We start from the raw sequence: 55566 nt of genomic DNA on the forward strand, positions 1-55566 counted from the left end.
CCGTGAGTTGTCCGCGATGAACTCCTGGATGAATTCGTGCACGCCGTGCTGGAAGATATCGTCCATGTTGCTGTGCTCGAGCCGGTTCCTGATGCCGCGGGCATGGCGTTGCGAGGCGCCCTGGCGGCCATAGGCGACGCCGATCTGGTCGAGGTTGCGCACGAGGTTGCTGTAGCAGCTGGCAAGCGAGCGCGGCAGCGTATCGTTGAGGATCAGCAGGTCGGCGATCAGCCAGGGCTTCAGGGTTTCCCGGTAGACCCAGTGATAGGCGGTCGTTGCCGACACCGAACGCAGGATCGAGGTCCACTGGTAGTAATCCAGCGGGCCGCCGACATGCTCCTCCTCGGGTAACAGCATGTGATATTTCACGTCGAGAATCCGTGCGGTATTGTCGGCGCGCTCGAGATGGACCCCGAGCCGCGAGAACCAGTAGGCGTCGTTGCGCAGCATGGTGCGGTAGGCCGAGCCGTCGAAACGCAGCGAGGTCTCCTGCACGAAGCGCAGGAATTTGGCGAGCTCCTCGCGGTTGGCGGGACCCTTGTTCCAGACCGCCTGCAGCTCGATCCACGCCGAATTGATGGTGTCCCACATCTCCGACGTCAGCGCTGTCCGTACCGAGCGTGAATTGAGCCGCGCCGCCTCGATGCAGTTCTTGATCGAGGACGGATTTTCCGACGAGAAGGAGAGATACTCGATGACGTTCCGCTCGTCGGCTTCCTCATAGTGATCGTAGAAGCTTGCGCCGACGCCGGCGGTGAGCAGTGCGGAATCCCACTCATTGGTCTTGCCGACATAGGCCGCGGGCAGTGCGGTGACGCGCAACGTCGCATCGATGGTGCGCGCCAGATATTCGGCGCGTTCGACATAACGGGCCAGCCAGAACAGGTTTTCGGCGGTGCGCGACAGCATGCTTTCAACTACTCGCTCAGTATCCAGGTGTCCTTGGTGCCGCCGCCCTGGCTCGAATTGACGACGAGCGAGCCTTCCTTCAGCGCGACGCGGGTCAGCCCGCCGGGCACGATGGTGGTGTGGCTGGAGCCGGTCAGCACGAACGGGCGGAGGTCGACATGACGCGGCGCCAGCCCCTTGTCGGTGCAGGTCGGGCAGGTCGACAGCGCCAGCGTCGGCTGGGCGATGAAGCCTTCCGGCTCGCGCTTGAGCTTGTCGCGGAACGCCTCGATCGTCGCCTTGGTTGCGGCGGGGCCGATCAGCATGCCGTAGCCGCCCGAGCCGTGCACCTCCTTGACGACGAGGTCGGCGAGGTTGTCGAGCACGTAGGACAGATCCTGCGCTTCCCGGCAGCGCCAGGTCTGCACGTTCTTCAGGATCGGCTCCTCGCTGAGGTAGAACTTCACGATATCAGGCATGTAGGAATAGATCGCCTTGTCGTCGGCGATGCCGGTGCCGACCGCATTGGCGAGCGTGATGTTGCCGGCGGCGTAGGCTGACATCAGCCCGGGGACGCCGAGCGCGGAGTCCGGCCGGAAGGTGAGGGGATCGAGGAAATCGTCGTCGACGCGGCGATAGATCACGTCGACCCGCTTCAGCCCTTCGGTGGTGCGCATGAACACCTCGTCGTTCTTGACGATGAGGTCGCGCCCCTCGACCAGCTCGATGCCGAGCTTGTCGGCGAGGAAGGAGTGCTCGTAATAGGCCGAGTTGTAGACGCCGGGCGTCATCAGCGCGACCGTCGGCTCGGCAGAGGCGCTGTGCGGCGCCACCGACCGCAGCGCCGACAGCAGCTCGTCCGGATAACGGTCCACCGGCGCGACGCGGTGCCGCGCGAACAGGTCCGGAAACAACCGCATCATGATCTCGCGGTTTTCCAGCATGTAGGACACGCCGGATGGCGTGCGCGCATTGTCCTCCAGCACAATGAAATTGTCGGGATCGGTGCGGATGATGTCGATGCCGGCGATGTGGACGTAGATGTCGTGCGGCACGTCCTGGCCGTTCATCTCCGGACGGAACACCGGGTTCTGGAAGATCAGGTCCTCGGGGATGACGTTGGCGCGCAGGATGTCGCGGCCGTGATAGATGTCCTTCAAGAACATGTTGAGCGCGAGCACGCGCTGCTTGAGGCCCTTCTCCAGCAGCGTCCACTCGGTCGCCGACATGATGCGGGGGATGACGTCGAACGGGATCAGCCGCTCCTGGGCCTCGGCATCGCCATAGACCGCGAAGGTGATGCCGATCCGGCGGAACAAGAGCTCCGCTTCCTGGCGTCGATATTCGAGCGCATCCGGCGGCGTCTCTTTGAGCCAGCGGGAGAGCTCCTGGTAGGCCGGGCGGAGATCCTCGCCGAGGCCATTCATCTCATCGAACGCGACTGCCATATAGCCCGACTGCCCTCCCAAGCCATGTGACACAGTGCATGACTTGATGGGATGGTAGCAAGGGGCGGGCCAGCGCGATATGCATTGGCTTGCGGCATTTGCTATGGGTGAAGTGGAAGGCCTGCCCGAAAAACCGGCTGAGGTCTGCTTAATTCGGCGGCAAAACCCCGTGACATCAAGGCATTGGATCGGCAATGTCAGGGGATCAAGTTAGGGAATGAGACCATGAGCGAGATCGTCACGGCGGGGATATTGGTGATCGGCGACGAGATCCTGTCCGGCCGGACCAAGGACAAGAACATCGGCTTCATCGCCGAATACCTGACCAACATCGGCATCGACCTGAAGGAGGTCCGCGTCGTCGCCGATGACGAGGCCGACATCGTCTCTGCCCTTGATGCGCTGCGGCATAGGTACACCTACGTGTTCACCACCGGCGGCATCGGGCCGACCCATGACGACATCACCGCCGACAGCGTGGCGAAGGCGTTCGGGGTCGATATCCATCATCACCCCGAGGTGGTGGCGCGGTTCAGGGAGCGCTGGAGCGAGCAGGACCTCAACGAGGCGCGGCTCCGCATGGCCCGGGTGCCTGACGGCGCCGAGCTGATCCAGAGCGCGACCATCCTGGCGCCGGGCTTCAAGCTCGGGAATGTCATCGTGATGGCCGGCATCCCCAGCATCATGCAGGCGATGATGGACATCGTGGCGCCGACCCTGAAATCCGGCGTGCGGATGTTGTCGGACTCGGTCAGGGCCGACGCGCGAGAAGGCGACATCGGCGGCCCGCTGCGGGCGATCGCGGAAGCCAATCCCGACACCATCATCGGCAGCTATCCGTTCCAGGACGAGAACCAGAAGCCGAACACCAATCTCGTGGTCCGCTCGCGCGATCCGGAAAAGCTCGCCGCGGCGATGATCGCGGTGAAGGAGATGCTGAAGCAAGTGCAGGCCGCGCAGAAGAAGCCGGCGGGTTGAGACGATATGGCTGAACGAAATTCCGAACCGAGTGCACTGGAGCGAGCCGGCAGGCCGTTTCCGGTCTCGTGGGATCAATTCCATCGGGACTGCCGGGCGCTGACCTGGCGGCTCAATGAGGTCGGCCCGTTCCAAGCGGTGATCGCGATCACCCGCGGTGGGCTGGTGCCCGCAGCGATCGTGGCGCGCGAGCTCGGCTTGCGGGTGATCGATACCGTCTGCGTCGCCAGCTACGACCACGACAAGCAGGGCGATCTGAAAGTGCTCAAGGGCATTTCGGAGCAGACTGCCAAGCTCGGCGGCGGCACCGGCAAGGGGCTCTTGATCGTCGACGACCTCGTCGATACCGGCAAGACCGGCAGGCTGGTGCGCCAATTGCTGCCCGATGCGCATTTCGCGACCGTGTACGCCAAGCCGAAGGGCCGGCCGCTGGTCGACACCTACATCACCGAGGTGTCGCAGGACACCTGGATCTACTTTCCCTGGGATACCGCGCTGTCGTTCCAGCCGCCGATCCGCGACGGGGCGGCATGAGGAGTCACCTCGCCCCGCTTGCGGGGAGAGGTCGATCGCGGAGCGATCGGGTGAGGGGGAGTCACCGCGAGTTCATCTCTCACTATCTTTGCGGACAAGCCCCTCACCCCAACCCTCTCCCCGCAAGAGCGGGGCGAGGGGGAAGTAAGAAACATGCCCCTGCAAAACCGCGTCACGCCCACCGGCGACATCGTCGCCTCAGACCATCGCGGCACCTTCACCGGCAATCGCGGCATCATCCACGATCCGGCGACGCGCACGCTGCTGAACAAGCGCTGGTCGAGCCCGGCCTGGCTCACCTGCGCCTGCGAGTTCAGGGGACGGCGGCGCAAGGTGATGAGCCGTCAGAGCTGGACCGAGCTGTTCTTCCTCGATGAGGCCACCGCGTTTGCGGCCGGACACCGGCCCTGCTTCTACTGCCGCCGTGACGATGCCAAGCGGTTTCGCAGCTGCTGGGAGCAGGGCAACGGCGTGAGCGATCTCAGCGCCAAGGCGATGGATGCGGTGCTGCATGCCGAGCGGCTCGACCGCGGCAAGAAGCGGCTGCATCCGCTGCCGACGCGATTGCGCGACTTGCCCGACGGGACGATGGTGCAGGCGAGCGGGGACAGCTACCTCGTCGCCGACGGCGCCATGTTGCGCTGGTCGTTTGCCGGTTACGGCCGGGCCGACGTACCGGAGCCGGCAATGCTGCTGACGCCGCCATCGACGTTGCGCGCCTTCCAGGCCGGCTACCGGCCGGTGTTGCATCCGAGCGCGATGGCCGTTCTGGGTTGATCGGCCGGCGTCATCCTTACGCCAGCCGCTGCCGAGCCAGCTTGGCACCGGCGCCCAGCGCGATCAGCTTGGCTTCCGCGATGTCCCGCCGCATCGGCGCCATGCCGCAATTGGTGGTCGCGATGATGTTGCCCTTCGGCACGTGCCTCGCGACCGCCTCGATCACCTTGACGACGTCCTCAGCGGTCTCGATCTCGTCGCTGGCGACGTCGATCACGCCGGCCTGCACGATCTTGCCGGGAAGCGCCGCGAGCAGTTCGATCGGCACCTTCGAGTTGCGGCATTCGATCGCGACCTGCTGGATCGTGCTCTTGTCGATGACGGGGAAGGTCTCCTCGTATTGCCGCCACTCGCCGCCAAGCGTCTGCTTCCAGTCGGTGTTGGCCTTGATGCCGTAGCCGTAACAGATGTGCACGGCGGTGGCGCAGGTCAGGCCTTCGGCGGCGCGCTCCAGCGCCTTGATGCCCCAGTCGCGCACTTGGTCCATGTAGACGTTGAAGGCGGGCTCGTCGAACTGGATCATGTCGACGCCGTCGGCCTGCAACGCCTTCGCCTCCTGATTCAAAAGCTCGGCGAAAGCGAAGGCCATCTTCACACGGTCGCCGTAATACTTGTCGGCGATGGTATCGATGATCGTCATCGGGCCGGGCATGGTGAATTTCAGCCGGTTCCTGGTGTGCGCGCGGGCCGCACGGGCCTCGCTCTCGTGGACGCGTCCCTTGAGCTGCAGCGGTGCGACCACCTGCGGCACCATCGCCTTATAGCGGTCCTTGCGGATGCCCATCTCGACCTTGTGGGCGAAATCGATGCCCTCGATCCGCTCCAGGAAGCCGTGCACGAAATGCTGGCGCGCCTGCTCGCCCTCGGTGACGATGTCGACGCCGGCATCTTCCTGCAGCTTGACCGCCAGCACCGTGGCATCGCGCTTGGCGCGGGCGAGCTCGGCGCCCTCCGACTTCCAGGGTGCCCACAGCATGTTCGGCTCCGCCAGCCATTCCGGCTTCGGCAGCGAGCCTGCGATCGTCGTTGGAAACAGCATGGGTGCCTCCCGTTGGGTTCTGATTGAGCGCCTGTGTGCCATGTCCTAGGGTGGAGGTACAGAACAACAAAAGTCTTTGTGATGGGGAATAGAACGCCGATGATCGATCTGCACTACGCGCCGACGCCGAACGGCTGGAAGATCTCGATCATGCTGGAGGAACTGAGGCTGCCCTACAAGGTGATCCCGGTGAACATCCGCGCCGGCGAGCAGTTTCGGCCCGAATTCCTGGCGATCAGCCCGAACAACCGGATCCCCGCGATCGTCGACCATCAACCGGCCGACGGCGGCGGGCCGTTCTCGGTGTTCGAGACCGGCGCGATCCTGATCTATCTCGCCGACAAGGCCGGCCGTTTCCTGTCGCGGGAGTTGCGTGCGCGGTCGAACGTCATCCAATGGGTGATGTGGCAGATGGGCGGCCTCGGGCCGATGCTCGGCCAGCACGGCCATTTCGCGCTCTATGCGGCCGAGAAGATTCCCTACGCGATCCAGCGCTACCGCGACGAGACCGCGCGGCTCTATGGCGTGCTCGACCGCCAGCTCGGCAGGACCGGCGCCTATATCGCCGGCGACGACTATTCGATCGCCGACATCGCCTGCTTCCCCTGGACCATGACCCACAAGGCGCAGGGTTTTACCCTCGACGATTTCCCGAACATCAAGCGCTGGTACGCCACCGTGCGCGCCCGCCCGCAGGTGCAGGCGGGGCTTGCGATCGGAAAATTCGTCAAGGAGCCGTTTGACGAGGAATCACGCAAGAACATGTTCGGCCAGCGTGCGAAGGAATTGGTCGAGAAGAAATGATGCCCGTTATTCCGCGGCGCGACACAGTCGCGAGCCCTGCGCCTTGCGGTGCATCCCGGAATGACGAGAATGAATGTGGAAAAGACAAAGGGAAACGCCATGATCGAATTCTTCTTCGACTGCTCGAGCCCGTGGACCTATCTCGCCTGGCACAACATCCAGCCGCTCGCGAAGGAGTTCGACGCTCCGATCACCTGGCGGCCGATCTTGGTCGGCGGCATCTTCAACACCGTCAACCCGTCGGTCTACGCGCAGCGCGAGAAGCCGGTGCCGCTGAAGGCGCGCTACATGAAGAAGGATCTCACCGACTGGGCGCGCTCGGCCGGCCTTGCGATCAAGATGCCGCCGACCGTGTTCCCGGTGAACAGCGTCAAGGCGATGCGCGGCTGCATCCTTCTCGGCAACGAGAAGATGGTACCGTTCGCCCGCGCGGTGTTCGAGGCCTATTGGGGTGACGACAAGGACATTTCGCAGGATGCGGTGCTGACCGAGATCTGCACTAAACTCGGGATCGATCCGGCGCAATTCCTTGCCGGCATCGGCGACCAGGCGATCAAGGATCAACTCAAGGCCAACACCGAGGAGGTGATGGCGCGCGGCGGCTTCGGCTCGCCGACGATCTATCTCGACAAGACCGACATGTATTTCGGCAACGACCGCTTGCCGCTGATCCGCGAGGCGCTGGCACGCCTCAAGGCGCGGGCCGCCTGATGCCGAAAGCCGTCGTTTGCCGCGAGCTCGGCCCGCCCGAGCGTCTGCAGCTCGAGAACTTTGCCTCGGTGCCCTTGCAGCCGGGCCAGGTGCGGGTTGCGATCCGGGCCGCCGGGATCAACTTTCCCGACATCCTGATGGCCGCGGGCGAGTACCAGCTCAAGCCGCCGCTGCCGTTCACGCCGGGCTCGGAAGCCGCCGGCGATGTCGTCGAGGTCAATGGAGCATCCGGTGTCGCCGTCGGCGACAAGGTGATCGTCAAGATGCGCTTCGGCGCCTATTGCGACGAGACGGTTGCAACGCCGTCGCAGCTCGTGCCGGTGCCGTCGACTTTCGACTACGCGGAAGGCGCGACCTTCCTGGCCGCGCATGGCACCGCCTATCACGCGCTGATCGACCGCGGGCAGATCAAGCCGGGCGAGGTGCTGCTGGTGCATGGCGCCGGCGGCGGTGTCGGGCTTGCCGCGGTCGAGATCGGCAAGCTGCTTGGCGCCACCGTGATCGCTGCGGCTTCGAGCGAGGAGAAGCTTGCGATCGCCAGGGCGCGCGGCGCGGACCACCTCGTGCTCTATACGCGCGAGCCGTTCCGCGATGCGGTCAAGCGTCTCACCGACGGTCGCGGCGCCGATGTGGTGTTCGATCCTGTCGGCGGCGAGGCGTTCGAGAACTCGATGCGCTGCATCAACTGGGGCGCGCGGATTCTTGTCGTCGGCTTCACCGGCGGCATCGGTCTGGCCCGCACCAATCTGTTGATGATCAAGGGCGCGAGCGTGCTCGGCGTTCGCGCCGGCGAGGCGGTGCGCAAGGATCCCGCGCTCGGCGAGATCAGGTTCAAGGCGCTGAGCGAATGGGCCGAGGCCGGCCGGGTGCGGCCGAATATCTCGCACCGGCTGCCGCTGGAAGATTATGCGAAGGCGATGCGGCTGTTGATCGAGCGCAAGGCGATCGGGCGTGTGGCGCTGCTGACGAGGCCGTGAAACCACAGCGTCCAAATTCTGCAGTGCAGCCAAATGACGCGATGGGCCCGGCGTTCAGGGAATCGAACCCGGGTCCGTCGCGTGATATCCTCTGCCGGCTGAGTGTCGTTGCAGGGGGAGGATGTGACATGCGTATCGCTGTGATGGCGGCCGGTGCCCTCGGCGGTTATTTCGGAGCACGTATGGCCGCGGCAGGGCACGACGTGTTCTTTATCGCACGCGGCTCCAACCTCGAGGCGATCAGAAAGAACGGTCTCAAGGTCGAGAGTGTGCTCGGCAATCTTCATTTGCCCGAACCCAACGTGACCGATGATCCTGCCACGGTCGGTCCGGTCGATATCGTGCTGTTCGCGGTCAAGCTTTGGGACAGCGAGACGGCAGCCAGGTCGTCTCTCCCCCTGGTCGGACCGCGCACCCGGGTGATCCCGTTGCAAAACGGGGTCGATAGCGCGGAGAGGATCGCCCCGATTCTCGGCGCCGACAACGTGGTCGCTGGAAGTGCCTACATTGCTACAGTGCTGTCCGCGCCTGGCGTCGTCACCCACACGAGCCAGTTCGCGCGCATGGTCTGCGGCAGAACCGACGGTAAGCCCGATGACGGCCTCAAGGCCTTTGCCGACGCCGCTCAAGCGGCCGGCATCGACATCTCGGTGTCCGACGGGATTGACCGCGAGCGCTGGCAGAAATTTGTATTCCTCGTCGGACTATCAGGCGCGACCGCAACGACTCGCCAGCCGCTAGGGCCGATCCTGGCCGACCCGGATACGCGAGCGTTCTTTTACAGCCTGATGAGCGAGGTGGTGGCGGTCGGCCGTGCCAGGGGCGTTCCCATTCCGGAGAATTTTGCCGAGGACCGAATGAAATTCGCGGAAGCCTCGCCGCCCACCTTCAAGGCTTCCATGCTGCACGATCTCGAACGCGGCAACCGGCTCGAACTCGACTGGCTCGCCGGAAAGGTGGTGGAGTTCGCCCGCCCGCTTGGCATTCCTACGCCAGCCAACAATGCGGTCTATGCCATGCTCAAGCTGCACAGGATGGGTAACGCCCGCGCCTAGTCCACCCGACGATTTGTGCTGAATTTCCCCTCTTGCAAGAACGCGATGGTCTGCGCGATCGCTTCCTTGTTGCGCACCAGCCAGGGATGCGAGGTGCGGATCACGATGTGATCGGCCATGCCCTCGAGCCTGGTGTTGGTAACCGACACCCGGCCGTCATGCGGCCGCGGCAGGGCCATGGAGGTGATCGGATAGACCGAACGGTTGCCGGCGATGATGCCGGCGGAATAGTCGAGCGGCGGCAGCAGCGCGCTGGTTGCGGCATCGCGGCGGGTGACGAGCTGCTGGCCGGCCGGACCGAAATAGGCGCGATAAGCCGCGAGGTACTTCAGGCGGTCGGCGATCTCGCTACCGCCGTTCGGTGTGCCCAGCATCACGACGCGGCCGAGCCGCGCCGGGCGATGCCTTGCCAGATAGACGCGTGCCAGAAGCCCGCCCATGGAATGGCAGACGAAATGCACGGAGCCGTCGAGGCTGCGCGCGAATTGATCAAGCGAGAGGTGGATGTCCTCGGCCAGCGCGTCGAGCGGCTTGCGCCGGCTGTCATAGTCGAGATTGAGGGTGGCAAAGCCGGCCGCCCTCAGCGCCAGCTCCATCCTGCGAAACGAGCGCGCCGTCCTGCTGATGCCGTGCAGCAGGACGACGCCGTCAAGTGTGGACGCCGCTTGACGCCGGTCGCTCACTTATAGTCGCGCTCTTGCCACCACGGGAAATAGTCGGGCATGTCCGACGACACCTTGTTCTTGAACTGCGCGGGGCGCTTCTCCAGGAACGACACCACGCCTTCCTTGACGTCGTCGGAGCGGCCGCGGGCATAGATGCCGCGGCTGTCGACCTTGTGCGCCTCCATCGGATCGTCAGCGCCCATCATGCGCCACATCATCTGGCGGATCAGCGCCACCGACACCGGCGCGGTCTTGGCCGCGAACTCCTTGGCGAGCGCACGCGCGGTCGGCAGCAGATCGTCCGGCGGCACCACCTTGCTGACGAGCCGGCCGGCAAGCGCTTCCTGCGCCGGGAAGACGCGGCCGGAATAGCACCATTCCAGCGCCTGCGAGATGCCGACGATGCGCGGCAGGAACCAGCTCGATGCGGCCTCCGGCACGATGCCGCGCTGGGAGAACACGAAGCCGAAGCGCGCGGCGTCGGAGGCGATGCGGATATCCATCGCAAGCTGCATGGTGACGCCGATGCCGACCGCCGGGCCGTTCACGGCAGCGATCACCGGCTTCAGGCACTTGAAGATGCGCAGCGTCACTTGTCCGCCGCCGTCGCGCACCTGCGGATCGCTGTAGTCGACGCTGCCGTCGGCATTGCGCTTGACCGGACCGCGCCGCGCATCGCGGTCGAACGTGTTGGCGCCGGAGGAGAGATCGGCGCCGGCGCAGAAGCCGCGGCCCGCACCCGTCACGATGATGGCCCTGACATCGTCGTCCTTGTCGGCTTTGTCGAACGCGTCGATCAGCTCCCGCTGCATCGTGGCGTTGAAGGCGTTGAGCTTGTCGGGCCGGTTCAGCGTGATGGTCAGGATTTGCTCGGCGACCTCGTACTTGATCGTCTCATACGCCATGGGGATGATTTCCTCTCGGTTTTCTTGAATGAACGGCGCTGGCGCGCGTCTCCATCCAGTTAACCCGGCAATTATCCGTTGTGAAGAAGAGGGATGCGCGGGCCTGGCTCCGCGCATCCTGACTTGCGTTGAGGCGCTGCTTTACTTCTTCGGCGGCGCGGGCCACGGCTTCTGCGGGCCGCGCAGGCCTTCGAACGCCTTGCCCATGCCGAGCACGCCGATGTCGTCGAAGCGGCGGCCGATGATCTGGACGCCGATCGGAAAGCCCTTCTTGTCGTAGCCGCCGTTGATCGACAGCGCCGGGTTCTCCGACATATTCCACGGCACGGTAAAGCAGATGTGCTCGAACGGCTTTGCCGGGTCGTTGAGCGGCGCGGCGAACTCGGCCGGGAAGTTCACCACCGGCGATACCGGCGAGACCACGTAGTCGACCTCGCAGAACAATTTCGCGGCGGCCGCGCGGATCGCCATCGTCATGTTGAAGCCGCGCACCACATCGACGCCGGAGAGCTTTGCGCCGGCCTCGGCCCAGTTGAGGATGTAGGGCAGGGTCTTGCCGCGGTCGGCCTGCGACAGTTTCGACAGCTCGTCCCAGGTCCTAGCGCGCCAGAAATTGTCGAGCCCTTCGAGCATCTCGGGCGTCAGGATGCCGTCGATCTCGGTGATGACGGCGCCGGCGGATTCGAACGCCTTCGCAGTCTTCACGACGACCTCGCGAACCTCCTTCTCGACCTTCTGGCCGGAGCCGGCGTCGAGCATCAGCCCGATGCGCAGCTTGCGTGGCGACTTCTCCAGCGCCTTCCAGTTCACCTCGAGCGCCGGCAGGCTCATGCCGTCGCGGCGATCGGGACGCGACAATACGCTCATCATCAGCGCGGCGTCGTCGACGGTGCGGGTCATCGGACCGGCGACGCGGCCGACATAGGGCGGGTCGATCGGCACACGGCCGAGGCTCGGCTTCAATGCGACGAGGCCGCACCAGTTGGCCGGCAGCCGCACCGAGCCGCCGATATCGGTGCCGAGATGCAAGGGACCATAGCCGGCAGCACCTGCCGCGCCAGCGCCGGCGCTCGAGCCGCCGGGGTTCTTGCTGACATCCCAGGGATTGCGGGTCAGGGGATGGAACGAGGACAGGCCCGACGACAGCATGCCGTAGTCCGGCATCGTGGTCTTGGAGAAGATCACGCAGCCGGCCTCGCGCAGCCGCGCGGCGGGCGGTGCATCCTTCTCCGCGGGCGCCAGCTTGACGCTCGCCGCGCCCAGCGGCACCGGCTGCCCCTTGGTCGCGACATTGTCCTTGATGGTGGCGGGAACGCCATCGAGCGTGCCGGCCGGCTCGGCCTGCTGCCAGCGCTCGGTCGAGGTCTTGGCGACCTTCCGCGCCCCTTCCGGGTCGTACAAATACAGCGCCTTGATGTGCGGCTCCCAGGTCGCGACCTGGGAGATGATTTCCTCCAGCACCTCGGACGGCGAGAATTGCTTGGCACGATAGCCGGCGAGCAGGTCGACGGCGGAGAGATCGTGCAGCGACGTGATGGCGTCCCCTTTGGGCTTATGCATGCGCACCTGCCGGCATGCGTTTCTCGATGATGCGGGCGAACATGCTGGCGCCGATCGGCAGGATCTTGTCGTCGAGAACGTAACCGGGATTGTGAACGGGCACGGAGCCGTCATGGCCGACCCAGAAATACGCGCCGGGAATGGCCTGCATCATGTCGGCGAAATCCTCGCTGCCCATCTTGGGTGTCGAGCGGGTGATCACCTTGGCCGGATCGACGACGGTGCGCGCGACTTCCTCGACCACGCGGGACTGCTCTTCCTGGTTCACCAGTACGCTGAAGCCGTCGCGGATCTCGACCGAGATTTCGGCGCCATATGCCGCCGCAAAGCCGGCGGAGATTTCGCGCATGCGCTTGCGGATCAGCTCACGGATCTCGTCGGAGAAGCAGCGCACCGTGCCGCACATCCAGGCTTCGCCGGGAATGACGTTGTACGCCGACCCGGAATGGATCTGCGTGATCGACAGCACCGCAGCCTGCAGCGGATCGACGTTGCGGCTGACGATCGACTGCAACGCCTGTCCGAGCGTCATTGCGATCACGACCGCGTCCTTGGAGCGCTCCGGCATCGCGCCATGCGCGCCGTAGCCCTGGATCCTGATGTCGAAGAAGTCGGCTGCGGCCATTGCCGGGCCCGGCAGGATCGCGATCTCGCCATGGTTGAGGTCGGGCGCGTTGTGCAGGCCATAGACCTCGTCGCAGGGGAACTGCTTGAACAGGCCGTCCTTGATCATGGCGCGCGCGCCGCCGAGGCCTTCCTCGGCCGGCTGGAAGATGAAATGCACGGTGCCGTCGAAATTGCGGGTCTCGGCGAGATAGCGCGCCGAGCCGAGCAGCATCGTGGTGTGGCCGTCATGGCCGCAGCCATGGAAGCGTCCGGGAATGGTCGAGCGCCACTTCAGATTGGTGTTCTCCTCCATCGGCAGCGCGTCCATGTCGGCGCGCAGGCCGATCTTCTTGGTGCTGTTGCCCTTGCCCTTGAGCACACCGACCACGCCGGTGCCGCCGAGGCCGCGATGCACCTCGATGCCCCAGCTCGTCAGCTTGTCGGCGACGATGCCCGAGGTGCGGATCTCCTCGAAGCCGATCTCGGGATGCGCATGCAGATCCCGTCTGATGGCGGTGAGTTCGTCGGCAAAACTGTCGATGCGCTCAATGGTCGGCATGGCTCTCTATCCGTTTGTGCGTGATGGGGAGGTGGGTGTGAAAGTAGGGCCGTTCGGCTTGATACGAATGCCGGGACGCAAATGTTTCCATGGCAGCGTGGCGGTATCGGCGGGCATCGCGCCGGGAGCGGCGCAAATCAAGAGCTTCTCGGCGATCGGCTCGAAATCGGCACGGAAGTGTACCGAGCTCTTGTTGACCAAAATCTTCTGTGCCGTCGGCTCGATGCCGACATAGCGGTACATCGCCTGGTCGGCAAGCTGGGCCTTGTAGGAGCCGACCACGACGCGGACGTCGCCGACCCGCAGGCAGGCCGAGGGGCCCATGTCCATGTCGCGGCCGCCGAAATAGGGACCGGGAGCCACGAATTTGCCATCCGAGAGCTGTTCGACGACAAAAGTCTCCCGGTATGGCGCGTCGCCGGGAATGCCGGACTTGCCGCCGAGCTCGAGCGTGACTGATGCCCCGACACCGGCGCTGTGCGCGGCCTTCGCGGATTGCGGGTCGTAGATCACGCCGGTTGCGGCACTCGCCTTGTTGCGCACCAGCGCGCGCAGCATGCCGGTGGTGTCGGAATCGCCGCCGGCGCCGGGATTGTCCTGGGTGTCGGCGATGATGATCGGCCGGCTCGCCGATTTCGCCAGTTCCATCGCCAGCCGCACGCCTTCGTCGGGCGAATAGATCCGGCCGTCGAAATCGTCCTCATGGCTCTCGACCAGGGCGACGACCTTGTCGGCGGCGGCATCCGCATCGGCCTGGGTCCGGCCGTACGCGAATACGCTCGGCCCGCAATCCCTGAAATCGGCGGCCGGGAAACCCGGCGCAAACGACAGCGTCGGCACCGCGTCGCTCTCGAGGGCGGCGAGCTTCTGATAGATGCCCTTGGTCGGCTGGTCGTTGGTGCATTGCCAGCTGATCGGGATCAGGAACGGCAGTTGCCGGAACGCCTTTGCGAAGCGCTGCCTGGACTTGAGCATCAGCGCCAGATGCCGGGCGCAGGCGCGGCCGGTTTCGGCCATATCGACATGCGGATAGGTGCGGTAGGCAATCAGCGCATCGGCATGCTCGATCATCTTTGGCGAGACATTCGCATGCAGATCGAGGCTCGCCACCAGCGGCAGGTCGTTGCCGATCGCCTTGCGCACGCGGGCCAGCGTTTCGCCTTCGCCGTCGTCATAATGCTCGGTGACCATGGCGCCGTGCAGGTCGAGATAGACGGCATCGATCGGTCCGGCCGCGGCGATGCCGTCGACCATTTCCGTCACGATCCGCTCGAACGCATCCTTGCTGACATGCGCCGACGGGCTCGCCGCGGCGAAGATCGTCGGCACCAGCTCCCAGCCATTGGCTTCCGCCGCCTCGACAAAGCCGGCGAGGCCGACATTGATCTTGCGCATGACCTTGAGCACGTCGGCGCCATGCGTCATCGACGGCCAGCCGCCGCCATGCACGAAATCGTCATAGGTTGCCTTCGTCGGTGCGAAGGTATTGGTCTCGTGCAGGAAGCCGCCAACGGCAATGCGGGTCATCAAGTCGGTCTCGATACGTTTCTTCGATCATGATGCGATCATAACGACGCGCGTCATGATCTCATCTCGTTGGTTGGAGCGTGATCTCCGGGGAAGACCGGTGTCCACCTTCAGGGCCACGCTCTAGCGCGCGACGTTAAGCGTGTCGTCGCGCCCAGCGCAAGCCGGGGAGCACCAGCGGATTTGCATGCCCTGTGGGCGGAAAGGCTTGAGGCTAAAGACCTAGGCCGTCGCCACAATGCCTTCCGAAACGGGGCGGAAGTTGGCGAAGTCCCAGCCGCGACCGGGCGCCGCATCGAGCAGCGCGCGGGTATAGGCCTGCTGCGGATTGGTCAGCACCTCGGCGGCCGGTCCCTGTTCCACGACGCGGCCATGCTGCATCACGGCGACGTCGTCGCAGATTTGTGCGGCGACGCGCAAATCATGCGTGATGAACAGCAGCGCGATGCCCAGCCGCCGCTGGATTTCGTCGAGCAGATCCAGCACCTGCGCCTGCACCGAGACGTCGAGCGCGGACACCGCCTCATCCGCGACGAGCACGTCGGGATCGAGCGCCAGCGCGCGCGCGATCGCGATGCGCTGGCGCTGGCCGCCGGAGAACTGGTGCGGATAGCGCGAGATCGCGTCGGGCGGCAGATGGACGAGCTCGAGCAGCTCGCGCGCCCGCGCCAGCGCGTCCTTGCGCGGCATGCCGTAATTGACCGGGCCTTCCGCGATGCTCTCGCCGACGGTGACGCGCGGATTGAGCGAGCGGTAGGGATCCTGGAAGATGATCTGGATCTTCTGGCGATGCGGCTGCAACAGCCGGCGCGACAGGTCGGAGATCTCGCGGCCGGCGAGGCGCACCCCGCCCGAGGTCGGATCGATCAGGCGGACGATGCAGCGCGCGACCGTCGACTTGCCGGAACCGCTTTCGCCGACGATGCCGAGCGTGCGGCCCTTGCGCAGAGTGAGCGTGACGTTGCTGGCGGCGGCGACCTCGCGGGCTTTGCCGTACAGCGACCGCTCCCGGTAGACCTTGCTGAGCTCGTTGGCTTCCAGCACCACGGGCTCGGTCGTCTCCGGGCGCGGCGCGCGCGGCACCAGGCTCGGCACCGAGGACAAGAGGTTGCGGGTGTACTCCATCTTCGGATTGCGCAGCACGTCCTGCAGCGGGCCGGTTTCGACCAGGTGGCCGTGCCGCATCACCGCGACGCGGTCGGCGATCTCGGCCACCACGCCCATGTCGTGGGTGATAAACAGAACCGCGGTGCCGTGATCGCGTTGCAGGTCGCGGATCAAGGTGAGGATCTGCTTCTGGGTGGTGACGTCGAGCGCGGTGGTCGGCTCGTCCGCGATCAGGAGCTTCGGCTCCAGCACCAGCGCCATCGCGATCATGATGCGCTGGCGCTGACCGCCCGAGAGGCGGTGCGGGTAGGAGGAGAAGATGCGCTCCACGTCCGGCAGCCGCACATGCTCCATCATCGCCAAAATCTTCTGGCGCCGCGCGCGGGCGTCGAGATCGGTATGGGCACGCAGCACCTCGTCGATCTGGCGGCCGACCGGCACGACCGGATTGAGCGCGGTCATCGGCTCCTGGAAGATCATCGCCATCCGCGTGGCGCGGAGTTGCCGCAGCCGCCGGTCGCTGGCGGTGAGCAGTTCCTCGCCGACCAGTTTGATGCTGCCGCCAGACGGCACCAGCGTGCCCTTCTGCTGCAGGCCCATCACGGTGAGCGATGTCACCGACTTGCCCGAGCCGCTTTCGCCGACCAGGCACAGCGTCTTGCTTTCACGTACCTGCAGCGAGAGGTCGTCGATGATGCGATGCGCATCCGCCTTGCGGCCGAGGCCGACGACGAGATTGCTGATGTCGAGGACGACGTTGGTCATGTCAGGGTCTCTTGGCGCTGTGAAGGAATTTACCCACTGTCATTCCGGGATGGTGCGCCAGCACCAGACCCGGAATCTCGAGATTCCGGGTTCGATGCTTCGCATCGCCCCGGAATGACGGCTTCAGAAGAGCTGAAGCCGTCACTTGCCCTCACGCTGCTTCATGCGGGGATCGAGCGCGTCGCGGGCGGCGTCGCCGATCAGGTTGACGCTGAGAATGGCGATCGAGAGCAGCAGCCCCGGCCAGAAGATCAGCGACGGTTTGACCTGGAAATAGGCGCGGCCCTCGGCCATGATGTTGCCCCAGGTCGGCGTTTCCGGCGAGATGCCGGCGCCGAGGAACGACAGGATCGCCTCGGTCAGGATCGCGGACGCGCAGACATAGGTGCCTTGCACGATCAGCGGCGCGATCGTGTTCGGCATCAAATGCCGCCACATGATCTTCGGCAGGCTGGTGCCGAGCGAGATCGCGGCCTCGACATAAGGTTCCTCGCGTGCGGTCAGCACCACCGAGCGCACCAGCCGCGCCACGCGCGGGATCTCGGGGATGGTGATCGCGACCATCACGGTCCAGATGCTGGCGCCCGACAGCGACACCACGGCGATCGCGAGCAGGATGGCGGGGATCGCCATCAAGCCGTCCATCACGCGCATCAGCACCGCATCGACCCAGCGGAAGAAGCCGGCGACGAGGCCGATCAGAAGGCCGATGGCGATCGAGCAGACGGCGGCGCCGAGCCCGATCACCAGCGAGATCCGTGCGCCGTAGATGATGCGCGACAACAGGTCGCGGCCATAAGCGTCGGTGCCGAGCAGATATTGCGCGCTCGACGGCTTCAGCCGCTGCGACGGCGTCAGCAGCAGAGGATCGTGCGGCGCAAGCAGCGGCGCGAAGATCGCCATAAGGATGATGAGGGCGAGGCTGATCGTCGCAACCGCGATGATCGGCGTCGACGTCAGGAAGCCGAACTTGACGCGGAACGGCCGGGTGACGGGAAGCGAGGATTCGGGAAGGGTTTCGATCGCCATTGCTCAGTACCGGATACGAGGATCGAGCAGGGTGTAGGCGAGGTCGATCAACAGATTGACCGCGACGTAGATACCCGACGTCAACAGGATCATCGCCTGGATCACCGGATAGTCGCGCGCCAGCACCGCATCGACGGTGAGGCGGCCGATGCCGGGCAGATTGAACACGCTCTCGGTGACGACGACGCCGGAGATCAGCAGCGCGAAGCCGGAACCGATCACCGTGATGACCGGCACGGCGGCGTTGCGCAGCGCATGGCGCAGCAGCACGCCGGTCTCGCCGATGCCCTTGGCCCGCGCCGTGCGCACGTAATCCTCGCCGAGCACATCGAGCATCGAGGCCCGCGTCATGCGTGCGATCAGCGCGACATAGATGAAGGAGAGTGTGCAGGTCGGCAGGATGAGGCGCTGGAAGAACGGACCGAAGCCGGCCGAGATGCTCTTGAAGCCCTGTACCGGAACCCAGCGCAGATCAATCGCAAAGATCTGGATCAGCACATAGCCGATGACGAACACCGGCACCGAGAAGCCGAGCACGGAAAGCCCCATCACGAAGCGGTCGATCCAGGTGCCGTGCTTCCACGCCGCGATCACGCCGAGGGGCACCGCCACCAGGATCGACAGGATGATGGTGGCCAGCGCGACCGAGATCGAGGGCTCGAGGCGCGGGACGATCATTTCGAGGATCGGCTTGTTCGAGATCAGGGAGACGCCGAGGTCGCCGTGCAGCAACTTGGCGATCCAGGTGTAGAACTGGATGTAGATCGGCTCGTTCAGACCAAGCGAGGTCCGAATGCGTTCGAGCTGTTCGGGCGTCGCGTTGTCGCCGGCGAGGATGGCGGCCGGGTCGCCCGGCGTCAGCCGCAGCAACAGGAACACGAACAGAGCCACCACGCCCATCACGGGAATGGCGGCGAGGATGCGGCGAAGCAGATATCCGAGCAAATTTGATCCGTTGGGTTGTGGTCGATGAAGTCCCCAGCGGGACCGTTGCACACCGGACCGTAGCACAGATGGTAGCAGACTCACGGTAGAACTTGAGCAAGTCCCATGCCATCGGTGCTGCGGATTTTGCGGTGCAGCTAATCAGTCCTGTTGGCCGCGATTATTCCTCCGGTGAAGTTCGAAGCAGTCCACTGGAAGGTGGATTGATTTCAGCTTTGCGGGCGTTGGCAGGCACGTCGAGCCCGGCACCGAACGTCGGCGCCATCGGCGGCGTGTCGAGGTCGCGCCAATCGTCGATCGCCTGGGCCACCATCTGCGCCGTCGCCGCCGACAGTGTCCAGCCGAGATGACCGTGGCCCGTATTGTAGAACACGCCCGGAATCCGTCCGGCGCGAACCACCGGCATCATGTTCGGCATCATCGGGCGCAAGCCCGCCCATGGCACGACTTTCGACGTGTCGATCTCTGGGAAATGATGCCGCACCCAGTCCACCAGCGGTTGAATGCGATCGGCGCGAATGTCGCGGTTGAAGCCGTTGAACTCGGCGGTGCCGGCGACGCGGAAGCGGTCGGCGCCGAGCCGGCTGGTGACGATCTTCGCAGCCTCATCGAGCAGGCTGACGGTTGGAGCATTCCGGCTTTGCGGCGCATCGAGCTGCACCGTGATCGAATAGCCCTTCACCGGATAGACATTGACGCGGTCGTTGAGCAGGCTGGCGAAGTGGCGGCTCGCCACGCCGGCGCAAATCACGATCCCGTCCGCCTGTAGCTGCTGTCGCGTCGCGACCGCAGCATCATGTGAAGCAGCTTCGTTCCAGCCGATGCGGAAGCCGTCATCGCCGTGTGCGATCGTGTCGACGTCGGCTTCATGGACGAAGCTCGCGCCACGGCGGATGCAGGCGTCGGCAAGCCCACGCGTGAATTTGTGAATATCGCCGGTCGCGTCCGACGGCGTGAAGAAGCCGCCATAGCAGGTTGTCTGCAGCGCGGGTTCGATGACGCGGATCTCGTCCGGGGTCACCGGCCGGCGGTCGAGCCCGCCTTGCTGCAGCAGCGTGTTGACCTTGAGGCCGGCTTCGAAGCCGGCCCTGTCGTGATAGACGTGCAGGATGCCGCGGCGTTCGAGATCGAAGGCGATGTTTTCGCGCTCTGCGATCGAGAACAGATGCTTGCGCGCTTCGATGGCGAGCTTCGTGGTCTCGATGGTGTTGCCGCGATAGCGCGTGATGTGGCCTACGAACTCGCCGATCCAGGAATATTTGTGCCAGCTCGGCTTCGGGTTCATCAGCAGCGGCGCGTCGCTTCTCAACATCCAGCGCAGCCCCTTCAGAATGGTCGCGGCGCTGTTCCATACCTCGGCATTGCTGGCGGAGAGTTGTCCGCCATTGGCGAACGAGGTTTCCATCGCGGCGTAGCGATGCCTGTCGAGGACAGTCACCTTGTAGCCGCGTTCAAGCAGGGCATAGGCCGTCGTTACGCCGGTGATGCCGGCGCCGATGATCGCGATGTGTGGCATGATAGTCGTCAGGCTCCCGTGGGTTAGAGTCGCCGAACCACCGGTGAAACCGGCATCGGCGCCCCATATGTCACGGTACCTGAGAGCTTGATCCGCATCGGGCTGTGGCCAGAAGCGAACTATCCCCTTCGGTGGACGTCATGGCCCTTGATGTGCGGCCATGTTCGTCTCTCTCCAGATCGTCCTGACGATACAGTCCTTTTGCCTGAGAGTTTCCGGGGCGGTTGCTCCGTCGGCGCCGAAGCCAACAACACGATTGTTGTCGCTTCGATCTCTCCCGCATCGTCGCGTTGAACGGCCGGACCGTAGGCGAAGCCTCAAAAATGGACAAGGCTAAATTTCGATCCGGCAGTGCCAACGTGTTGTGCAGTGCAAATCGATGTCAGTCCAGCGTCGCCAGCAGTGCCGCCATCAGGCGGCCGCGTTCGGCGAGGCTGTCGACCTCGATGTGCTCGTTGAGCGTATGTGCATCGGCGCCGCGAACGCCGAGGCCGTCGAGCGTGGGGATGCCCATCGCGCCGGTGAAGTTGCCGTCCGAGCCGCCGCCGGCGCTGCCGTGCGGCAGATCGAGACCCATCGCTGCAGCAAGGCCTTTTGCCTTTTCATAGAGCGCCATGGTGCCCGCATCGGGCTCCCACACCGGGCGGGTGACGCCGCGCGTCACCTTGAAGGTCACGTCGTTGGCGGTGCCCGACAGTGCCAGCATGCGCTCGACGCCACGGTCGAGATCGGCCTGGCGCTTGGCCATGCTGAGCGCTTCGCCGGTGCAGGTCGTCGCGACGCAATTGACCCACTGGCCGCCATGCACGATGCCGACCGAGAAGGTGCAGTCCTCGGTGGTCATGCCGTCGATGGCGATGATCTGCCGCGCCATCTCGCGGATCGCGGAGCGGCCGGAAGACAGCGTTGCGCCGGCATGGCTGGGCTTGCCGGTGGCTTCCAGGTTGAAGCGCGCGATCGCATAGCGGCCGGTGACGACGCCGTTGTTCGGACGGCCGGGCTCCGGCACCAGCACATATTTGTTGCGCGCGGCTTCCGCCTCGATGATGTCGCGCGTCGACGGCGTGCCCACCTCTTCGTCGGGGGTGAACAGCACGGTGATCGGCAGCGGGGTCGTGAAGGAGGCGCGCGCCAATTGCCTGATCGCCTCGATCGACAGGTAGTTGCCGCCCTTCATGTCGAAGATGCCCGGCCCGAAGCACTTGTTGCCTTCGCGCCGCCACTTCAGCTTCTCGATGGTGCCGACGGGGTGAACGGTGTCCAGATGGCCGGCGATCAGGATGCCGGGCTGGCCTTGTTTCGGATGGGGAAAACGGGCGCGGACGCAGCCCGCGAAGCCCTGGCGTCCGGCGATGCGCTCGATCGTCGCACCCATGATCGCCATCTCGCGGGCGGCGAGATCGAGCATGCGTTCGACCGCGGCGGCGTCCCAGGTCGGGCTTTCGCATTCCACCCAGCTGCGCAGGCCCTGCAGCATCGTTTCGGAATCAAAGGGGAGATTGGCGGGGTTCATCGTTGTTCTCTCTTGTTGTTCTGACGGCGCCGGCATCGCGCGCGCGTTACGAAAATCTCAGCCGACGATTTTGTAAAGCCAAAATCTGGCGCGCGGCCTCATTCGTTTGTGTACGTCCGATGCGACCTGAAACCGATTGACGCGCTTGGCGCTTGGTGCAAGTCTCGATTTCACAAGCCATACAGCATGTTAGTTCGCCTAAATAACGAACCACATGCATAACGAATAAGCCGGCTTTGACCAGTTACACGTCAGGAGAGATTGCATGTTCCCTATCTCGCGTTGGAAACACCGCACGCTAGCGGCCGCGTTGACGGCGCTCGCGCTGTCGTTCGCGCCGCAGGAATTGTCATTCGCGCCGCAGGCGATGGCCGCGGGCAAGACCATCACCGCGGTGATGCACTCGGATCTGCGCGTCATCGATCCGATCATGACCACGGCCTACATCACCCGCGATCATGGCTACATGATCTATGACACGCTGCTGGCGACGGATTCCAATTTCAAGATCCAGCCGCAGATGGCGGACTGGAAGGTTTCCGACGACAAGCTGACCTACACGTTCACGCTGCGCGACGGTCTGAAGTGGCACGACGGCGCGCCGGTCACCGCGGAAGACTGCGTCGCCTCGCTGCAGCGTTGGGGCAAGGTCGACGGCATGGGCCAGAAGCTGATGGACTTCGTCGCGAGCCTGGAGGCGACCGACGCCAAGACCATCACGCTGAAGCTGAAGGAACCCTACGGCCTCGTGCTGGAATCGATCGGCAAGCCGTCATCGCGCGTGCCGTTCATGATGCCGAAGCGTCTGGCCGAGACGCCGCCGGACAAGCCGATCCCGGAACAGATCGGCTCCGGACCGTTCAAATTCGTGCAGGCGGAATTCCAGCCGGGCGTGAAGGCGGTCTATGAGAAGAACAAGGACTACGTGCCGCGCAAGGAGCCTGCGAGCTGGACCGCGGGCGGCAAGGTGGTCAAGGTCGACCGTGTCGAGTGGGTCACGATGGCCGATGCGCAGACCGCGGTGAACGCGTTGCAATCCGGCGACATCGATTTCATGGAGAACCTTCCGTTCGACATGCTGCCGGTGCTCGAAGCCAATCCGGATCTCAAGATCGACGTCCTGAACAAGTTCGGCTTCCAGACCCTCGGACGCATGAACTTCCTCTATCCGCCGTTCGACAATCCGAAGGTGCGCCGGGCTGCGTTCCTGGCGATGAACCAGAAGGACGTGCTCGACGCGCTGGTCGGCAACGCCAAGTACCAGAGGATCTGCGGCGCCTTCTTCGTCTGCGGCACGCCGCTCGAGACCGACGTCGGGGCCGAAACGCTGGTGAAGGGCAACGGCCTGGCGGAAGCCAAGAAGGCGCTTGCCGCATCCGGCTATGACGGCACCCCCGTGGTGATCATGGCGCCGGGCGACGTCACGACGTTGAAAGCCCAACCGGTCGTGGCTGCGCAGCAGTTGCGCGAGGCCGGCTTCAAGGTCGACCTGCAGGCCACCGACTGGCAGACCGTGGTGACCCGCCGCGCCAGCCAGAAGCCGCCGAAGGAAGGCGGCTGGAACATGTTCTTCACCAACTGGGTCGCGGCCGACGTCTCCGATCCGATCGTCAACGCGTCGATCACCGGTCGCGGCAAGAATGGCGGCTGGTTCGGCTGGGCCGAAGACCCGAAGATCGAGGAGCTGCGTGACAAGTTCGCGCGCGCCGGCTCGGCTGAGGAAAAGAAGAAGATCGCCGCGGAAATCCAGACCGAGGCCTACGATCAGGTGATCTACGTTCCGCTCGGCCAGTACACCATTCCGAGCGCATGGCGGAAGTCGCTGACCGGTGTGCTCGACGGCCCGGCGACGCCGATCTTCTGGAATATCGACAAGTCCGAGTAAGCTTGCGGCTTGACGCAAAAACAAATGGCCGGGACTTGTCCCGGCCATTTTCTTTTCGCGCTGTCGCGTGTCAGGTGTGGCTGTCGCGGAGCTGCTCCAATCCGTCGCTGAGCGGTGGTCCGCCTTGTGGTGCGTGCTGCGGCGGGGAGGGGCGCTCCTTGCGCTGATCGGGTTGGTTGGTTGCGCGCTGCGCGGATGGATCGTCGTTCGGCATCGTCATGCTCCAATTGCGGCATGACAACGAATACGCAGTGCACGGGTTCCGAACCGGCGACCGCTAATCGCCGTGATCTGGTCTCATGCTGCTCGGGCTCGACAGGCTCGTGAGCTGCGTCGGTCCGGTGTCGGTTCCGCTCATCCAGACCGCCGCTCCAGCGGCAAACGCGAGCAGTCCGTACACCATGATCGCGCCGCGGATCCATCGCCGGTAGATCGCGCGGTCGTCGGGCGCAGCGTCGCGGAATTTCTGTGCATCGAGCCCGTTGCTGCAATGAGCCGCATCGTCGCCATGCTGGAGAGTAAAGGCACCATGATCGCGCGCCGTTTCGCTGGCAATCCGATTGCCCTTCGCAATCCGATTGCAGTTTGCAATCTCCATCGCCGCCTCCGACCAAAATTGATTTCGAAATGCAACAGCCGCGAAAATGCGCGGCCGGAATTTCCAATGCGGGCAAGACTACGACAGACAGCGACCGCGGTGTGTGAACTGCGCCACAGCCGGAAAACACGACGCTGGCCCGCTCGGGTGCGCGTGGCATGCGAAGGTTGGTGCGGGCGGTGGGACTCGAACCCACACGACGTTGCCATCGAGGGATTTTAAGTCCCTTGCGTCTACCAGTTCCGCCACGTCCGCGTTGCGCCAGGCGCGCCGATTTCTAGCGCGTTTGGGCGCGGAGTGGAATTGTCATTATCCGGTGCTAACAGGTGAGCTTTCAAAGGCTTAAGCGGCGGCCCGCAATTCCATTTGCCTCGGCGGCCGGGCATTGGGATAAGCAGCGCGCCGCCGCGATTGAGCCTCAATCCGGACACCGGTGGCTGCTTTAGGCAATCTCAACACTGTCCCGGTTAAGAAAGCTGAATGTCCGTTCGTTTCCCACGCCGCCTGAAGCTGTCGCGCGCGGCGGCCGTCATTGCGCTGCTCGCCTCGGCCGCGGGCGTTTCCGGCTGCGCGCAGATCGGCGACACCGTGCCGTCGGCATTCGCCGATCCCGCCAAGTACGAGCTTTATGATTGCAAGCAGCTCGAGAACGAGCGCAGCAATCTCAAGACCCGCGCGGCGGATCAGGAAAAATTGATGGCCAAGGCGGAGACCGGCGTCGGCGGTACTGTCGTCTCCGAGATGGTCTATCGCAACGAGCTGATCTCGATCCACTCCCAGCAGAAGCTGGCGGATGAGGCCTGGCGCAAAGGCAGGTGCCATGAAAGCACGCCGGACACGCCTGCGGCCGCTGCCCCCGCTACCCCCACGCCGGCGGCGAAGGGCCCGCGCGCGCCACGGGGCCTCGTCCACTAAGCCGGCGTTTCCAGACGGGTCGGTCGTGATTGGCCGAGCTCAGGCGCGCCAGTCGTAAATCCAGTCCTGCCGCGCCAGCATCCGCTCCGGACCGATGGCGCGGATCGCCAGATCGCGCGCGATCGCCGCCGGCCCGCGCAAATGATAGATGCGGCCCTGCTGTCGCGCCAGGCGCTGCACTTTCAGCACGCGCCCGCGTCGCACCCGTGCGTAGCGCGTCAACGCGGCGGGAATGCCCGCGGTGTTTTCCCCGGTGCTGTCGCTCAAGGCCTTGGCGAGCACGGCCGCATCCTCGATCGCCATGCCGGCGCCTTGCGCGGCGAACGGCAGCATCGCATGCGCGGCATCGCCGAGCAGCGTCACCGCGCCTTCGCTCCAGCGGCCGATGTCGGGCAGGGTGAACAGCGCCCATTTGCGCCAGCCGTCGACCGCGCCGATCAGCATCCGCGCCGTCGCGGGCCAGCGCGCGGTGGCGAATGCACCCTTGATCTCGTTGATGTCGCCGGGCTCGCTCCAGCCCGGCCGGTTCCAGGTGCCCGATACGATCGCGACCACGTTGATCTGGCGTCCGGCCGAGATGGGATAGGCGACGAGATGCGCGTCCGGTCCCATCCAGAGCTGGACGCGCGGTGCGGTGTATTCACGCGGCAGGGCGGCGGCGTCCAGCGTGCCGCGCCAGGCGATCAGGCCGGAGAATTGCGGCTGTACATCCGGAAACAAATGCCCGCGCACCGACGACCAGATGCCGTCGGCGCCGATCAGCGCAACGGCCAATTCCTCCTGCCGTGAATTGCCGCGGCGTTGCACGATGGTGAGGCCTCGCGCATGCTTGGTCACATCCTCGAACTGGCAGCCGAGCCGCAGATCGATATCGGGATGGTCGCTCGCGGCGGCCTGCAGCGCGGCCTGCAAATCGGCGCGGTGGATCACCCAATAGGGTGCGCCGGCGCGGAACTCGGCGGCCTGGCCAAGCGGCATCCGTGCGATCTCGCCACCGGCCCGCGCGCTCAGGACGTTGACGGATTCAGGCGTGACCGCGCGCCGCGCAAGCGGTTCCTTGAGCCCGAGCTCGACCAGGATGCGGCTGGCATTGGGAGAGAGCTGGATGCCGGCGCCGGCTTCCTCGAGCCGTTCGGCCTTCTCCAGCACGACGACGCGAAAGCCCTGTGCCGCCAGTGTCAGCGACGCCGTCAGTCCTCCGATCCCGGCGCCTGCAACGATGACGGTTCGCGTCAGCGCCACGGAGCGGTCAGGCGACCTTGTCTTTCAGCACGCATTCCGGCGGCCGCGCTTCGCCGGCCGCGAGGTCGGATGCGAAGCGATAAAGCGTCGAGCAGTACGGGCAGATAATCTCGTTGTCATTGCCGAGGTCGAGGAACACGTGCGGATGGTCGAACGGCGGGTTGGCGCCGACGCACATGAACTCCTGCGATCCGATTTCGATCACCGAGACACCGGCATCGTTATGGAAGTGCGGGACGACGTGGTCGGACATATTCTCACCTTGATGGCAACGATGGGCAGACGCAATCAACAGCATGCGGCATCGCGAAATGCCGCGCACCATACTGGCGGGAACAGTTGATTCCTAGAGCCCCGATGGCTCATTTGCTCATGCAAATTCGACACAATCTTGTCGTCCCAGAGAAGCCCTCCTTTGGTCGGAGCCGTTGTGTCGCAAAAACGGCACACTATCTCCAAGGCGAATAAAACTAGAGGTTTTATCGGGATGAATCGGGTGCGCGTCAGCTTGGCGATGGTCGGCGTGGCAGCAAGTGCTGCCGTGGGCGCGGCTATTTGGCCGCACGCCCGTGATGCCGGCACCGTGCTGGCGGCGCGGGACGATCCCGCTGCGCTCGCCGACATCAGGCTCAATTCCGTGCTGCGCAACAACCCGGCGTTGATCTCCGACAATATCGAGGCGGCGCTGGCCTCCGGTGATGCCGACCTTGCGGCCAGCTTTGTCGAACTCGCCGGCGAGAAGAACATCGCACTTGGTGATGATCTCACAAAGCGCGTCGATGACGGGCGCGTCGAGCAATCATCCACCATTCATTTCGCCAAAGGCTTCGCCACCGGCCTGGTGACCGGCAATGCCGACGATGTCGCAAGCCTGTCCGGCACGGTCGCCGGCGACCTGTTCGTATTCGGCGATGTCAGGGATGTCGTGCGCGAGGGCAAGCACCTCGTGATGGGCGAGGACACCGACCAGCTGGTGCTCGGCCTCGCGGCCGCCGGGCTCGCGGTGACCGCGGCCACCTATGTGTCGGTCGGCAGCGCCGGGCCGTTGCGCGCCGGGCTGACGCTGGTCAAGGATACGCGCAAGGCCGGACGGCTGAGCGAGGGGATGATCGAATGGGCTGGACGCTCGACCCGCGAGGTGGTCGATCAGCCGGCGCTGCGCGAGGCGGTCGTATCCGGCTCGGTGCTGCGGCCGGTGGAAACCGCAACCGCGATCCGCGCGGCCTTCCGCGCCGAGAAGGCCGGCGCGCTGGTGCGCGTCGCCAAGGACGTCGGGCGCATCGGCGAGGCGGCCGGGGTTCGCGCTGCGCGGGATACGCTGAAGGTCGCCGAGAACCCGAAGGAGATCGCGCGGGCGGCGCGGATAGCCGAGGTCAAGGGCGGCCAGACCCGCGCGATCCTGAAGCTGCTCGGCCGCGGCGCGCTGCTGCTGGCGGCCGGCGCATTCAATCTCACCATGTGGCTGTTCGGCGCGCTGCTGGCGCTGTTCGGCTTCCTGTCGTCGATCAAGGCCACCACCGAACGGGCCACCGCCTGGTGGCTCAGACGAAGCAAGGCGCTGCGCCTGAGGCGGCAGATGGCCGCTCAGGCCAGCTTGGCGAGTATGCCCGCCCAGGGTTAGGCTTGCGGTCGCCTGTCGATCGCCAATCGCAAATCCCAAGAACAAACGGAATGGATGATGCCGAGTTTCCATCACGGCGATGTTGAAATTGCCTTTATCGACGAAGGCGCGGGCGAACCGATCGTGCTGGTGCACGGCTTTGCCTCGAGCAAGAACGTCAACTGGATCTACCCGACCTGGGTGTCCGATCTCGTCAAGGCCGGCCGTCGGGTGATCGCGCTCGATAATCGTGGCCACGGCGAATCCGCCAAGCTCTACGATGCCGCGCAGTACGAGATCGCGACCATGGCCGGCGACGTGATTGCGCTGATGGACCATCTCGGAATCGCGCGCGCCGACATCATGGGCTATTCGCTGGGCTCGCGGATGACCGCGATCCTGGCGCGAGAGAATTCCGATCGGGTGCGCTCGGCGATCCTTGGCGGGATCGGCATCGGACTGATCGAGGGCGGCGGCCCCGGCGAGGCGGTCGCGCTGGCGCTGGAGGCGCCGTCGCTCGACGATGTCACCGACCCGGTCGGCCGTACCTTCCGCGCCTTTGCCGATCAGACCCGCTCCGACCGCCGCGCGCTCGCCGCCTGCCTGCGCGGCTCGCGCCGCCTGATGACGCGCGAGGAGGCGGCCGGCATCCGCGTGCCGGTTCTGATCGCGGTCGGCAGCAAGGACGAGATTGCGGGCTCGGCGTCAGCGCTCGGCCGGATCATTCCGGGTTCGGAGGTGCTCGACATTCCGAACCGCGATCACATGCGGGCGGTCGGCGACAAGGTCTACAAGACCGGGGTCATCGACTTCCTGTCGCGGCGAAAATAGATCGTCGGCTTCATCCCTGGCGAAGGCGCGCGCGGCCGCGATCAGCACCACGAAGGTCGCGACCCACACCATGCGCGCGCCGTAGCGGTCGTGCGGTCCCGAGATCACGCCGCAGACAAAGGCATTGCCGAGCAGGGCGAGCGTGACCGTGCCCGCCAGCAACGTCAGATCGTCGAGCCGCCGCTGCCACAGTCCGCGGCCGAACAGGGTGACGACCAGGAGCATCGAGCCCAGCGCGACCGGCACGTGGATGCGGTTGATCGCGGTGAAGTCGAGGTGCCAGCGTTGCTGCCGCGCCGCGCGCATCGGCCGGACCTGTTTGGGAATGTAACGCTCGATGATGCCGTAGGTATGCGGGATCCAGCCATTGGTGCCTTCACCGGTCGCGACATGCATGAGCTGGTCGGCGGTTGCCGTCAGCGCCGCCTTTGCCTGCCATTCCGGATATTCGGCCAGCGAGCGCAGCACGATGGTGCCCATCTCGTCATTCAGTCCCTTGAAGCGGCCGAGCGTGTTGAACATGCTGTGGCCCCACAGGAAGTCGTCCGCGGTCGGCGGCAACTCGTTGCGATAGGGGCAGAGCTTCAGCTTCTCCGTCGCGCAATGATCGTGCAGGTATTGCGCGACGATGCCATCCTGCAGCATGCGGCCGAAGGCGACGCCATAGCCGCCGGGCGTCCAGGCCAGCTGTCCGGACAGCGCAAAGTTCGCCGCCAGCAGCATCGCCGCGCCGGCGACGGTGGTCAGGCTGCCTTGCACGAGGCCCGCGAATGGGATGCGCTGCCCGAGCCATGGACGCAGCATCCAGCCGACGCAGCACAGGCCGAGCAGCACCGCCAGCGTCGCGCTGTGCGTGGCGGCCGAAAACGCGATGAACCCGAACAGCACCGCCTTCTCCAGCGTCGAGATCCGTTCGCCGTGCAGGATGAGGATGAAGAGCGCGAGCACCGAAAGGCCGGCGAAGATGTCGGTCAGCAGCATGCTGGCCAGCCAGGGCAAAGCGGTGGTTGCGATCAGCGCGAGGCTGATCGCAATCAGCCGGACCGGCCGGGCGAGGCCGAGCACGCGCAGCGTCAGCTGCAGGATCCACAGCGTCGCCAGGGTCTGGATGCCGAGGTTGAGCCAGAAATCCGATGTCTCGCCGACATGGAGGTAGATGCCGAATACCGTGGACCGGCTCGGCACCAGGTAGCCCTCATACCAGCGCGCCAGATAGCCGCCGGTATCCCATTGAAGCAGCGGATAGCCGTTCCAGAAGGCAGGGGCGAGCAGCAGGAGGGGGATGGCAATGGTCGCGATCCAGACCGACCGCGCGTCGGTCAGGCGGGCACCTAAACTCCGGGTATTGATGATGTTTCCCCCTTTTATTGGGGCCGACCATGCCCAAAACCACACGGGGGACGAAATCCGCCAATAGTTGCAGAAGCACGGCTTGATTTCGGCAAAATCCCGACCAATTCCCCTAGACGCCGGCCCGGGGTGTTCGGCTGGGGTTTACCGTACTGAGCCATCCCGGGACGCGCTGGGTCCATCGTGCTATAACGCACATCAGAACAACCGAATTGCGAGAGCAGCTATGGCAGTTCATCAGGTCAATCCGCAGGGAGGCAAGCTTGCGGCGCTCGATCCGATCTGGGATCGAATCCGCGGCGAGGCGGAGGACATCCTGCGGCGCGAGCCGGAACTCGCATCCTTCATCTATGCGACCGTGCTGCATCATGAGCGGCTGGAAGATTCGGTGGTCCATCGCATTGCCGAGCGGCTCGATCACGCCGCGCTGTCGGGCGATTTGATCCGCCAGACCTATGGCGAGGCACTGCGCGATGAGCCCGATATCGGCAACGCGTTCCGCGCCGATCTCGTCGCCGTCTATGACCGCGATCCGGCGACCTCGCGCTTCATCGATCCCTTGCTCTACTTCAAGGGCTTTCACGCGCTGCAGACCCACCGTCTCGCGCACTGGCTCTATCAGAAGGGCCGCAAGGATTTTGCCTTCTACCTGCAGAGCCGCTCCTCGGCCGTGTTCCAGACCGACATCAACCCGGCCGCCAGGATCGGCCGCGGCATCTTCCTCGATCATGCCACCGGTTTCGTCTGCGGCGAGACGGCGGTCATCGAGGACGATGTCTCGATCCTGCATGGCGTCACGCTCGGCGGTACCGGCAAGGAGAACGAGGATCGCCATCCGAAGATCCGCCACGGCGTGCTGATCGGCGCCGGCGCCAAGATCCTCGGCAATATCGAGATCGGTCATTGCGCGCGCATCGCGGCCGGCTCGGTCGTGGTCAAGCCGGTGCCGCACAACGTCACGGTCGCGGGCGTGCCGGCGAAAATCGTCGGCGAGGCCGGCTGTGCCGAGCCGTCGCGCACCATGGACCAGATGCTCGGCGCGATCGGGCTTTGATTTCACTCGCTTTCTGATCGCGGCGCGTTCCTGACCGAAGTGGGCGCCGGTTCGCGTGAAGAAAACGCCACAAAGCACAAAACGAGAGTCGTGTGCGCAACATCACGTCGCCAAAGCCTGAAAAGGCTCTGGCGATCTTTGCCGTCTCGTCCTAAAACTCCCCCGAAAATCATCGACCCGATTGGAGACGGCCGTGGACGTTCAGGAAGTCAGGAAGCTCGACGCGTATCTCAAACGCGTGTTCAGCAATCCCAAGATCCGCGTGGTGCCGCGGCCCAAGAAGGACGACTCGGCCGAGGTCTATATCGGCGAGGAGTTCATCGGCGTGCTGTTCGTCGACGACGAGGACGATGATCGCTCGTTCCAGTTCCAGATGGCGATCCTGGAAGAGGATCTGGCCGAGTAAGGCGGAACAGCCTCGCCTTCACACGTCGTTACGACGAACTCGCGACAAAATTGCAGAGCGATCTTGCGCTGGAGCGACCATCCTTCGCGGACACGTCGCTCCGCTTGCAATGACAGTGTCATCCCTTCGCGCTGTGCATCTGCGCGGAGAGACGGTTCATCGCGGTGGCGATGTCGCGCCACTGCGCGAGCCAGCTGCGCGGAAAGCGAAAGATCAGGTCGGCGCCGTCGATGCGCCGCTCACTCAGGCACATGCCGGGCGTCGAGGTGTCGCGCGTGCAGCGCGCGGTCAGCTGCGGCTCGCTCGCGGTGAACAGGTCCTCGCCGCCATAGGGCGTGCCGTCGCGGAACGCGCGCGCCGTCAGGCCGTCATCCATGTTTGCGCGCTCGTCGAGATAGCGCGGATAGATCGTGCGCAGGCGCATGTCCGGCGCGAGTGAATCGTGGTGCGCCGCGATCGATACGAAGATCCTGTCGATCGGCTGCACCTTGTCATCGACCGTATCGGCGCTGTAGTGCTTCGGCGCGGCGGGCGCGTCCAGCGACGGATAGAGGAAGCTCAAATCGACGCGCTCCTGCGGCCCGGAGTGGCGCTGGATCTTCATGCGCACCGCCATCGTCGGCACGTTGAACAGCGTGCCGCCGACGCTCACCGGCAGCCGCGACGGATCGCTCGGCGGGATGGTCGTGTAGGTCGGCCACAGCAGATAGGCGACAAGCGCGACCGCGCCCGCCGCGATCACCGCCGAGGCGATGATCGGAACGAGATGCGCGCGCGGGTTGCGGCGGGTGTCGCGGGCGAGATGTTGGGCGGTCGAGAGAAGCGTCATGAGCGAGGCTGAGATCAGGTCGGGAGTGGCCGAATCATCTGCCGAATATGCCACGTGGCGGGGAATTTCCGTACGATTCCAATGGAATCCGGGACCGAATGGCCATGCGCAAACGCCGCGCCTGATGTGTCCGGTTAACCTTTCCTTAAGGACGATGTGGCGGCAGGCTGCCAATTCTGCGAAGCAGAGCGGGTGGCCTGTTGCGTAGCGGAAGTTCCGATGTCGCCCGATACCTTGAATTCCCTGTTCTCGCTCTTGATCGGTTTCGCGCTCGCGGGCGCGCTGGCCAACGGTTACCAGGCGATGGCGGAGCGCCCGGCCGGTTTCGGTCTGCTGCAGGAGGGCGCGGCGCCGAAGACCTTCGCCGCGGTCCCGTTCCTCGTCTTCGCCGCACCGTTCATCATCATGCGCAACACGCTGCGCGGGGCGCGCATCGAGCGCCGCCGCTTCGAATTCGTGATGATGGCAACCGTCATCTCCGGCTTCTGGAGCCTGATGTCGGGCACCTTCTTCGTGATGACGCTGCGCGCTGCGGGCGTGCTGGCCTGATCCGATCATGATCCGCAGCCGATCACGGTCGCGCTTGCTTGAAACCATGTCGGCCGTCGTGCCAAGGTCTCCTGCGATCAGGGCTTCGGTTCTGATTGAATCAGAAACCGAAGCTCTGGATTTTCGTTTCGACGCGTTTTCTTCACGCGAACCGGTGTCCACTTCGCTCGAAAACGCTCCAGGGAGACCTCAATGGCGATCTACGAACTCGACGGGCAGGCGCCCGATCTTCCCGCCGACGGCAGCTATTTCATCGCCGACAATGCCGTGGTGATCGGCAAGGTCCGCCTCAAGTCCGCCGCGAGCGTCTGGTTCGGCGCCGTGCTGCGCGGCGACAATGAGTGGATCGAGATCGGTGAGGGCTCCAACGTCCAGGACAATTCCACCCTGCACGTCGATCCCGGCTTTCCCCTCAGCATCGGCAACAACGTCACCATCGGCCACAATGCGATCGTGCACGGCTGCACGCTGGAAGACGGCGTGCTGATCGGGATGGGATCGATCGTGATGAACGGCGCGCGGATCCGGCGCGGCAGCGTGGTCGGTGCCGGCTCCGTCATCACCGAGGGCAAGGAGTTTCCGGAAAATTCCCTGATCATCGGTGCGCCCGCGCGTGTGGTGCGTACGCTTGACGCGGCGCAGGCCGAAGCGCTGTCGCGGCCGGCGAAGTCCTACGCCATCAGGGGCCCGCAATACAAAACGGGACTGAAGAAGATCGGCTGAAGCTTCAGCGCTTGCGGCCGCGCTTGCGCGCGGCGTTCGGTGCGGCGGGGCGAGGCTTCGCTGCGCCTTGCGGTCTCGTTGCCTGTTGAAGTCTTGTTGCTTCCTGAAGTCTTGCGCTCTTGCGCAGCGCATCCTTCAGGTCGATCGGAATGCCGTGCTTCTTGAGCAGGTCGGCGAAAGCTTCGTCGGCGAGCTCCTGCAAGGTCGCCATCCGGTCGCGCCCGAGTTGCTTCAGCTTGTCGAAAGTGTCGTCGTCAAACTCGATCAGCTTGCGCAAATTGCATTGCTCCCAAACTGTATTGCTCCAACGCCTGCGGGAACCGGCGTTTTGCGGACTCGTTGACGTCCGCAAGGGAGAATTGCCATGCGCAAATTATCTGTCACCACCGCGCTCGCGACAATCGCGATTGTGCTGACGCCCGCGGTTACCGTCGCCCAAGGTACCGGGAGCGGCGCCGGGACCGGCCAGCCCTTCGTCAGCCAGCCCGACATCGCCGCAAGCCACGTCGCCGCCGGCCGGGACCAACAGCGCCGGGACCGCGCAATCCTCCGGCGGCCCCAATACCGGCAGGGGCGTTACCACCGGATCGGCAACGACGACCGAGAGCGTCGACAAGGCCATCGCCGACGAGAACGAAAAAGTCGAGCGCCGTACGAAAGGCATCTGCCGCGGCTGTTAACTTCTGAAGGCCGTGCTTTGATGAACGCGGGTCGCGCAGATGTGAGCGCGACATAGGCGCGCGGTAGAAGCCGCGGTCCTAGATTGAGCTAGCATACGCAGGACGCGGCGGAGGAGGCTTGAAAACAAAGCCTTTGAAAAGAGGAGTAACGGGTAATGTTGCGTAAAACGATGATTGCCTTGCTGGCGACGGCCTCGGTCGGTCTGTTCACCGTCGATGCTGCGTCGGCACGCGGTGGCTTCGGTGGCGGCGGCTTTCATGGTGGCGGCGGCTTCCGCGGCGGTGGCGGATTTGGCGGCTTCCACGGCGGCGGCGCTGCATTCCGGGCGATGGGCGGAGGCGGTGGCTTCCGGTCGGCTGCGATCGGCGGCGGTTGGGCCGGCCGCGGCTGGCACGGCGGAGGCTGGCGTGGTGGCGGCTGGAACGGCGGTTACTATCGGCGCGGCTGGGGCGGCGGCTGGGGCTATCCGCTCGCGGCGGCAGCGGTCGGCTTCGGGCTGGGCTATGGCGCCTACGATTACTATGACGGCTACTACGGCAATCCATACTACGCCGGCTACGGCTACGGCTATGACGATGGCTACGGCTACGGTTACGGCGGCTGTTACGTCGTTCGCCGCGGCGTGATGACACCGTATGGCTGGCGCGTTCGGCCGGTGCAGGTTTGCAATTGAGCCATTCGCTCGCGCATGGCCGGTCCGTTCGCTCGCCATGCTGATGGTCTTGCAATGATCGGCGCGGCCGGCGTTTCGATGCCCGGCCGCCGCGTTGTCTGTCGCGCACTAGGTGGTGTGGACTCTAAGGATTCCCTTTTAGGCGCAAATCAGATTCAAGGCTGCTTTTGGGGAGGCCGCCTTGGGTGTGATGGACCGCTTGGTATTGAGCGACGCGACATGGGAGCGGATGGCGCCGCTGATCATCGGCCGGCCTGACCAGAAGGGTTCGACCGGACGGGACAACCGGATGTTTGTGGAGGGCGTACTTTGGATCGTGCGCACTGGCTCTCCCTGGCGTGATCTTCCGGAGGTGTTTGGAGACTGGAACAGCGTGTTTCGGCGCTTCAGTCGATGGAGCATCAAGGGGGTCTGGTGGCGCATATTCGAAGCGATGTCCGGTGATCCGGACTTCGAGTATCTGATCGTCGACTCCACCATCGTCCGGGCGCACCAGCACGCCGCTGGGGCGAAAAAAGGGGGTCTGAAGATCAGGCGATCGGTCGCTCGCGCGGTGGCCTGAGCACCAAGATACATATGGCCGTTCGCGGCCTGGGATGTCCCGTACGGTTCAAGCTCACCGCAGGTCAGAAGAGCGACGTACCGCAAGCCGCCGAATTGATCGAGGGATTACCTGCCCAGGTCGTCATGGCGGATACGGCTTATGACGCCGATCACTTGCGCCAGGCGATCGCTGCCAAAGGCGCGCTCGCCGTCATCCCCAACAACCCGTCACGTGCGCTCAAATATCCGCTGGACAAGCACCTCTATGCCCAGCGTCATCTCGTCGAATGCTGCTTCTCAAAACTCAAGCAGTTCCGCCGCGTCGCAACCCGCTTCGAAAAGACCGCCCGAAATTACCTGGCCGTCGTTACTCTCGCAGCCATCGTCTTATGGATGCGATAAATGTCCACACCACCTAGTGTGCTGAATGCGAAGTTCGTGCGATTTCGCGGCAGCCACTTTCACGAACTTCGCATTCATAAAGCACACTAGAATCATCAGTTTGCTAGTGTCCTTATCGAATCCGAAGTTCGCTCCGAAGGTGCGGCAAATGATGCGAACTTCGGATTCGGGACACTGGTATGCAGCTTGCACCGCCTTGCAGCAGTCCGTGCGTGAGCGCGCCGCGAAAACCAATGGTCCGGCTGCGATTGAAGCCGGGCCCAGAGGACATCCAAGATGCTGACCATTCCTGACCTGACATTGCTGCTCATGGTGGTTGTTGCGAGCCTTGCCGTTGCGCTGATCTACATGCTGCGCGAGCTCGAGCCGAAGCTTGCTCGGCTGCGACTGCGAGGTGGTCGCGTCTTGCGCGATCGCACCGAATAGGGCGGCAATTCCGTTCGCCGCGGCTTTGGCCGCGGTGACGCTGCGCATCCAGAGTTGTCAGCCGAGCACGCCGTATTTCTTCAGGCGGTCTGCATCTTTCGCGCGGCGAGGGCCGCCTTCGGGATTTCGAGTCGGAGCTTTCCTGCCGGGCGGTCCCGAGCGGGATTCAAGGACCCCAAAAAACAAGGCCGTCGACGTAGTATACCGTCAACGACCTTGCCAGCCCCGGATATTGAAATCGGCTCACGCCATCCGGTCATTCGAAGATGACTCGGATTCGAAGGCCGATATGTGAACCAGTTCACAAAGTCAGGATTAATTCACGGTAACGGGCACTCATGATCGGCCGCCGCCGGCAGCCCTCGAGCGCGAAAGTTCCCCGTTAGATGATGATCTTGCTGGAGATTTGGCGCATTTTTATGGCTGGTTACCTTGGGTGGGCGGGGTCTGCGGGCGCGTCAACCGCGCGACCTGTGGCGCTTCCGGTTGGCGCTACGGGTGGCCTTCGAGCGCTTGCGCGGCGCGGGCTCGGCGGCCGGCTCGTTGGCCTGCGCGCTCGCCAGCGACTGGCGCAAACCCTCGACCTGTTCGGTCAGCGCGGCGACCTGGTCGGAGAGCCTCTTGGCATCGGCCGCCTGCAAGGCGAACTGCTTGCGCATGGTCTGCAGCTGGTCCTGCACCTCCTGCAGCTGGTCGATGGATTCCTGCTGGGTCGCCTCCATGCCCTTGGTCTTTTCCACCAGGGCCTCGGAGACCTGCGCGGTCCGCGCCTGCAACTGCCGCGCGGCCACCATGCGGTCGGTCTCCGGCACGTTGCCGGTGTAGGCGCGCCACAGTGCGATCGAGCCGATCCCGAACAGCACGAGCACCAGCGCCACGGCGCCGATCGCAATCGGCTGCACGCCAATCAGGCTGCTGGCTTGTGAATTCCGGGGGGCAAGTTCGACCATGCGACCAACAACCGGACATCAATTGAAAGGTTCGAAATAGCACAAACCCCGGCGCGGGCAAAACCGGGGGGTGTGTAGACCACTGCGGCAGCAGCGAAATTTGTATCATATGTTAGTTTTCGGCCGTGCTGCCCGGCCTGCTCGAGGCACGATCGGCCTCTGGCCGACCCGGACTTAACCTCCCCGAATTCAGCCTCTGGGCGCGATCAGGCCGACCCGCATGTCCTTTGCCAGATAGACGCAAGCGCCGTCTGCGAGCACCCGGCCGTCGGCGATGCCCAGCACCAGCCGGCCGCGCCTGGCCTGGCGTATGTCGACCTCATAGCGCACCAGCCTGACATCCGGCGTGATGTGCCCCCTGAACTTGACCTCGCCGACCCCGAGCGCGCGGCCCTTGCCGGGCGAGCCCGACCAGGCGAGCCAGAAGCCGATGATCTGCCACATGGCGTCGAGGCCGAGGCATCCGGGCATCACGGGGTCGGCGGCAAAGTGACAGGCGAAGAACCAGTGGTCCGGCGCAATCTCGAGTTCGCCGACGACGTGGCCCTTGCCGAACGCGCCGCCGTCCAGGCTGATCTCGGTAATGCGGTCCATCATCAGCATCGGCGGTGCCGGCAGCTGCGCATTGCCCGGGCCGAAATAGCCGCCTTCGCTCGAGCGCAGCAGATCCGGCTTGCTGTAGGACGATTGCGGTGCGTGAAAATCGTGCGGATTGAACAAGATGGCCACCGATGTTCGGGTTCTGGCTGAAGCTTAGCTGCGGCTGCGCCGCGTGGCTCTTGGCCGCGCGGACAGGGGTTTGGCAGGCAAGCGCAGCGCGGCGGCCATGAAGGCCCAGATGTCGCCGGTCAGCCTTGCCGGATCAGGCCGTCTTTCGCTCATGAGCGCGCCGATCAGCGCCTGGCGGATGCCGCCGATCATCAGCGCAATGGTGAGGTGAGGGTCGATGCCGCCGGGCACGATCCCGTCGCGCTGAGCCGCTTCGATCATGCGGGCGCCGGCGTCAAGCTGCCGGCCGGTGAAGGCGGTCTCGACATCGAGCACCTCGGGCGCGCGGCTGAGCGGTCCGATCACGAGGGGCGCAAACGGGTGGTCATAGTGAAAGGCGACATAGGCGCCGATCCGCTCCTTTTCCCGGTCCGCCCAGTCCGCGGCAGACAGCTTGGCGCCGCCGAATGCCGCCGCATCAAGTTGTTCATAGAAGCCTTCGACCACGGCGGCGATCAGGCCGGCCTTCGATCCGAAGTGATGGTAGGCGAGCCCGACCGAGACCTGCGCCCGCCTTGCGACGGCCTGCATCTCGAGGTGCCCATGGCCCTCGATGAGCTCGGCCTGCGCTGCCGAGAGCAATCGTTCCCGTGTCCCGAGGCTCGCCGCGTCCATCGTGGGCCCATTCGCTGAATTGAATTCAATTCAATGTCGCCGATGCTAGGATGTCAAGCCGCCGACGCGGATGACAAAGCGAGCCGGTGAAGGGATGCGATGGCGTTTGCGATCAAGACCGAGATCCGAAATCCGCGGGCGAAGGTGTTCACCTTCACCGCGCAGAAGACCATGTATGGCGGCAAGCACATCGCGGCCGATGACATCGTGTTCGTGTTCGCGAGCGAGGGCGGCAGCGGCCTGATCGCCCGCGCGATCGTCGCGTCGGCCGACGCGACACCGCGCAAGGTCGGCGTCATCAGGCAGACGCCGCGCGTCAGCATCACGGTCAGACGCACCGCATCCGCGGCGCGGCTGCTCGGGCGCGAGCAACTCAAGCGCTTCAAGGATTGGGGCGATGGCCGGCCCGAGACCGAGCTGAATTTCAAATTCTATCGCCAGGCCACCAACAAGATCGTCGGCATCTCAGACGAGACCGCGGCGTTTCTCGAGGGCTTCTTTGAGAGCGCACTTGGATTGACTGGCCTCAAGAACCGAACCTGTCGAAACGACAAATTGTAGTGAAATTAGCACTTTTGTGGGTATTCATAGCCGCAGAGGAAGGTCGGTATGGCAGAGACTTCAATCGAGTGGACCGAGGCTACCTGGAATCCGATCGTTGGATGTTCGATCGCAACAGCAGGATGCACTAACTGTTACGCTATGCGGATGGCCGCTCGCATCGAAGCGATGGGAACGGCGCCGCATTATTCTGGCACGACCAAACGCGTGCGCAAAGCCGCCATATGGACGGGTAAACTTGCACTCGCTCCGGAAAGTGTTCTTCTCGCCCCGTTACGTCGGCGACGACCGACTACTTGGTTCGTAAATTCGATGGGTGATCTCTTCCATGAGGATTGCCCCGACGAGTGGATTAATCGGGTCTTCGCCATCATGGCGCAGGCGCCAAATCACACCTTTCAAGTTCTAACTAAACGCGCTTGGCGGATGCACGACTATATGCGCGTAAGGGGTGGGCCGATCCTGCCCAACGTCTGGCTCGGTGTTTCGACTGAGCGCCAGAAAGAAGCCGACGAAAGAATCCCGCTTCTACTTCAAACGCCCTCGACGGTTCGCTTCATTTCCGCTGAGCCTCTGCTTGGTCCGATCAATCTTCGTCGCTATGTGGCAAAGAGCAGCAGGCGTCCGGCGCTCGACTGGGTAATCGTCGGAGGAGAGAGCGGTCCACGAGCACGGCCGATGGCGCCGGCATGGGTAGAGTCGCTACGCCTTCAATGTGGATCCGGCAACGTGAAGTTCTTTTTCAAACAGTGGGGCGGCAAGAACAAGAAGGCTGCTGGTCGCTTGCTTAATGGCCAAATCTACGACGACATGCCGGCTCTAAGTATGTGAGATCCTATCTTCGTTGCTAATCCAACCGCCTTTGGATCATCGTTAGATACGCACAAAAACAGTGAGAACCGCTGCGGCTTCTTGTGCAGAGGTAGGGGGAGCGGCCCAAGGACCTTGGGGAATATCTTCTCCAGGCGACTTTTTGCGTAGGCCTCTAGCCCGCGTACGTCATGTGCTCTTTGTCTCGGCTCCTCCATAAGGCCCCCGAACAGGTCCGACCGGTGTTTCGGGGGGTAGAGTTCGCGCTCCCATTCGTCAGAACCAAAAATCCGGGTAAGAGCTTCGCGTTTGTGCTTGTCAAGATCGGTAAGCTGCCTTGTCGCTTGCCGATAGAGCCCCGAAAGAGAGAACAGGAACCACACGTCAATTGCCTTCGTAGCAGCAATCTCCTCAAGCGTCGGCCAATCTACAGACATTCCATAGGGATCAAGAAACAGGACAGCTCTAGTAGAATGCCAAGAGTTTGCTGCCACTAGGGATTTTAGTGCGACATTGGCATCCTTCTTGATGACCGATATTCGGCGCTGAGGATGGTTGGCGGCTAGCTCTACTAGCGCCTGAAAGTGTGCGGGTTTCTTCTCAATGAATACGATGAAGTCGAATGCTGGTCGCACGTCGATCGCAATCCGAGCCGATCCGCGCCGCCGCTCAATTCTGGCGGGCACCGCGTCAAGGAGGGATGCGGGTTGCGCCTTATGCTGAATTGTCCTGGACCCAGTCCCAGCAAACGCATCAATGTACCAGAGCTCTTTGAACTTGCCCCGTAGCGCAGTGCTAAAGGCCTTCAAGTATTTCTCGACTACCGACAGCTTTAGTTCCGTGTGTTGGTTGCCAAATTCATGATCTACCATCGCCCGCTTCCCCACTAAAAGTAGGGATAATACCGTTGGTTGCGGTCGTCGCCAGCTACCACCGGCTTACTACTTTGGCTCTATTTCCTCGGGACTCTCGCATCGCGTCCCTAAAAAGGTTGCGGCCACCCTTTGGGGGAAGGGTGGCCGCGCGCGAACCGGTCTGGGACGGGGAGGGGTGGGGATGTGACCGGGTCGCGAACTCGAAATTTCCTGTTCTGCTCAGCGCGAGCTTGCCGTTGCAACTGCCGGGCGGTTGTCACCGAGCGAGACCCACACATTGGGATCGCCCTGCGACTGCCGCTTGACGAAGCGGTAGCCAGTGTCGGTCCAGGCGACGATGCTCTCGTTCTGGTTATCGAGCACGAACTCGCCCTTATCGGTCTTCACCGTCAGCACTGCGTGGCCTTCGCCCTTCTTGTCGCGGACCACCGTGATCAACAGCGCCTCGCGGGGCCAGCCGGCGTCCATCAGCATCTTGCGCTTCAGGAGCACGTAGTCCTCGCAGTCGCCGTAACCGTCTGATGGCAACGACCATTTCTCGATCACGCCCCAATGATCCATGTCGGTCATCGGCTTGATGGATTCGTTGACCCACTTGTTGACCCGTACGAGGTCCCGCCAAGCGGTCTGCGACAACACGATGTCGCGTGGTTGCGTCGCGCCCGCCGCGGCATTCGCCCGGATTGTCGGCACAGAATTCGACCCAGCCGATCGGCGAGCGCGCAACGTCACCCAGGCTGGCGTAGACCACGTCGCCGGCCTTGGCCGACACGCACGTCGCAAACAGGATGGCGGCAACCGCCAAACCTTTCCCCTGTCCCCTGAACCCAAACATCGTGGCCCCCGTTCTTCTTGTTGGGACCACGTTTCGCACAAAGCTTTTGCGCCGCCGCTAAGTACGCAAAGTAGATTTGACGCGAATACTGGTAAAAGCTGCGGCGAATTCGAACTGTACTTGAATCGAATTCGCGTAAAATTTGAAACAACTGCAATTGATTCAAATTTTATGCATTAACGCGGCAAGCGCTGCGCCAGCGCGGTTTGTTGCGCCAAACGCTGCGGCCGTTAACCGCCGATTTTCACCGGGCCAAACGCGCGGAAGGCGGCCACCGGTGCACCGGTGGCCGCCTTCGCGGGCCAAAACAGGGGTCTTGAGCGCTTGTTCGCTTTACCTCGCGGTAACGCTCTCTTCGAGCGTTTCCGCCGATTGCTCGTGGACGAACTCGAGCGCGAAGCCTTCCTCGAGATTTCGCACCACGCGGGACTGTACCCGCCCGAGCATCACGAGCGATTTCAGCGGCGGGCGGTTCTCGGCAGCAATCGCAGCACCGGACAAGGAAAGGTCGATGATGCGGCAGGTCATCCGCGTGCCGTCTTCCTGGGTCAGCAGGGCGATCGGGTTGCGCGGCACGATACGGTCGTGGCGGCGATCCTCGGGCAGATTGAGGATGTCGCGGTTGGCGAGCCAGGTCAGCTGCGCGGCGAGCTTGTCGCGCTTGCGCGCGGTGGCGCCGATCGTCATCGCAAAGCCGTTGTCGATGATGCGGGTGATGCGTCCCTCGACCCGGCCGATATGGTCGAGATAGGCGATCACACGGTCGCCGACATTGCCGATGCCAGGCGCCAGCAAAGCGAGGCCGCCCGGCGACATGTTGATAATCTGGCAGGGAAACTCGCGCCGGTCGGGCAGCATGTAGCGGCCGAGCAGGTGCACCTTGACGCGCTGGAAGCGCCGCCGCTCCTCGGCTACGGGGACGATGGTAGTTTTCTTCTGTGCAAACGACATCACGACAAACCCGGCCACCGTCCATTCGGAGCCCCGACGACCCTAAGGCTGATAGGGTTAACGGGGGGTTACGGTTGAGGCGGGGAACCCGCACACGGTGCAAGAGAAGTGTGAGTGGAAGGGGCAGGGCCGCGCATCAGGTTCGCCGAACCACCGCGACATGACCTGAGCGGCTTCATCGAGGTGGGGGGCGGTGTCGGCGGCCCATGCGACGAAGCCGTCGGGGCGTACGAGCACGGCATTAAGGCCCAGCCGATCCCGCGCCTCGCATGCGACATAGCCGATCCGCCCATGCCAGCGATCGGCAAGCGTTTGCTGGGGCGCGCGCCGATCAAAGTCCAGCAGCAGGCCGCGACCATCCCTGAGCAGCTCGCCGAGCTTAGCCCCGCAGGCGAGCTCGAAGTCGGGCGCGCTCCGGCCCGCCAGCGGATGGTTGCTGCCAAGATCGTAGCGCAGCGTAACGCCCCACACGCGCTCGGCAAAGTAGGTCGCGCCGTCTGATGTCGCGATCAGGTCGCGGATGATGGCTTCGAGCGCGCGCGAACTTCGGCTTGGCCGCATCAGCGCGACCTGGGCGCGCGACCAGTCCAGCACCTGCGCGCCCACCGGATGCCGCTCACGCGAGTAGCTGTCGAGCAGGTCCACCGGTGCGTCGCCGCGGATCGTGGCCGCGAGCTTCCAGCCGAGGTTCATCGCATCGCCAAGCCCGAGATTGAGCCCCTGGCCGCCGAGCGGAGAATGAATATGCGCGGCATCGCCCGCGAGCAGCACGCGCCCCTTGCGATAATCCGTCGCCTGACAGGCGCGATCGGTCCAGGTGGTGGCAAGCCGGACCGCCGTCAACGTGACGTCCGTGCCGGAGACGCGGCGCAGCACCGCCTGCACGTGCTCGCGCGTGATCGGCCGGGTTCGGTGGAAGGCGCCGCCGTCGAACTCCACCATCGCGATCGTGCCGGGCCGTGCGTAGGTATACATGCCCGTCGGCGTGTAGTGACGGCCGGTGCGGAGCTTGTCCGGATCTGATATATCGACCTCGACCGAATAGCCGGTGAACTCGGGATCGGTGCCGACGAATTCAAAGCCGCCGGCCTTGCGCACCATGCTGCGGCCGCCGTCACAGCCGACCAGCCAGCGTCCGCGGAAAGTCGCGTCCCCGGCGCGAACGGTGACGTCGTCGTCCGACTGATCGAACGCATCGACACTCAGGCCGCGCCTGATCTCAACCCCCATCGCGGTTGCGCGCGCGGCGAGGGCGGATTCGAGCGCCTCCATCTCGACCGCCATGCTGGTGCCTGCCGGGCTCGGCAGACGAAACGGCCATTTCGACGTGTCGAGATCATCGTGAAAGAACTGGATGCCGGCAAAATGGCCGGCCGGGCGGCGGCGCGGCTGTTGCATCCAATGCGCGCCATTCGATGCGCTGCTGCCCGAGCCATCTCTTGCGTGCTGTCGTGCCGCGATGTCATCCAGCATCCCGCGACGATAGAACGCCTCGATGCTGGGCGCCGAAAGGCCGCGCATACCGAAGGGCAGCCGCTTCAGCGGCGAGTGCGCCTCCGCGGCCTGCTCCAGCACCAGCACCGAGCACCTTGCGAGCCGCAGCTCGCAGGCGAGCATCAAGCCGACCGGGCCGGCACCGGCAATCACGACATCATGGGGAAGGGGGCGGCTGGCGTGCATGAACTGCTCCTTTGTCGGTGTTCGACCGGAGCGGTTCGTCGGGTTGAGAACCACACGGACGAACATTGGGCGCCTGGACTGCGTCCGGTGTTCGTCGTGGGGATCTCATGCACGAGGCAGGAGACCAGAGCTTTCGTTTTCGAAAGGTCTTTCGTTCCAGAAAGGACTTCGATCCGAAAGGACTTGGGCTTACCAAACCAAGTCTGCCTTTTCCGACGCGGCGTATATAGCTGCGTGGCGTTCGATCCGCAACGGAAGATGCGCGGCTGCGGATTACTGGAACAATGCACTGCCGCGATGTCGCGGCGCGACTGCATCGGCGTTGCCTGGTTCGTCGACGCGGCGCGCGCCCGGGCGGGGCGCAAGATCGTCCGGCGTCTTGATGTTGCTCGCGAGTCCTGCGGCTTCGAATGCCTTGATCAACCACCAGCCGAGGTCGATCTGACCCGGCAGCAGCCCGAGCTTCGCGGAGCCGGGATAGGCGTGGTGATTGTTGTGCCAGCTTTCGCCCATGCTGATCAGGCCCGCGATGCCGACATTGTAGCCCTGGGCCGCGACGCCTTCGATGATCCAGGTCTGTCCGCTCTTGCGATGCGAGTAATGACCGATCAGCCAGTGACCGGTGACGCAGACGGCGACGCGGACGCAGATGCCCCAGACCAGCCAGCTCCACGAGCCGATCGCGAGGAACAGGATCGCCCAGGGCAATTGCTGCCACATCCAGGTCCGCTCGACGAAGGCGTAGAAACGGTCATCGGCGAGCCGCCGTTCGAGCCGGCATTCGGGCGGGTGTTTCAGCACCAGCGCACAGTGCAGTTGCCACCACGCGTCGCGCCAGAAACCGGCGGGGTGGCAGGAGTAGTCGTGGCACGCCGTCTGGCGCTGCGCCCAGTCGCGGATATCGTGCAGCCGCACCATGCCGTAGGGGCCGGCCATCCCGACCAGCGTGCCGAGATAGACGCAGAGCCTCTCTAGCCACAGCGGACAGTCGAAGCTCGCATGGATCAGGCGGCGGTGCATGCCGACCGAATGCCCGAAGCACAGCGTGATCGCGCTGGTGACGATGAATAATGCGAACGCGCTCCACGTGAACAGCAGCGGCCCGAGGACGATCGCGACCGCGGTCATGCCGCCAAGCCACAGCGACTTCGCCGGCGCCCATCGCACGCGCCCGTCCAGCGGATCGGTGCTGGCGTCCACGAAGATTCGCTCCGAGCCGGGTTGCGGCTTCATTCCGTCACCTGAGGTTGCATCGCAGGTTGCGGTGAAGCGATCGTCGCTGTCAATCGGCCGCGCACGTCCGTCATGTCGCAGCCCATATTGGCGTCTGCGGCGGCTTCAGCCGGGTGGCGGCACGCGGAAGCGGCGCGGTGAGGTTATTTGGCCTCGGCGTCCATTTCCGGTTCGACAGCCGTTTCCGGTTCGACTGCCGCCGCTGGTGGTTCAACAGCCACGGCTTTCAGCATCTTTCGTTTCGCCGCGCGGACCTCAATCTGCAGCGGCGGCTGATAGGATTCGCTTGGCGGCACGAAGACGAAGGCATGGTGTCCATCGCCCTTGTTGAGCTTGAGAAGATCGTTGCGGAACTGATCGGCGACGACTTCGCCAACGAGATTGCCGTTGAAGTAGATATCGATCGCGACCCTCTTGTCGGGGTGTTGGTTGTACAGCGCCCAGCCAGAAATCCTTTTTTCGTTGACGACGTCGACATGGCCGGTGATCTCGCCATACAGACTCTCGATGCCGGCCTCGATCACCTCGAGGTCGCTCCTGTAGATCGATCTCGTCACATCGAAGCTGAAATTCGCCGTATCGACGCATTGGTCCAGCAAGCCCTGTCGATGCTCCTTCATCCGTTGCAGCGTGTCCAGTTCGCCCAACTTGACGTACATGCCGACGATACCTTCGATACCAGGATTCATGGTGTCATTCCCCGCAATGCTACCAGCCAATTCGCCCTCGGCTGCTTTCACAATCGATGCCTCCTTGCGGAAAATACTCCGCCAGGACGAGAAGCGCCTCGTTCCGCCAAGGTCTGTCATCAAGACCTTCATGACAGGCCTTCATGACATCCCAATCGTCCTGACTTAAAGTCGGCTCGGCCGAACCCGGCCCAACGACAAGGACAGGGAGAGCGAACCGATGGAGCAGATCCGCGTCTGCACGCATGATGGACCTGGAGCCAAGCCGGTAATCCGGACAGTGCCATGGCCGGAAATCGGCAAAAAGGCGGCCTTGATCAAGGTGGGTGCCTGTGGCGTTTGCGGAACCGATCTGCACATCCTGAAGGGACATTGGCCGAAGCCGTTGCCGTGGCCGTTCACGCTCGGCCATGAGCTCGGCGGCGTGATCGTGGAATGCGGCGCGGAGTTCACCGAGGATTTCATGAGCAAGCCGCTGCAGGTGGGATCGAAGGTGATGATCCCGCCCTTGATGCCGTGCGGCCGCTGCTACTACTGCATCCATTATCCCGAGAGCGCCAACAAATGCCTGACGCCGGTCTATTACGGCCGCTATCTCGGTTTCGACAAGGCGCCGCACATGTGGGGCGGCTGGGCTGAATATGTCTATGTCGATCTCGACATGCTGCCCGGCACCAAGATCTACAAATTGCCCGACGACATGTCGCTGCGGCTTGGCGCGCTCTCCGAGCCTCTGACCTCTTGCATCCGCGCCTTCAACCGCGCCACCCGCGCCGGCGGCTTCAGCTGGGGCGACACGGTGGTGATCCAGGGCTCGGGGCCGATTGGTATCCTCGCGGTCGCCGCTGCGCAGGAAATGGGCGCGGGGCGCGTGATCTGCGTCGGCGCGCCGGAGGCGCCGCGCCTTGCGCTGGCGCGCAAGTTCGGCGCCGAGGCGACCGTCGAAATCGAGCAGCTCAAGACGCCGGAGCAGCGCATCAAGGCGGTGCGTGATATCGTCGGCGGTTTCGGCGCCGACCTCGTCATGGACTGCTCGGGCCACCCGACCGCCGGCCCCGAGGGCATCGAGATGCTGCGCGACGGCGGCACCTATGTCGAGATGGGGCAGTTCACCGATGCCGGCTCGATCGACACCTCGTGGCACCGCATCTGCACCAAGGATCTCAACGTGCTCGGCTCCTGGGGCTTTACCGGCAACGACCTGCCGCTCGGCGTCGACATGCTCTACCGCACGCGCAACAAATATCCCTGGCTCGACATGCAGACGATCTATCCGTTCACCGAGGACGGCGTCGCCCGCGCGGTTGCCGACGCAATGGCGATGAAGACGGTGAAGTCGACCATCGTGCCGTGGCCGGAATTGGTCGGGTGAAGCAGATCGCGGATGCTGCAAATCCTGCTGCAGTGCTCCCAAGGATTTGTGTTCAGGGTGCGGCCGTTTGGGCCCTGATATCGCTCGCCGGGACGATGGCCCGGCGCTAACATCGGATCATGCATTCGAACCGTGTGCCGCCGAGCGCGACGTTTGCGTGGGGAAACGTATCCGAGGACTTCGCGCTGTTCAGAACCCTCAGCGCGGAGCAGCGGCTGATCGCCTTTGGCGCAATGACCCGGCGCGACCTCGTGCGCGGCGAGCTGCTGGTCGAGCAGGGCGGCGCCTCCGACGCGCTGTTCCTGGTGCTGCATGGCGCGCTCGCGGTGTACCGAACCAGTCATCCCGAACCGATCGCGGAACTTCGCGCCGGCGAACTGGTCGGCGAGATCGGGTTCTTTGCCAATATCCCGCGCACGGCCAACGTGATTGCGATCCGCGACACCAGCGTGCTGGTGTTGACGCGCGCCGCCTATACGACGCTGGCGCGGGAAACGCCCGAGATCGTCGAGGCGCTGCTGGCTGCGCTCGCGCGGCGGTTTGCCACCGAGACCGCGCGCCTGTTGCCGCTCCGGGCGTCGCCGAAGGCGCGCACGGTCGCGCTGATCCCAGGCGGACGGGAACCGGTGCCTGCCGCCTTTGAGCGCAGGCTGCGCGAAGGCCTTGCCGCTGCGGGTGCCGAAATCGTCGACCTCGCGCGGGTCCAGGCGATGTTTCCCGGCCGCGCGCTCGACGCATCCGAGGTCGCCGACTGGCTCAACAGGATCGAGTACGACGCACCGCTGGTGGCCTATTTCGGTGGTCCCGACGCATCGGAGTGGGCGCGGAAAACCATCCGCCAGGCCGACCTTGTCGTGTTCGCCTGCCGTGGCCATGCGCCGACGCCCGATCTGACGGAGATCGAACGCTTCGCCTGCGCCGTGCATCCGGCGTCGACGCGGCGCCTCGTTCGGGTTCATGACGTCAGGCGCCACGAGGTCAGCGGCACCGCGGCGTGGCTGGCGCGGCTGCCCTGCTTCATGCATCATCACGTCGCGCTCGAGGACCAGCTCGACATCGACAGCCTGGTTCGCTTCCTGTGCGGTCGCGCCGTCGGATTTGTCGCCGGCGGCGGCGGCAGCCTCGGCACGGCGCATGTCGGCGTCTACAAGGCGTTTCGTGAGCGCGGCGCGATGTTCGACATCTTTGTCGGCACCAGCGTCGGCTCGGCGATGGCGGCGGGCTTTGCCAAGAACTACGACGCCGAGCATCTCGAGCGCGGCACGCATGAGATCTTCGTCTCCAGTCGCAGCTTCCGCCGCCCGACCTGGCCGCGCTACGCCTTGCTGGACCACAAGGCGTTCGATGCCGCGCTCGCCGAGCAGTACGGCCACAATTGCCGGATCGAGGACTGCTGGCGGCCGTTCGCGGCGGTCGCGACCAATCTGTCGACGCACAGTCTCGAATTGATCCGCACCGGTCTGCTGTGGCACGCGGTGCGGGCGTCGAGCGCCATCCCCGGTCTGCTGCCGCCGTTCTATACGAGGGACGGCTCGATGCTGGTCGACGGATGCCTCGTCGACAACGTTCCGCTGGCGCAGATGCACCAGATGAAGAGCGGACCGAATCTGGTGGTCCATTTCGGCGACCCGGCAACCGAGATGTTCGACGTCGACTATGCCGCGCTGCCGGGGCGGCTAGAGCTGTTTGCGTCGCTACTGACGCCGTTCCGCAAGAAATTGCTTCCGGCCGCGCCGAGCGCCGTCAACGTGCTGTGGCGAAGCCTCGTCGCGCATCAGCGCTATGATACGCTGCCGACCACGCCGCTCGACATGGTGATGCGTCCCCCGACGCCCGACGGCATCGACGTCACCGATTTCGACCGCCATCAGGAAATCTTCGAATCCTCGTACCGCTGGGCCCGCGAGACCATTGCTGCCTCGGAGGCGGCACATAATCCTGCCATTGCGGCCATCGTCGCGTCGGCCAACGGAGCGGACAAGGGATCGGACATGGTCGCCGACGAGGGCGCGGATCGCGCGACAGCGACCGCGCCGGTTTCTGAGCAGGCCCGGGTCGGTTGAGCGGCTTGCGGGCGCCGGCGAAGTCGACCATCGTGCCGGACCGAATCCGGAGAACACGATGCCTTTCGATTTGATCCTGCGCGGCGGACGGGTGATCGACCCGTCGCAGAAACTCGATGCCGTGACCGATGTCGGCTTTGCCGCGGGCAAGGTCGCTGCGCTCGGCCGCGAGTTGCAAGCCGATCCCGCCACCGAGGTCCGCGACGTCTCGGGGCTGATCGTCTCACCGGGCATCATCGACCTGCACACTCATGTCTATTGGGGCGGCACCTCGCTCGGCATCGATGCGGAGGAGTTTTGCCGCAACTCCGGCGTCACCACCTCGGTCGACACCGGCAGCGCGCGGCCCCGGCAACTTTGCCGGCTTCCGCAAGCATGTGATCGAGCCGAGCCAGGTCCGTATCCTCGCCTATCTGCACGTCTCGCATGCCGGCATCTTCGGCTTCTCGGATCGCGTGATGGTCGGCGAGAGCGAGGAGCTGCGGCTGATGAATCCGATCGACGCGGCGCGCGTCGCCGACGAGAACCGCGACCTGATCGTCGGCATCAAGGTGCGGGTCGGCCTGTTCGCCTCGGGCACCTCTGGGCTGGTGCCGCTGGAGATCGCGCTCGAGGTTGCCGAGCAGGTCGGCATGCCCCTGATGGCGCATATCGACCATCCGCCGCCGAGCTATGAGGAGGTGCTCGCGCGCCTGCGTCCGGGCGACGTGCTGACCCATGCGTTCCGTCCGTTCCCCAACACGCCCGCGACCGCGCAGGGCACGGTGAAGAAGGTCGTCCTGGAGGCGCGCGAGCGCGGCGTGCTGTTCGACATCGGCCATGGCAAGGGCTCGTTCGCCTTCAGGACGGCGCGCGCGATGCTCGCCAACGGCTTCTATCCGGATACCATCTCCTCCGACATCCATCAGCTCTGCATCGACGGCCCGGCATACGACCAGGTGACGACGATGTCGAAATTCCTCTGCATGGGGATGCCGCTGCCGGACGTGATCGCGGCGTCCACCGTCAATGCCGCGATGGCATTGCGGCGGCCCGAGCTCGGCAGCCTCAAGCCGGGCAGCGTCGGCGACGCCACGCTGCTCTTGGTCCGGCAGGGGACGTTCGACTATGTCGATGTGGTCGGCGAGCACCTGACCGGCGATCGCAAGATCGCATCCGAAGGCGTCGTGATCGGCGGACGCTGGTGGCATCCGCGTTAGGATTGATCGCCGCCGCGGGCATCGAGGTGACTGGCATGATCTTCTGGATCGCGGGTGTGGCTGGACTGGCGATCGCCTATCTGCTCGGTTCGACGCCGACGGGGTATCTGGCGGGCAAGCTGCTGAGGGGCATCGATATCCGCCAGCATGGCTCCAAATCCACCGGGGCAACGAACGTATTGCGAACCCTCGGGAGGTGGCCCGCATTGGCGGTGCTCCTTGTCGACGTGCTGAAAGGCGTAGCAGCAATCCTGTTCGCCCGCTGGTTTTATCCCTGGTTGTACACCTTGCCATCCGTCACGCCGCCGGCAGCGCTTGATCCGCAAACCTGCGTGTCCTGGGCTGTCTGCCTGGCCGGGCTTGCTGTGTTGCTGGGGCACGGCCGTTCGATCTGGCTGAATTTCACCGGCGGCAAATCCGCTGCGACCGGGCTCGGCGTGTTGCTGGCGATGTCCTGGCCGGTCGGCCTCGGCGCTGCGGCGGCCTTTGGCGCTGTGGTGGCTGTCTTTCGGATTGTCTCCCTCGGCTCGATGCTGGCGGCATTGACGGCGATCGTCCTCGTCTGCGGCCTGGAGCAACCGTTGCCCTATCGCTTGCTGGTGATCGCAGGCGGCATCTACGTGATCGTGCGCCATCGTGCCAACATTCAGCGGCTGCTGGCTGGCACGGAGGCGCGGCTCGGGCATTGATAAGTGGTTCGGATTTCCTCAGAGAAGGCCGATCGATCAATCCGATGATCCGGCCTCGAGCGCTCCGGAGCGAAGCCGGTACCGGTTCGCGTTAAGAAAACGCGTTTGAACCATGGATATGGAATCCCGTTCCGATTCAATCGGAACGGGGAAGGCTCTAGTCGGCGACGACCGGCCCGAAAGGCTGCCACCGCTCACCGGTGAAGCGCATCATCCGGAACTCCTTCACCACGCGATAGTCGGCGCGGCTGGTATTGATGGCGAGGCCGGGCAACGTCGTCCCTTGCCAAATTTCAACTAGATCAGCGAATGCAGAGCCATGACCGCGGCCTCACGGCTCTCCATCGGAACAAAGAAGCTTACCGAATGCGATGACAAAACATACTTGTCGGCGATGATTCCGTGACGTTGCAGAATCTGAACCGCCTTGTATGGCAGGTCCGAGGAAATGCCGCCGAAGCAAGTGAGGCTCACCGAACTCAGCGTCTCGCGCTGTTTGCGCAGGTCTTTGCTCCGTTCCAGTGTGCGCAGCAACGCGTCGAGTGTCTCGGAATCGCAAGTCATCATGATGCGGGTTTTTTCGGCGGTGAAAGCCGAGGCGAGGAGTTGCGGCCAAGGCAAGCCATTTTGCTGGAGATGCTGCGCGAACTTCTCAAAGCCTTGATTGAGGTCGGCCGAATCGATCTCCACATGCTCAATGCGAGCCATCGAGTTGACGGCCAGGACTTTTCCGTTCTCCATGTCTGCGACCTCCTTCATCACTTGCGTGCTGTGTCGAGCGCCGCCCCACTTTCTCAGGACCAACGGCACGTTTTGGCTGTGGGCCAGCTCCACGCTGCGAAAGTGCAGGACCTTGGCGCCCCAGAAGCACATTTCGGATAGGGATGCGAAATCCAGCTGACGCAAGGGTTTTGCGTCCGCGACGATGCGCGGGTCAGCCGAGCAAACTCCGTCGACCTCCTTGATGATCTCGCAGCACTCCGCCTTGAGCGCCGCAGCCATGGCGACCGCGGTGGTATCGCTGCCACCTCGGCCAAGCGTCGTGATTTCCTTGGTCAGCGGGTTCACGCCCTGAAAGCCCGCCAAAACCACGATGCGTCCACGATCGAGTTCTTCGCGCACGCGAATGGGCCGCACGTCCAGAATGCGTGCGGAGGAATGGGACCCGTCGGTCATGACACCGGCCTGACTGCCCGTAAAGCTGATCGCCGGCACGCCGAGATCAGACAGCGCCATGCTCATCAAGGACATGCTGATGCGCTCGCCGGTGGTCAAGAGCATATCGAGTTCGCGGCGATTGGGGTGCGGGCTGACCTGATAGGCCATCCTGACGAGTTCATCGGTGGTCTTGCCCATCGCTGAAACGATCGCCACGACACGATGACCGCGGCCATGCAAATCGGCGACACTGCTCGCGGCCGCGCGGATTCTTGCCGGTGTTTCGAGACAGACGCCTCCGTATTTTTGCACGATGATGGGATTGCTAGGCATTGTTGCCCGCGTCGTGTTGGAAGGCGCAGCTGAACCCGATCAGATCGTTCTCCCCTTCGACGCCTTTGCGGTCTTTGATCGTTTTGCCACGACCCGCACAGCGCCCCGGTCGCGCTTCTTGCGATCCGCTTCCGCGTGCTGAGCTTTCGTCCCGCCGCGGTGAGCGGCGTATTCCTTGCCGTCGATCGGCGCGACATGTGGTGGATCTCGATCGAGATACGGTCGCCCGATTCCAAAATCCGGTCCACGCGCATCGATCCATTTCCAAAGGGCCTCGGTGGAGACCCAACGCTCCGCCCGCGACGCGCCTCTGACGCTCACGACATCGACGGCAAGCCCGTGGCCATAGCCGCCGCGGAAGCTCCCGCCATGGTATGACTTGTCGGACGCCGCCTTCAGGCCGCTCGCGATCGATTGACGGTAGTCATCGCGGAACGCGCTGGTGATGCCGGGCGCCAACCCGGCCTGCTCCGCCGCGTAGAGCGCGTGAAACAGCTTGAGTTTGAAGCTCCGATCCACCCCTCCAATCACGTAGTCGATCATCGGCATGCCCATTCGCTCCGCCGCCTTCGGATCCTTCCACGTGAAATCGTTATCGACGCGCCTGGTGAACGTCCTGGTGACAGTCACCGTCTTGCGCTTCTTCTTGACGGTCACTTTCCGCTGCTCTTGCACGCTGATGGTGTCTTGCTTCGGCGTCCGCTGGTAGAGCGCCCACAGGTACCGGTCGATGCAGACATCGACGACGAGGCACTCCTCGAAAATATCCAGGGGTCTCGCGGCCTCCTCGGTGTCACCAGACACTGGAGGCGGGCTCGCCGTCGCCGCTTTCACCGGCGATGTTTCGACCGGCAGCGTCTGCGACGAATCCGGCAAGGCAGCCACGACGATTGACTTCGGCTCGCTCGAGGTTGCTGTCGCATCAGGGGGCGTCGCCGGCACCGATTCAACCGCCATCGCCGCATCGGCGTTGGCGACAGCGTTACCCATGACACCTGCCTGCGGCGGGGCCATCGTGTCGGACGCCGGCCCCGTTAGGGGTTCTGCAGCCATCGCTGCTTCAGCATTCACTTTGCTGACGTTGTCGACTGCCGTGGCCTGTCGCGTATCAGCCAGTTCGGCGTTGGCGGCGAGAGATGGTGCGAGGTCCTCGATGGACACTGCGCCGCTGTTCCCGATGCCAGCAGAGCCGGCAAGCCAGGCAAAGAGCCAGCCTGCGAGAACGACCGTCCCGCACAACTCCGGAGTCGCAATTCGCCGCGGGTTCATCACCCCGTAGCCTCCAAAGGCTCGATCCGAGCCCTGTTGCACCGCCCAGCACGCGACGGCATCGATCATTCGGATCAAAATGGAAATGCGCAATGGGCGGAAGCCGTAGGCGCTACGCTTTTCCAGAAAGTGTTGCCCGACCGCAACGCGCGGCCGCGAGCAACCCGGCACGGCGCGTGCTGCTGCGTTCGGTGATTCACCTGCGCTCGAGCTTTGATTCCCATTTTGGGTCAAAAGCCGCCCATAGCGACCGAGCCGGGTGACTTCCGGTTCACCTCGAAGAGCCGACGTTCGCGATCGTCATGCAGACCGTCAGCTATGCGCGCCAAAACCGGAAGTGCTCGCATTCACCCCATTTCTAAAAATTGCCTTACCTCCTCGAGAAATTGGGCCATTCCGGGATCGTTTTCCAACAGTACGTGATTTTTGCCAGGGAGAGATACAAACCTCGAACCAGGAATAGCTGCGGCTAGGCGGCGGCTTTCTTCTATGGGCTGCATAATTTCTTCTCGGGCATGTAAGACGAGCGTGGGTACAGAAACTTCGGGCAATAGCTCAGTAATGTCGAAATTGCTCACTGTCTCGTAGTAGCGAACAGCGTTCTCTGGCGAGGTAGATTTTCGCTGCATGATGTTGAAGGCGGCTGCCTGTTCAACGGTCGCTGTCGGAGCGAGCTGTGATGTCAGCAATTGTCTGAAAGTTGGCTCATCTGAATTCCAACCCACTCGTATTAACGTTCTAGTGGCTCGTCACAGTGATTTTGACGGTTTGATACCGAGCCAGCTTAGGATCGGCAAGTTCTCTGGCGGCACGAGGATTTCGATGCTTCTGGGGATATCGGCTCGACGGCGAATGAGGCCGTTACGTTCGAGCGTGACGATCATCTGATGGACTGAGGGCG

The 55566-nt window shown here is 64.1% G+C and carries 54 protein-coding genes, 1 tRNA gene, 3 pseudogenes and 2 riboswitches (2 of these 60 running past the window's edge); of the genes and pseudogenes, 25 read left to right on the top strand and 33 right to left on the bottom strand.

The genetic code is table 11. From position 1 onward, the window contains the following. Together ACVWZM_RS36015 and ACVWZM_RS36020 are read right to left on the bottom strand one after the other, a co-directional pair. On the bottom strand, positions 1-909 hold the 5' portion of the coding sequence (locus ACVWZM_RS36015; RefSeq protein WP_016846373.1) for an alpha-E domain-containing protein. It extends 36 nt beyond the left edge of the window; only the first 909 of its 945 coding nucleotides appear in the window; it begins with the start codon at positions 907-909; its stop codon lies beyond the left edge, outside the window. 8 nt (positions 910-917) lie between these two features. Beyond that, positions 918-2336, bottom strand: a complete 1419-nt coding sequence (locus ACVWZM_RS36020) for a circularly permuted type 2 ATP-grasp protein (RefSeq protein ID WP_057019094.1) — start codon at positions 2334-2336, stop codon at positions 918-920. Positions 2337-2561: 225 nt separating this feature from the next. Between ACVWZM_RS36020 and ACVWZM_RS36025 the strand changes: the two genes are divergently transcribed. The 3 genes from ACVWZM_RS36025 to ACVWZM_RS36035 all read left to right on the top strand — a co-directional run bounded on the left by ACVWZM_RS36025 (position 2562) and on the right by ACVWZM_RS36035 (position 4625). Next, a complete protein-coding gene (locus ACVWZM_RS36025) occupies positions 2562-3314 on the top strand; it encodes a competence/damage-inducible protein A (RefSeq protein WP_076830204.1) in 753 nt (250 codons plus the stop codon). 6 nt (positions 3315-3320) lie between these two features. Continuing rightward, positions 3321-3848 (top strand): xanthine phosphoribosyltransferase, encoded by a 528-nt coding sequence (gene gpt, locus ACVWZM_RS36030; RefSeq protein ID WP_253639492.1) that lies wholly within the window; start codon positions 3321-3323, stop codon positions 3846-3848. 153 nt (positions 3849-4001) lie between these two features. Beyond that, entirely contained in the window at positions 4002-4625 is a 624-nt protein-coding gene (locus ACVWZM_RS36035; RefSeq protein ID WP_253639493.1) for a hypothetical protein, read from the top strand. A 16-nt stretch (positions 4626-4641) separates the two neighbouring features. Here the strand turns inward: ACVWZM_RS36035 and ACVWZM_RS36040 are convergent, their stop codons facing one another. Then, complete coding sequence (locus ACVWZM_RS36040) at positions 4642-5664, bottom strand: methionine synthase (protein ID WP_253639494.1); 1023 nt, start codon at positions 5662-5664, stop codon at positions 4642-4644. A gap of 99 nt (positions 5665-5763) precedes the next feature. Here ACVWZM_RS36040 and ACVWZM_RS36045 point away from each other — a divergent pair, with 99 nt between their 5' ends. From ACVWZM_RS36045 to ACVWZM_RS36060, 4 genes are all read left to right on the top strand, one after another. Further along, entirely contained in the window at positions 5764-6468 is a 705-nt protein-coding gene (locus ACVWZM_RS36045) for a glutathione binding-like protein (protein WP_456855770.1), read from the top strand. Between the two features lie 99 nt (positions 6469-6567). Beyond that, positions 6568-7179 carry a 2-hydroxychromene-2-carboxylate isomerase gene (locus ACVWZM_RS36050; RefSeq protein ID WP_168856778.1) on the top strand — a complete coding sequence of 204 codons (612 nt, stop codon included), beginning with the start codon at positions 6568-6570 and terminating at the stop codon, positions 7177-7179. Beyond that, the gene (locus ACVWZM_RS36055; protein ID WP_253639496.1) at positions 7179-8156 is read left to right on the top strand and encodes an NADPH:quinone oxidoreductase family protein; all 978 of its coding nucleotides are present in this window, start codon (positions 7179-7181) and stop codon (positions 8154-8156) included. Before ACVWZM_RS36050 ends, ACVWZM_RS36055 begins: the two co-directional genes overlap by 1 nt. A 128-nt stretch (positions 8157-8284) precedes the next feature. Next, positions 8285-9211: a ketopantoate reductase family protein gene (locus tag ACVWZM_RS36060; RefSeq protein ID WP_456785281.1), complete on the top strand. Its 927-nt coding sequence runs from the start codon at positions 8285-8287 to the stop codon at positions 9209-9211. Here the strand turns inward: ACVWZM_RS36060 and ACVWZM_RS36065 are convergent. From ACVWZM_RS36065 to ACVWZM_RS36110, 10 genes are all read right to left on the bottom strand, one after another. Continuing rightward, positions 9208-9894: an alpha/beta fold hydrolase gene (locus tag ACVWZM_RS36065; protein WP_253639498.1), complete on the bottom strand. Its 687-nt coding sequence runs from the start codon at positions 9892-9894 to the stop codon at positions 9208-9210. The two genes, ACVWZM_RS36060 and ACVWZM_RS36065, sit on opposite strands and share 4 nt — an antisense overlap. Then, complete coding sequence (locus ACVWZM_RS36070; protein ID WP_253639499.1) at positions 9891-10781, bottom strand: crotonase/enoyl-CoA hydratase family protein; 891 nt, start codon at positions 10779-10781, stop codon at positions 9891-9893. Before ACVWZM_RS36070 ends, ACVWZM_RS36065 begins: the two co-directional genes overlap by 4 nt. A gap of 141 nt (positions 10782-10922) precedes the next feature. After that, positions 10923-12341, bottom strand: a complete 1419-nt coding sequence (locus ACVWZM_RS36075) for an amidase (RefSeq protein WP_456855771.1) — start codon at positions 12339-12341, stop codon at positions 10923-10925. Further along, complete coding sequence (locus ACVWZM_RS36080) at positions 12334-13506, bottom strand: M20 aminoacylase family protein (RefSeq protein WP_456855772.1); 1173 nt, start codon at positions 13504-13506, stop codon at positions 12334-12336. Before ACVWZM_RS36080 ends, ACVWZM_RS36075 begins: the two co-directional genes overlap by 8 nt. Positions 13507-13512: 6 nt before the next feature. Beyond that, on the bottom strand, positions 13513-15033 hold the full coding sequence (locus tag ACVWZM_RS36085) for a M81 family metallopeptidase (protein ID WP_456855773.1): 1521 nt from the start codon (positions 15031-15033) through the stop codon (positions 13513-13515). Positions 15034-15255: 222 nt separating this feature from the next. Next, positions 15256-16905: an ABC transporter ATP-binding protein gene (locus tag ACVWZM_RS36090; RefSeq protein WP_456855774.1), complete on the bottom strand. Its 1650-nt coding sequence runs from the start codon at positions 16903-16905 to the stop codon at positions 15256-15258. A gap of 141 nt (positions 16906-17046) precedes the next feature. Further along, positions 17047-17934, bottom strand: coding sequence for an ABC transporter permease (locus tag ACVWZM_RS36095; protein WP_057019082.1), 888 nt, complete (start codon positions 17932-17934; stop codon positions 17047-17049). A 3-nt stretch (positions 17935-17937) separates the two neighbouring features. Further along, entirely contained in the window at positions 17938-18879 is a 942-nt protein-coding gene (locus tag ACVWZM_RS36100) for an ABC transporter permease (protein ID WP_028336105.1), read from the bottom strand. A gap of 160 nt (positions 18880-19039) precedes the next feature. Then, complete coding sequence (locus ACVWZM_RS36105) at positions 19040-20395, bottom strand: D-amino acid dehydrogenase (protein ID WP_456855775.1); 1356 nt, start codon at positions 20393-20395, stop codon at positions 19040-19042. 68 nt (positions 20396-20463) lie between these two features. After that, a riboswitch (glycine riboswitch) is annotated at positions 20464-20572 on the bottom strand. A gap of 6 nt (positions 20573-20578) precedes the next feature. Then, positions 20579-20685, bottom strand: a riboswitch (glycine riboswitch). A gap of 92 nt (positions 20686-20777) precedes the next feature. Further along, on the bottom strand, positions 20778-21908 hold the full coding sequence (locus tag ACVWZM_RS36110) for a M20/M25/M40 family metallo-hydrolase (protein WP_026192961.1): 1131 nt from the start codon (positions 21906-21908) through the stop codon (positions 20778-20780). 265 nt (positions 21909-22173) lie between these two features. On the opposite strand from ACVWZM_RS36110, the gene ACVWZM_RS36115 reads away from it, so the two are divergent. Next, a complete protein-coding gene (locus ACVWZM_RS36115; protein ID WP_057019080.1) occupies positions 22174-23793 on the top strand; it encodes an ABC transporter substrate-binding protein in 1620 nt (539 codons plus the stop codon). A 277-nt stretch (positions 23794-24070) separates the two neighbouring features. On the opposite strand, the gene ACVWZM_RS36120 is transcribed toward ACVWZM_RS36115, so the two are convergent. After that, positions 24071-24391, bottom strand: a complete 321-nt coding sequence (locus tag ACVWZM_RS36120; RefSeq protein WP_141341167.1) for a hypothetical protein — start codon at positions 24389-24391, stop codon at positions 24071-24073. Positions 24392-24559: 168 nt separating this feature from the next. Beyond that, positions 24560-24646 (bottom strand) — tRNA-Leu (locus ACVWZM_RS36125). Positions 24647-24871: 225 nt separating this feature from the next. On the opposite strand from ACVWZM_RS36125, the gene ACVWZM_RS36130 reads away from it, so the two are divergent. Continuing rightward, positions 24872-25306, top strand: coding sequence for a twin-arginine translocation pathway signal (locus tag ACVWZM_RS36130; protein WP_283070599.1), 435 nt, complete (start codon positions 24872-24874; stop codon positions 25304-25306). Positions 25307-25345: 39 nt separating this feature from the next. Here the strand turns inward: ACVWZM_RS36130 and ACVWZM_RS36135 are convergent, their stop codons facing one another. Next, complete coding sequence (locus ACVWZM_RS36135) at positions 25346-26548, bottom strand: FAD-dependent monooxygenase (protein ID WP_141341165.1); 1203 nt, start codon at positions 26546-26548, stop codon at positions 25346-25348. A 7-nt stretch (positions 26549-26555) separates the two neighbouring features. Further along, positions 26556-26801, bottom strand: a complete 246-nt coding sequence (locus ACVWZM_RS36140) for a zinc-finger domain-containing protein (protein ID WP_018272338.1) — start codon at positions 26799-26801, stop codon at positions 26556-26558. Positions 26802-27035: 234 nt separating this feature from the next. Here ACVWZM_RS36140 and ACVWZM_RS36145 point away from each other — a divergent pair, with 234 nt between their 5' ends. Further along, the gene (locus tag ACVWZM_RS36145) at positions 27036-28169 is read left to right on the top strand and encodes a hypothetical protein (protein WP_456855776.1); all 1134 of its coding nucleotides are present in this window, start codon (positions 27036-27038) and stop codon (positions 28167-28169) included. 57 nt (positions 28170-28226) lie between these two features. Then, a complete protein-coding gene (locus ACVWZM_RS36150) occupies positions 28227-28979 on the top strand; it encodes an alpha/beta fold hydrolase (protein WP_141341163.1) in 753 nt (250 codons plus the stop codon). Positions 28980-28982: 3 nt separating this feature from the next. Here ACVWZM_RS36150 and ACVWZM_RS36155 read toward each other — a convergent pair. Beyond that, positions 28983-30374: pseudogene (locus ACVWZM_RS36155) on the bottom strand (hypothetical protein); the annotation flags it as partial. Positions 30375-30555: 181 nt separating this feature from the next. Here ACVWZM_RS36155 and cysE point away from each other — a divergent pair. Together cysE and ACVWZM_RS36165 are read left to right on the top strand one after the other, a co-directional pair. Then, positions 30556-31383, top strand: coding sequence for a serine O-acetyltransferase (gene cysE / locus ACVWZM_RS36160; RefSeq protein WP_076830155.1), 828 nt, complete (start codon positions 30556-30558; stop codon positions 31381-31383). A gap of 193 nt (positions 31384-31576) precedes the next feature. After that, complete coding sequence (locus ACVWZM_RS36165; protein ID WP_021077729.1) at positions 31577-31789, top strand: DUF3126 family protein; 213 nt, start codon at positions 31577-31579, stop codon at positions 31787-31789. Positions 31790-31907: 118 nt separating this feature from the next. Here ACVWZM_RS36165 and ACVWZM_RS36170 read toward each other — a convergent pair whose 3' ends face one another. Next, a complete protein-coding gene (locus ACVWZM_RS36170; protein WP_076830248.1) occupies positions 31908-32618 on the bottom strand; it encodes a hypothetical protein in 711 nt (236 codons plus the stop codon). 219 nt (positions 32619-32837) lie between these two features. On the opposite strand from ACVWZM_RS36170, the gene ACVWZM_RS36175 reads away from it, so the two are divergent. Next, on the top strand, positions 32838-33167 hold the full coding sequence (locus ACVWZM_RS36175; RefSeq protein ID WP_028336117.1) for a DUF6949 family protein: 330 nt from the start codon (positions 32838-32840) through the stop codon (positions 33165-33167). Positions 33168-33359: 192 nt separating this feature from the next. Further along, positions 33360-33890: a gamma carbonic anhydrase family protein gene (locus ACVWZM_RS36180; RefSeq protein ID WP_028342934.1), complete on the top strand. Its 531-nt coding sequence runs from the start codon at positions 33360-33362 to the stop codon at positions 33888-33890. A 4-nt stretch (positions 33891-33894) separates the two neighbouring features. Here the strand turns inward: ACVWZM_RS36180 and ACVWZM_RS36185 are convergent, their stop codons facing one another. Continuing rightward, positions 33895-34167: a hypothetical protein gene (locus ACVWZM_RS36185; RefSeq protein ID WP_057019071.1), complete on the bottom strand. Its 273-nt coding sequence runs from the start codon at positions 34165-34167 to the stop codon at positions 33895-33897. An 87-nt stretch (positions 34168-34254) separates the two neighbouring features. Between ACVWZM_RS36185 and ACVWZM_RS36190 the strand changes: the two genes are divergently transcribed. The 4 genes from ACVWZM_RS36190 (at position 34255) to ACVWZM_RS36205 (ending at position 36615) form a co-directional block, all read left to right on the top strand. Then, entirely contained in the window at positions 34255-34626 is a 372-nt protein-coding gene (locus ACVWZM_RS36190) for a hypothetical protein (protein ID WP_456855777.1), read from the top strand. Between the two features lie 99 nt (positions 34627-34725). Continuing rightward, entirely contained in the window at positions 34726-35244 is a 519-nt protein-coding gene (locus ACVWZM_RS36195; protein WP_456855778.1) for a hypothetical protein, read from the top strand. A 181-nt stretch (positions 35245-35425) separates the two neighbouring features. After that, a protein-coding gene (locus ACVWZM_RS36200; protein ID WP_139481326.1) for an IS5 family transposase occupies positions 35426-36189 on the top strand; the annotation gives its coding sequence in 2 pieces (ribosomal slippage) (positions 35426-35761 and positions 35764-36189; 762 coding nt in all). A 276-nt stretch (positions 36190-36465) separates the two neighbouring features. Beyond that, positions 36466-36615, top strand: a complete 150-nt coding sequence (locus ACVWZM_RS36205; RefSeq protein ID WP_156436402.1) for a hypothetical protein — start codon at positions 36466-36468, stop codon at positions 36613-36615. A gap of 458 nt (positions 36616-37073) precedes the next feature. On the opposite strand, the gene ACVWZM_RS36210 is transcribed toward ACVWZM_RS36205, so the two are convergent. The 3 genes from ACVWZM_RS36210 to ACVWZM_RS36220 form a co-directional block, all read right to left on the bottom strand. Then, the gene (locus tag ACVWZM_RS36210; protein ID WP_225160275.1) at positions 37074-37565 is read right to left on the bottom strand and encodes a hypothetical protein; all 492 of its coding nucleotides are present in this window, start codon (positions 37563-37565) and stop codon (positions 37074-37076) included. Positions 37566-37754: 189 nt separating this feature from the next. Beyond that, positions 37755-38285: a bifunctional 3-hydroxydecanoyl-ACP dehydratase/trans-2-decenoyl-ACP isomerase gene (gene fabA, locus ACVWZM_RS36215; protein WP_456856826.1), complete on the bottom strand. Its 531-nt coding sequence runs from the start codon at positions 38283-38285 to the stop codon at positions 37755-37757. 33 nt (positions 38286-38318) lie between these two features. Continuing rightward, positions 38319-38948 carry a TetR/AcrR family transcriptional regulator gene (locus ACVWZM_RS36220; protein ID WP_456855779.1) on the bottom strand — a complete coding sequence of 210 codons (630 nt, stop codon included), beginning with the start codon at positions 38946-38948 and terminating at the stop codon, positions 38319-38321. 99 nt (positions 38949-39047) lie between these two features. On the opposite strand from ACVWZM_RS36220, the gene ACVWZM_RS36225 reads away from it, so the two are divergent. Together ACVWZM_RS36225 and ACVWZM_RS36230 are read left to right on the top strand one after the other, a co-directional pair. Beyond that, positions 39048-39509, top strand: a complete 462-nt coding sequence (locus ACVWZM_RS36225; RefSeq protein ID WP_456855780.1) for a hypothetical protein — start codon at positions 39048-39050, stop codon at positions 39507-39509. A gap of 48 nt (positions 39510-39557) precedes the next feature. Further along, complete coding sequence (locus ACVWZM_RS36230) at positions 39558-40340, top strand: DUF5131 family protein (RefSeq protein ID WP_456855781.1); 783 nt, start codon at positions 39558-39560, stop codon at positions 40338-40340. Here ACVWZM_RS36230 and tcmP read toward each other — a convergent pair. From tcmP to ACVWZM_RS36260, 6 genes and pseudogenes are all read right to left on the bottom strand, one after another. Beyond that, positions 40310-41191 (bottom strand): three-Cys-motif partner protein TcmP, encoded by an 882-nt coding sequence (gene tcmP / locus ACVWZM_RS36235; RefSeq protein ID WP_456855782.1) that lies wholly within the window; start codon positions 41189-41191, stop codon positions 40310-40312. The genes ACVWZM_RS36230 and tcmP overlap by 31 nt on opposite strands. Before the next feature lie 222 nt (positions 41192-41413). Next, positions 41414-42029 (bottom strand): annotated as a pseudogene (locus ACVWZM_RS36240) (transglutaminase-like cysteine peptidase). 333 nt (positions 42030-42362) lie between these two features. After that, positions 42363-42980, bottom strand: a complete 618-nt coding sequence (locus ACVWZM_RS36245) for a PilZ domain-containing protein (RefSeq protein ID WP_057019065.1) — start codon at positions 42978-42980, stop codon at positions 42363-42365. A 57-nt stretch (positions 42981-43037) separates the two neighbouring features. After that, a complete protein-coding gene (locus ACVWZM_RS36250; RefSeq protein ID WP_456855783.1) occupies positions 43038-44660 on the bottom strand; it encodes an FAD-dependent monooxygenase in 1623 nt (540 codons plus the stop codon). Between the two features lie 273 nt (positions 44661-44933). After that, entirely contained in the window at positions 44934-45893 is a 960-nt protein-coding gene (locus tag ACVWZM_RS36255) for an acyl-CoA desaturase (RefSeq protein ID WP_456855784.1), read from the bottom strand. 143 nt (positions 45894-46036) lie between these two features. Further along, on the bottom strand, positions 46037-46714 hold the full coding sequence (locus ACVWZM_RS36260; RefSeq protein ID WP_141343026.1) for a hypothetical protein: 678 nt from the start codon (positions 46712-46714) through the stop codon (positions 46037-46039). An 88-nt stretch (positions 46715-46802) separates the two neighbouring features. On the opposite strand from ACVWZM_RS36260, the gene ACVWZM_RS36265 reads away from it, so the two are divergent. From ACVWZM_RS36265 to plsY, 4 genes and pseudogenes are all read left to right on the top strand, one after another. Further along, the gene (locus tag ACVWZM_RS36265; RefSeq protein WP_456835012.1) at positions 46803-47954 is read left to right on the top strand and encodes a zinc-binding dehydrogenase; all 1152 of its coding nucleotides are present in this window, start codon (positions 46803-46805) and stop codon (positions 47952-47954) included. Between the two features lie 119 nt (positions 47955-48073). Next, positions 48074-50017 carry a patatin-like phospholipase family protein gene (locus tag ACVWZM_RS36270; RefSeq protein ID WP_456855785.1) on the top strand — a complete coding sequence of 648 codons (1944 nt, stop codon included), beginning with the start codon at positions 48074-48076 and terminating at the stop codon, positions 50015-50017. A gap of 58 nt (positions 50018-50075) precedes the next feature. Then, positions 50076-51216: pseudogene (locus tag ACVWZM_RS36275) on the top strand (amidohydrolase/deacetylase family metallohydrolase). Positions 51217-51251: 35 nt separating this feature from the next. Continuing rightward, on the top strand, positions 51252-51905 hold the full coding sequence (gene plsY, locus ACVWZM_RS36280) for a glycerol-3-phosphate 1-O-acyltransferase PlsY (protein ID WP_456855786.1): 654 nt from the start codon (positions 51252-51254) through the stop codon (positions 51903-51905). Between the two features lie 297 nt (positions 51906-52202). Here the strand turns inward: plsY and ACVWZM_RS36285 are convergent, their stop codons facing one another. The 4 genes from ACVWZM_RS36285 to ACVWZM_RS36300 form a co-directional block, all read right to left on the bottom strand. After that, the gene (locus ACVWZM_RS36285; protein WP_076831683.1) at positions 52203-53396 is read right to left on the bottom strand and encodes an aspartate kinase; all 1194 of its coding nucleotides are present in this window, start codon (positions 53394-53396) and stop codon (positions 52203-52205) included. A gap of 39 nt (positions 53397-53435) precedes the next feature. Beyond that, positions 53436-54734: a peptidase M15 gene (locus ACVWZM_RS36290; RefSeq protein WP_456855787.1), complete on the bottom strand. Its 1299-nt coding sequence runs from the start codon at positions 54732-54734 to the stop codon at positions 53436-53438. Between the two features lie 278 nt (positions 54735-55012). Further along, complete coding sequence (locus ACVWZM_RS36295) at positions 55013-55390, bottom strand: alpha/beta fold hydrolase (protein WP_456855788.1); 378 nt, start codon at positions 55388-55390, stop codon at positions 55013-55015. A gap of 24 nt (positions 55391-55414) precedes the next feature. Next, a protein-coding gene (locus ACVWZM_RS36300) for a LexA family protein (protein WP_076829365.1) crosses the window boundary here: on the bottom strand, positions 55415-55566 show its 3' portion. 130 nt of this gene lie beyond the right edge of the window; only the last 152 of its 282 coding nucleotides appear in the window; the start codon falls outside the window, past its right edge; the stop codon is at positions 55415-55417.

It is taken from the genome of Bradyrhizobium sp. USDA 4501 (assembly GCF_054062115.1).

Excerpts from the sequence above, each read along its gene's own strand:
- ACVWZM_RS36020 (WP_057019094.1), bottom strand. The coding sequence starts at position 2,336 with ATGGCAGTCGCGTTCGATGAGATGAATGGCCTCGGCGAGGATCTCCGC.
- ACVWZM_RS36025 (WP_076830204.1), top strand. The coding sequence starts at position 2,562 with ATGAGCGAGATCGTCACGGCGGGGATATTGGTGATCGGCGACGAGATC.
- gpt (WP_253639492.1), top strand. The coding sequence starts at position 3,321 with ATGGCTGAACGAAATTCCGAACCGAGTGCACTGGAGCGAGCCGGCAGG.
- ACVWZM_RS36035 (WP_253639493.1), top strand. The coding sequence starts at position 4,002 with ATGCCCCTGCAAAACCGCGTCACGCCCACCGGCGACATCGTCGCCTCA.
- ACVWZM_RS36040 (WP_253639494.1), bottom strand. The coding sequence starts at position 5,664 with ATGCTGTTTCCAACGACGATCGCAGGCTCGCTGCCGAAGCCGGAATGG.
- ACVWZM_RS36045 (WP_456855770.1), top strand. The coding sequence starts at position 5,764 with ATGATCGATCTGCACTACGCGCCGACGCCGAACGGCTGGAAGATCTCG.
- ACVWZM_RS36050 (WP_168856778.1), top strand. The coding sequence starts at position 6,568 with ATGATCGAATTCTTCTTCGACTGCTCGAGCCCGTGGACCTATCTCGCC.
- ACVWZM_RS36055 (WP_253639496.1), top strand. The coding sequence starts at position 7,179 with ATGCCGAAAGCCGTCGTTTGCCGCGAGCTCGGCCCGCCCGAGCGTCTG.
- ACVWZM_RS36060 (WP_456785281.1), top strand. The coding sequence starts at position 8,285 with ATGCGTATCGCTGTGATGGCGGCCGGTGCCCTCGGCGGTTATTTCGGA.
- ACVWZM_RS36070 (WP_253639499.1), bottom strand. The coding sequence starts at position 10,781 with ATGGCGTATGAGACGATCAAGTACGAGGTCGCCGAGCAAATCCTGACC.
- ACVWZM_RS36075 (WP_456855771.1), bottom strand. The coding sequence starts at position 12,341 with ATGCATAAGCCCAAAGGGGACGCCATCACGTCGCTGCACGATCTCTCC.
- ACVWZM_RS36080 (WP_456855772.1), bottom strand. The coding sequence starts at position 13,506 with ATGCCGACCATTGAGCGCATCGACAGTTTTGCCGACGAACTCACCGCC.
- ACVWZM_RS36085 (WP_456855773.1), bottom strand. The coding sequence starts at position 15,033 with ATGACCCGCATTGCCGTTGGCGGCTTCCTGCACGAGACCAATACCTTC.
- ACVWZM_RS36090 (WP_456855774.1), bottom strand. The coding sequence starts at position 16,905 with ATGACCAACGTCGTCCTCGACATCAGCAATCTCGTCGTCGGCCTCGGC.
- ACVWZM_RS36095 (WP_057019082.1), bottom strand. The coding sequence starts at position 17,934 with ATGGCGATCGAAACCCTTCCCGAATCCTCGCTTCCCGTCACCCGGCCG.
- ACVWZM_RS36105 (WP_456855775.1), bottom strand. The coding sequence starts at position 20,395 with ATGCCACACATCGCGATCATCGGCGCCGGCATCACCGGCGTAACGACG.
- ACVWZM_RS36110 (WP_026192961.1), bottom strand. The coding sequence starts at position 21,908 with ATGAACCCCGCCAATCTCCCCTTTGATTCCGAAACGATGCTGCAGGGC.
- ACVWZM_RS36115 (WP_057019080.1), top strand. The coding sequence starts at position 22,174 with ATGTTCCCTATCTCGCGTTGGAAACACCGCACGCTAGCGGCCGCGTTG.
- ACVWZM_RS36120 (WP_141341167.1), bottom strand. The coding sequence starts at position 24,391 with ATGGAGATTGCAAACTGCAATCGGATTGCGAAGGGCAATCGGATTGCC.
- ACVWZM_RS36130 (WP_283070599.1), top strand. The coding sequence starts at position 24,872 with ATGTCCGTTCGTTTCCCACGCCGCCTGAAGCTGTCGCGCGCGGCGGCC.
- ACVWZM_RS36140 (WP_018272338.1), bottom strand. The coding sequence starts at position 26,801 with ATGTCCGACCACGTCGTCCCGCACTTCCATAACGATGCCGGTGTCTCG.
- ACVWZM_RS36145 (WP_456855776.1), top strand. The coding sequence starts at position 27,036 with ATGAATCGGGTGCGCGTCAGCTTGGCGATGGTCGGCGTGGCAGCAAGT.
- ACVWZM_RS36150 (WP_141341163.1), top strand. The coding sequence starts at position 28,227 with ATGCCGAGTTTCCATCACGGCGATGTTGAAATTGCCTTTATCGACGAA.
- cysE (WP_076830155.1), top strand. The coding sequence starts at position 30,556 with ATGGCAGTTCATCAGGTCAATCCGCAGGGAGGCAAGCTTGCGGCGCTC.
- ACVWZM_RS36170 (WP_076830248.1), bottom strand. The coding sequence starts at position 32,618 with ATGACGCTTCTCTCGACCGCCCAACATCTCGCCCGCGACACCCGCCGC.
- ACVWZM_RS36175 (WP_028336117.1), top strand. The coding sequence starts at position 32,838 with ATGTCGCCCGATACCTTGAATTCCCTGTTCTCGCTCTTGATCGGTTTC.
- ACVWZM_RS36180 (WP_028342934.1), top strand. The coding sequence starts at position 33,360 with ATGGCGATCTACGAACTCGACGGGCAGGCGCCCGATCTTCCCGCCGAC.
- ACVWZM_RS36190 (WP_456855777.1), top strand. The coding sequence starts at position 34,255 with ATGCGCAAATTATCTGTCACCACCGCGCTCGCGACAATCGCGATTGTG.
- ACVWZM_RS36195 (WP_456855778.1), top strand. The coding sequence starts at position 34,726 with ATGTTGCGTAAAACGATGATTGCCTTGCTGGCGACGGCCTCGGTCGGT.
- ACVWZM_RS36205 (WP_156436402.1), top strand. The coding sequence starts at position 36,466 with ATGCTGACCATTCCTGACCTGACATTGCTGCTCATGGTGGTTGTTGCG.
- ACVWZM_RS36210 (WP_225160275.1), bottom strand. The coding sequence starts at position 37,565 with ATGGTCGAACTTGCCCCCCGGAATTCACAAGCCAGCAGCCTGATTGGC.
- ACVWZM_RS36220 (WP_456855779.1), bottom strand. The coding sequence starts at position 38,948 with ATGGACGCGGCGAGCCTCGGGACACGGGAACGATTGCTCTCGGCAGCG.
- ACVWZM_RS36225 (WP_456855780.1), top strand. The coding sequence starts at position 39,048 with ATGGCGTTTGCGATCAAGACCGAGATCCGAAATCCGCGGGCGAAGGTG.
- ACVWZM_RS36230 (WP_456855781.1), top strand. The coding sequence starts at position 39,558 with ATGGCAGAGACTTCAATCGAGTGGACCGAGGCTACCTGGAATCCGATC.
- tcmP (WP_456855782.1), bottom strand. The coding sequence starts at position 41,191 with ATGGTAGATCATGAATTTGGCAACCAACACACGGAACTAAAGCTGTCG.
- ACVWZM_RS36245 (WP_057019065.1), bottom strand. The coding sequence starts at position 42,980 with ATGTCGTTTGCACAGAAGAAAACTACCATCGTCCCCGTAGCCGAGGAG.
- ACVWZM_RS36250 (WP_456855783.1), bottom strand. The coding sequence starts at position 44,660 with ATGCACGCCAGCCGCCCCCTTCCCCATGATGTCGTGATTGCCGGTGCC.
- ACVWZM_RS36255 (WP_456855784.1), bottom strand. The coding sequence starts at position 45,893 with ATGAAGCCGCAACCCGGCTCGGAGCGAATCTTCGTGGACGCCAGCACC.
- ACVWZM_RS36260 (WP_141343026.1), bottom strand. The coding sequence starts at position 46,714 with ATGAAGGTCTTGATGACAGACCTTGGCGGAACGAGGCGCTTCTCGTCC.
- ACVWZM_RS36265 (WP_456835012.1), top strand. The coding sequence starts at position 46,803 with ATGGAGCAGATCCGCGTCTGCACGCATGATGGACCTGGAGCCAAGCCG.
- ACVWZM_RS36270 (WP_456855785.1), top strand. The coding sequence starts at position 48,074 with ATGCATTCGAACCGTGTGCCGCCGAGCGCGACGTTTGCGTGGGGAAAC.
- plsY (WP_456855786.1), top strand. The coding sequence starts at position 51,252 with ATGATCTTCTGGATCGCGGGTGTGGCTGGACTGGCGATCGCCTATCTG.
- ACVWZM_RS36285 (WP_076831683.1), bottom strand. The coding sequence starts at position 53,396 with ATGCCTAGCAATCCCATCATCGTGCAAAAATACGGAGGCGTCTGTCTC.
- ACVWZM_RS36290 (WP_456855787.1), bottom strand. The coding sequence starts at position 54,734 with ATGATCGATGCCGTCGCGTGCTGGGCGGTGCAACAGGGCTCGGATCGA.